The sequence below is a fragment of the Stenotrophomonas sp. TWI1149 genome, from assembly GCF_039673155.1.
GTDB classification, from domain to species: domain Bacteria; phylum Pseudomonadota; class Gammaproteobacteria; order Xanthomonadales; family Xanthomonadaceae; genus Stenotrophomonas; species Stenotrophomonas maltophilia_AA.
The window spans coordinates 1-56,540 of sequence record NZ_JBDJLB010000006.1 but is presented as its reverse complement, the minus strand read 5'-3'; the positions used below and the strand labels follow the sequence as shown (position 1 = coordinate 56,540).

Below are 56,540 nucleotides of genomic sequence, written 5' to 3'. Positions count from 1 at the left end.
ACCTGCGCGGCCGTGGCGGCGCGGGCTTCCCGACCGGCCTGAAGTGGTCCTTCATGCCCAAGGGCACCATGCAGAAGTACATCCTGTGCAACTCGGATGAATCCGAGCCGGGTACCTGCAAGGACCGCGACATCCTGCGTTACAACCCGCATTCGGTCGTGGAAGGCATGGCGATCGCCTGCTACGCCACCGGCTCGACCGTGGGCTACAACTACCTGCGTGGCGAGTTCCACCACGAGCCGTTCGAGAACTTCGAGCAGGCCCTGGCCGACGCCTACGCGAACGGCTGGCTGGGCAAGGACATCCTCGGCAGCGGCGTGGACATCGACATCTACGGTGCGCTGGGCGCCGGCGCGTACATCTGCGGCGAAGAAACCGCGCTGATGGAATCGCTGGAAGGCAAGAAGGGCCAGCCGCGCTACAAGCCGCCGTTCCCGGCCAACTTCGGCCTGTACGGCAAGCCGTCGACGATCAACAACACCGAGACCTATGCCTCGGTGCCGGCGATCATCCGCAACGGCCCGGAATGGTTCGCAGGCCTGAGCCTGACCAAGAACGGCGGTCCGAAGATCTTCTCGGTCTCCGGTTGCGTGCAGAAGGGCGGCAACTTCGAAGTGCCGCTGGGCACCACCTTCGACGACCTGCTGGAAATGGCCGGTGGCCTGAAGCCGGGCCGCACGCTCAAGGGCGCGGTCCCGGGCGGCGTCTCGATGCCGGTGCTGAAGGCCGAAGAGCTCAAGGGCCTGCAGATGGACTACGACACCCTGCGTGCCCTGGGCACCGGTCTGGGCTCGGGCGCCATCGTGGTGCTGGATGACAGCGTCTGCTGCGTCAAGTTCGCCTGCCGCATCTCGCAGTTCTTCCACAAGGAATCCTGTGGGCAGTGCACCCCGTGCCGTGAAGGCACCGGCTGGATGCACCGCGTGCTGGAGCGCATCGTCGCCGGCAAAGCCACGATGGAAGACCTGCATCAGTTGAAGACGGTGGCCGGCCAGATTGAAGGCCACACCATCTGTGCGTTCGGTGAAGCGGCGGCATGGCCCATCCAGGGCTTCCTGCGCCAGTTCTGGGACGAATTCGAGTACTACATCGTCAACGGTCATTCGATGGTTGACGGCAAGAAGGTGGAGGCAGCCGCCGCATGAGCGCGCAACCCGTAAACCCGAGCGTGCCACCGGATCATGTGACCGTCGAAATCGACGGCCAGTCTCTGGTCGTGCCCAAGGGCTCGATGATCATCCAGGCCGCCGATAAGGCCGGCATTCCGATCCCGCGCTTCTGCTACCACGAGAAGCTGCCGATCGCCGCGAACTGCCGCATGTGCCTGGTCGACGTGGAAAAGTCGCCCAAGCCGGCGCCGGCCTGCGCCACGCCGGTCATGGATGGCATGAAGGTCGCTACCCGCAGTGAGAAGGCGCTGAAGTTCCAGCGCTCGGTGATGGAATTCCTGCTGATCAACCATCCGCTGGACTGCCCGATCTGCGATCAGGGCGGCGAGTGCGAACTGCAGGACGTTTCGCTGGGCTACGGCCGTTCGGTCAGCCGCTTCAACGAGCGCAAGCGCGTGGTGCCCGACGAGGACATCGGTCCGCTGGTCGCCACCGAAATGACCCGCTGCATCCAGTGCACCCGCTGCGTCCGCTTCACCGCCGACGTTGCCGGTACCTATGAACTGGGTGGCATGTACCGCGGTGAGAACCTGCAGATCGGCACCTATGACGGCAAGCCGTTGACCACCGAGCTGTCCGGCAACGTCGTCGACGTCTGCCCGGTCGGCGCGCTGACCAACAAGGTGTTCCAGTTCCGCGCCCGTCCGTGGGAACTGACCGCACGCGAGTCGCTGGGCTACCACGACGCGATGGGCTCGAACCTGTTCCTGCACGTGCGTCGCGGCGAAGTGCTGCGCGTGGTGCCGCGCGACAACGAGTCGGTCAACGAATGCTGGCTGTCCGATCGCGACCGCTATTCGCACCAGGGCCTGTACAGCGAAGACCGTGCGGTCAAGCCGCTGCGCAAGGTCAATGGCGAGTGGAAGGAAGTGAGCTGGGCCGAAGGCCTGGCCGCCGCCAAGGAAATCTTCGCCGCCCACCAGGGTGACGACCTCGGCGTGCTGGTGCACCCGTCGGCCTCGAACGAGGAGGGCGCACTGCTGGCCCGTCTCGCGACCGGCCTGGGCACCACGAACATCGATCACCGCATCAACAACCGCGATTTCTCCGACGCCGCCACCGCCGAAGTGTTCGGCCTGCCTTTGGCTGAGATCGAAGGCGCGGACAGCATCGTCGTGCTCGGCAGCAACATCCGCCACGAGCTGCCGCTGCTGCATGCCCGCCTGCGCAAGGCGCAGACCACGCGCAATGCGAAGATCCACGCCGTCAATCCGGTGGACTTCGATTTCGCCTTCAAGCTGGCCAGCAAGCAGATCGTCGCCCCGTCGGCCTTCATCGACGCACTGGGCAACGCCGAGCTGCGTGACGCCGTGAGGGGCGCGAGCAACGCCGTGCTGATCGTCGGTGGCATCGCCGAAAACCACCCGCAGGCCGCCGCGATCCGCGCCGCTGCGCGTGATTTCGCCGCCGCGACCGGTGCCAAGCTGTGCCGCATCCCGCAGGGCGCCAATGCCGTGGGCCTGACCCGCGCCGGCGTGCTGCCGGCCGGCAAGGACGTCAACGCCATGCTGGCCCAGCCGCGCAAGGCCTATGCCATCTACGGCATCGAGCCGGGCCTGGATTTCGCCGACGCCGCTGCTGCCCGCAAGGCGCTGGCCGGTGCCCAGGTGGTGGCTTTCAGCCAGTTCGCCTGTGCCTCGACCCGCGACGTCGCCGACGTGATCCTGCCGATCGGCGCACTGCCGGAAGTGGATGCCACCCTGACCAACCTCGATGGTCGCGAGCAGTCGGCCCGTGCCGGCGGCAAGCTGCCGGGCGAGGCGCGTGAAGGCTGGCGCGTGCTGCGTGCACTGGGCGGCGAGATGTCGCTGGCCGGTTTCGAGTTCACCGACCTGGCCGGCCTGCGCGCCAGCCTGGCCCCGGTCAGCGTCACCGTCTCGTCCTCGGCGGCAACGCCGGTCGCGGGCGAGGGCTTGGAAGTGACCTCGACCGCCGCGATCTACCGCACCGATGCGGTGGTCCGTCGCGCCCAGGCGCTGCAGTCGCATCCGCTCAACAACGCCCCGCGCATCGTGCTCAACGCCGACGACGCCGCCCGCCTGCAGTTGGTGGAAGGCCAGATGGCCAAGGTCGGCACCGATGCCGGCCGTGCCACCTTGCCGGTGGTGGTCGACGCCCGCGTCGCCGCAGGGTCGGTCTGGATTGAATCGGGCCACGGTGCAACCGCACCGCTGGGTGCCGCACGCGTAACGGTGGTGGGTGCATGAACGAATTGCTGTTGAACGCGGTCGACCCGCTGCACCAGTGGCTGCTGTCACTGGGCGACATCGGCGCGCTGCTCTGGATCATCCTGAAGATCCTGGTGATCGCCATGCCGGTGATCATCTCGGTGGCCTTCTACGTGGTCTGGGAGCGTAAGCTGATCGGCTGGATGCACGTGCGCCATGGCCCGATGTATGTCGGCATGGGCATCTTCCAGGCCTTCGCCGACGTCTTCAAACTGCTGTTCAAGGAAATCATCCAGCCGAGCAGCTCGCACAAGGCGATGTTCATCCTGGCGCCGCTGATCACGCTGGGCCCGGCCTTCGCGGCCTGGTCGGTGATTCCCTTCGACGCGCAGATCGTGCTGTCCAACGCCAACGCCGGCCTGCTGTACCTGCTGGCGATGACCTCGCTGGGCGTGTACGGCATCATCCTGGCCGGTTGGGCCTCCAACTCGAAGTACGCGTTCCTCGGTGCCATGCGCGCCTCGGCGCAGATGATCAGCTACGAAATCGCGATGGGCTTTGCCTTGGTCGGCGTCATGATCGCCTCGGGCAGCCTCAACCTGAGCAGCATCGTGATGGCGCAGGCGGGCAATTCCGGTCTGTTTGACTGGTTCCTGCTGCCGCTGTTCCCGCTCTTCATCGTGTACTGGGTGTCCGGCGTCGCCGAGACCAACCGCGCGCCGTTCGACGTCGTGGAAGGTGAATCGGAAATCGTTGCCGGCCACATGGTCGAATACTCCGGTGGTGCGTTCGCGCTGTTCTTCCTGGCCGAATACGCGAACATGATCCTGATCAGCTTCCTGATCTCGATCTTCTTCCTCGGTGGTTGGCTGAGCCCGCTCCAGGGCTGGATCACGGCAGACATCTCGCCGTGGATCGACTGGATCTGGAAGGGCGGCTGGCCGTGGCTGCTGCTGAAGGTCTTCTTCTTCGCCAGCTCCTACATCTGGTTCCGTGCCAGCTTCCCGCGCTTCCGTTACGACCAGATCATGCGTCTGGGCTGGAAGGTCTTCATCCCGCTCACCATCTTCTGGATTGCAGTGACGGCGTTGATGGTGTTTTACGGCGTGATCCAGAAGGGCGTCTAAGCGATGAACCGAATTACCCATTACTTCAAAAGCCTGCTGCTCCTTGAGCTGCTCGGTGGTCTGTGGCTGACCCTGAAGTACGCCTTCAAGCCGAAGTACACGATGATGTACCCGATGGAGAAGTTCCCGCAGTCGCCGCGTTTCCGCGGTCTGCATGCACTTCGCCGCTACCCCAACGGTGAGGAACGCTGCATCGCATGCAAATTGTGCGAAGCGGTGTGCCCGGCGCTGGCGATCACCATCGATTCGGCCAAGCGCGAGGACGGCACCCGCCGTACCACCCGTTACGACATCGATCTGTTCAAGTGCATCTTCTGCGGCTTCTGTGAAGAAAGCTGCCCGGTGGACTCGATCGTCGAGACCCACATTCTCGAGTACCACTTCGAGAACCGTGGCGAGAACATCGTTACCAAGCCGCAGCTGCTGGCCATCGGTGATCGGCTTGAAGCCGAGATCGCCGAGCGTCGCGCCGCCGATGCCGCTTTCCGCTGAGGTCGAATGATGGATTGGGTAAATATCAGTTTCTGGGTCTTCTCCATCGTGGCGGGCATTTCCGCCGCGGCGGTGATCAGCGTGCGCAATCCGGTCTATGCCGTGTTGTGCCTGATCCTGACCTTCTTCTCCGTAGCCTGCATCTGGATCCTGGTCGGGGCCGAGTTCCTCGGTGTCGCGCTGGTGCTGGTCTACGTCGGCGCGGTCATGGTGCTGTTCCTGTTCGTGGTGATGATGCTGGACATCGATCCCTCCAACCTGCGAGAGGGCTGGGTGCGTTACCTGCCGCTCGGCCTGGTGGTGGCGGTGACGATGCTCGTGCAGATGCTGGTGCTGATCGGCGTGAAGGGCAGGGCGGTCAATCCGTTCCCGGCCGACAACGCTGCCGCGCTGGCGGCCGACACCTCCAACATCACCTGGCTGGCCCGCAGCCTGTTCACCGAATACCTGCTGCCGTTCGAGTTCGCCGCCGTCATCCTGACCGTGGCCGTGGTTGCCGCCGTGATGCTGACCCTGCGTCGCCGCACCGGCCTGAAGACCCAGAACCCGTCCGAGCAGACCATGGTCAAGGGCAGCGACCGCCTGCGCATCGTCAAGATGGACGTCGAGAAGCCGGTCGTGCACACCAACATCAAGCCGTCCAGCAATGAGGAGGCGCAGCCATGATCACCCTTGGCCACATTCTGGCGCTGGGCGCGGTGCTGTTCTGCATCAGCCTCGCCGGCATCTTCCTCAACCGCAAGAACATCATCGTGCTGTTGATGTCCATCGAGTTGATGCTGCTGTCGGTCAACATCAATTTCGTCGGGTTCTCGCGTGAGATGGGTGATACGGCCGGACAGCTGTTCGTCTTCTTCATCCTGACCGTGGCCGCGGCCGAGGCCGCCATCGGCCTCGCGATCCTGGTAACCCTGTTCCGTACTCGCCGCACCATCAATGTCGGCGAAGTCGATTCGCTGAAGGGCTGATCCGTAGATGGAAATCACTCTCTCCAAGAGTCTGTTGATCGCAGTGGTGCTCGCACCGCTGTTCGGCAGCATCATCGCCGGCCTGTTCGGTCGTCAGGTCGGTCGCGCTGGCGCGCAGGCGGTCACCATCCTCGGTGTGGCGGTCAGCTGCGTGCTGTCCAGCTACGTGCTGTACATGCTGCTGTGGGGCGGTGCCCAGCCGTTCAACCAGAACATCTATACGTTCTTCGAAGTGGGCCAGTACTCGGCGCACGTCGGCTTCATGGTCGACAAGCTGACCGCGATGATGATGGTCGTGGTGACCTTCGTGTCCTTCCTGGTGCACGTGTACACCATCGGCTACATGCAGGATGACCCGGGCTACCAGCGGTTCTTCAGCTACATCTCGCTGTTCACCTTCTCGATGCTCACCCTGGTGATGAGCAACAACTTCCTGCAGCTGTTCTTCGGCTGGGAAGCGGTGGGCCTCGTCTCGTACCTGCTGATCGGCTTCTGGTTCAAACGCCCGACCGCCATCTTCGCCAACATGAAGGCCTTCCTGGTCAACCGTGTCGGTGATTTCGGCTTCATCCTCGGCATCGCCGGCGTGTTGTGGGTGTTCGGCACCCTCGATTACGCCACCGTATTCGCCAATGCCCAGGTGCTGGGCCACCCGGATGCGGTGATCCAGATCTGGTCGGGCACGATCGACCTGTTCGGCACCTCCATCCCGGTGATGAGCGAGCCGGTGATCTGGTCGGTCGCCACCGTGATCTGCATCTGCCTGTTCATTGGTGCGATGGGCAAGTCGGCCCAGGTGCCGCTGCACGTCTGGCTGCCGGACTCGATGGAAGGCCCGACCCCGATCTCGGCGCTGATCCACGCGGCGACCATGGTCACCGCGGGCATCTTCATGGTCACCCGCATGTCGCCGCTGTTCGAGCTGTCGCAGACCGCGCTGAACTTCGTGCTGTTCATCGGTGCCACCACCGCGTTCTTCACCGGCCTGATCGGCATCGTGCAGAACGACATCAAGCGCGTCGTCGCGTACTCCACGCTGTCCCAGCTGGGTTACATGACCGTCGCCCTGGGCGTGTCCGCATACTCGGCGGCCGTGTTCCACCTGATGACCCACGCCTTCTTCAAGGCGCTGCTGTTCCTCGGCGCGGGCTCGGTGATCATCGCCATGCACCACGAGCAGGACATGCGGAAGATGGGCGGCCTGCGCAAGTACATGCCGATCACCTTCGTCACCATGTGGATCGGTACGCTGGCCCTGGTCGGTACGCCGTTCTTCTCCGGCTTCTACTCCAAGGACACCATCATCGAGGCTGCGCAGCACCACGCGCATGTGTCCTCAAGCTGGGTGGCGACCTACGGGTACTGGGCGGTGCTGGGTGGCGTGGTCGTGACCAGCTTCTACAGCTTCCGTCTGCTGTTCCTGACCTTCCATGGCAAGGAGCGCTTCCGCGACGCGCATGATGATCATGGTCATGACGATCACCACGGCGCCGACGCGCATGCCGCCGATGCCCACCATGGCGACGCGCATCATGACGATCATGGCCACGGCCATGGCGCGCATGAGCCGCACGAAACCCCGTGGGTGGTGACGCTGCCGCTGATCCTGCTGGCGATCCCCTCGATGGTCATCGGTTTCTTCAGCATCGGTCCGATGCTGTACGGCACCGACTGGGCCGGCCACCACGCCGAGACCGCCATTCCGGGCCAGGCGCATTCGTTCTTCACCGGCATCGTCGACTTCTACGTCCCGGCGCGTGACACCATCGGTGCGCTGGCCGAAGAGTTCCACGGCCCGGTTGCCTTCGCGATCCACGGCATGATGGCCCCGGCCTTCATCCTGACGGTGGTGGGCTTCCTGCTGGCGGCGCTGTTCTACCTGTGGAAGCCGGAACTGGCCGGCAAGGCCCGCAAGACCTTCGCGCCGATCGTGTCGGTGCTGGAGAACAAGTACGGCTTCGACAAGCTCTGGATCGGCGGTTTCGCCGGCGGCGGTATCAAGCTCGGCAAGGTTTCGCGCGCGATCGACACGAATGTGGTCGATGGTGTGGTGGTCAACGGTTCGGCGCGCCTGATCGATCTGGCGGCCAACCTGCTGCGTCGCACCCAATCCGGTTTCCTCTATCACTACGCCTTCGCGATGATCATCGGCCTGATTGCCCTCCTGGGCGTCCTGATGCATTACCTGCGTTGATGACCTGTACGGAATAAGAAGACGTGTCGAACTGGCCCCTACTTAGTGTTCTCATCTGGCTGCCGATCATCGGCGGTGCATTGATCCTTGCCATCCGGGATGCCCAAACCGCCCGGTGGGCGTCCCTGGGCGTCGCGGTGCTGACCTTCGTGGCCAGCCTGTCGCTGCTCAGCGGCTATGACACGGGAATCGACGCGCTGCAGTTCGTCGAGACCCGCGCCTGGATCCCCGCCTACGACATCGGCTACAACCTCGGCGTCGACGGCATCGCGATCGCGCTGATCCTGCTGACCACCCTGGTCTCGGTGCTGGCCCTGATCGGTGCCTGGAGCGCGATCGACAAGCGCGTGAACCAGTACGTGGCCGCCTTCCTGATCCTGGAAGGTGTCACCGTCGGTATCTTCTCGGCGACGGACGCGATGCTGTTCTACGTGTTCTTCGAAGCGATGCTGATCCCGATGTTCCTGATCATCGGTGTCTGGGGCGGCCCGCGTCGCATCTACGCCGCGCTGAAGTTCTTCCTGTACACCTTCCTCGGCTCGGTGCTGATGCTGGTGGCCCTGATCTACCTGTACCTGAAGGGCGGCAGCTTCCAGCTGGCCGACCTGTACCAGCTGCAGCTGTCGGGCAAGGAACAGACGTGGATCTTCTTCGCCTTCCTGATCGCCTTCGCGGTCAAGGTGCCGATGTTCCCGGTCCACACCTGGCTGCCGGACGCCCACGTGGAAGCGCCGACCGCCGGTTCGGTGATCCTGGCGGCGATCGCCCTGAAGATCGGTGGCTACGGCTTCCTGCGCTTCAACCTGCCGATCGTGCCGGACGCCTCGCACGAGTGGGCCTGGCTGGTGATCGCGCTGTCGCTGGTGGCGGTGATCTATGTCGGCCTGGTCGCCTTGGTGCAGGACGACATGAAGAAGCTGATCGCCTATTCGTCGATCGCGCACATGGGCTTCGTGACCCTGGGTACCTTCATCGCCATGTGGCTGGTGCGTGACGCCGGCAACCCGGATGCGGCCCGCCTGGGCCTGCAGGGTGCGATGGTGCAGATGGTGTCGCACGGCTTCGTGTCCGGCGCGATGTTCTCCTGCGTCGGCGTGCTCTACGACCGCATGCACAGCCGCCGCATCGCCGATTACGGCGGCGTGGTGAACGTGATGCCCTGGTTCGCCACCTTCGCCATGCTGTTCTTCATGGCCAATGCCGGCCTGCCGGGTACCAGCGGTTTCGTCGGTGAGTTCATGATCATCATGGCCAGCTTCCAGCGCAATCCGTGGCTGGCACTCGGCGCGGCGAGCACCCTGGTGATCACCGCGGCGTATACGCTGTGGCTGTACAAGCGCGTGTTCTTCGGTGAAGTGGCCAATGCCCATGTCGCCGAACTGAAGGACATCAACGGTCGCGAGTGGCTGGTGTTGGGTGTATTCGCCGTGGGCACCCTTGCCCTGGGTCTGTACCCCAAGCCGCTGACCGACCTGATGGAGCCCTCGATCGCGAAGCTGGCGATGCAGATCGCATCCAGCAAGCTGCTGTAATCGGGCCGTCGAGAGTATTGATTCCAGGATTTGATGATGACCACCTCGCCGCTGTTGCCACTGACCGCCGCTGACCTCCCGCCGCTCGCTCCCGAGCTGGTGCTGGTCGGCAGTGCGTTCGCCCTGTTGATGCTTGATCTTTTCATCAGTGAGAAGAACAAGATCTGGACCCACCTGTTCTCGATCGCTGCGCTGGCGGTCGTGTTCTTCATGCTCGCCACCGGAGTGGGCGGGCAGGGCGAGGTCTTCCACGGCATGTTCGTCCGCGACAACGCGGCCGACGTGATGAAGACCGTGATCGTGCTGTGCAGCGGGCTGACCCTGATCTACGGCTGGAGCTACCTGCGCGAGCGCAAGCTCTACCAGGGTGAGATCCCGGTGCTGATCCTGTTCGCCACTGCGGGCATGATGATCCTGGTCTCGGCCGGCAGCCTGCTGATGGTCTACCTGGGCCTGGAACTGCTGGCCCTGTGCTCCTACGCACTGGTCGCCAGCAACCGTGAGAACGGCCTGGCTTCGGAAGCGGCGATGAAGTACATCGTGCTGGGTTCGCTGGCCTCGGGCCTGCTGCTGTACGGCATGTCGCTGATCTACGGCGCCACCGGCTCGCTGCACCTGGACGCCATCAATGCGGCCATCCCGCACACCGAAGAGAAGGTGCTGCTGCTGACCGGCGCGGTGTTCATGATCGCCGGCGTGGCCTTCAAGCTTGGTGCGGCCCCGTTCCACATGTGGCTGCCCGACGTGTACCAGGGTGCCCCCGCACCGGTCGCGCTGTTCATCAGCTCGGCCCCGAAGCTGGCTGCGTTCGGCATGGCTTACCGCCTGCTGGAAATGGGCGTGGGTCCGCTGGCCGACGAGTGGAAGTACCTGATCGGTGGCCTGGCCGCACTGTCGCTGGTGATCGGCAACCTGATGGCGATCGCGCAGACCAACCTCAAGCGCATGCTGGCTTTCTCGACCGTCTCGCACATCGGCTTCCTGCTGATGGGCATGGCCGGGGGTGGCGAGCGGGGTTACTCGGCGGCGCTGTTCTACGCCCTGAGCTACGCGATCATGTCCACCGCGGCGTTCGGTGCGATCATCGCGTTGTCGCGCAATGGCTTTGAAGCCGAGAAGATCGAAGACTTCAAGGGCCTCAATGCCCGCAACCCGTGGATGGCCGGCCTGGTGCTGTGCATCATGGCGTCGCTGGCAGGCATCCCACCGTTCCTGGGCTTCTGGACCAAGCTGGCCGTGCTCGGCGCGGCGATCCAGGGCGACATGCTGTGGCTGGCCATGGTCGGCGTGATCTGCGCCGTGATCGGCTGCTTCTACTACCTGCGCGTCATCAAGGTCATGTACTTCGATGAGCCGGTGGGCGAGCCGCTGCCGGCCAACAACGACCGCGTGCTGGGCGTGGTGCTGGGCGTGAACGCCCTGGCGCTGCTGGCCCTGGGCGTTGCGTGGAACCCGATCATGGTGTGGTGCCAGCAGGCATTTGCACATATTTCGTAAAAAACGATACAAACGTGCGCAACTCGTGTAATATTCATCTCCTGAGTTGTTGATGCAGCGGTTTCGCCAGAACATCGTTGCGGTAGGTACCACACCGTTGGTGTGGTACACGACTCATCCGCTTCTGCTGCGGGGTGGAGCAGTCTGGCAGCTCGTCGGGCTCATAACCCGAAGGTCGCAGGTTCAAATCCTGCCCCCGCTACCACAGAAAATCTGCAGTGCAGATGCAGTAGACGAAAAGGCGATCTCGGCAACGAGGTCGCTTTTTTCGTTATGGCATCGGGCGGCTTTTGCTGTGCCTTTGCACCTGACCTCGATGACTGACCTGCCAAGTGTGCAGGCAGCGGTGGGGGCAGGTTGGCGGGACCATTGGGGTGACATGGATGTCGCCCATGAGCCCCCATGGACGGGTTCACGGCGCGTCCCGCGGACCTGCCCCCGCCGCTGTCCGCGACGAAGGTTACACACCCGCTTGGCTGTTCAGCTTTCCGAATAGGGACATCAGAAACCACCCCAACCATTGCACCAGCGCGGTGCAACGGCTATCATCAGTGGCTTAGCGGACTGTCCACTCGCAACCTGCCACAGGATGTGAATGGGCCCCGCAACCGGCTTCCAGGAACGGCAACCTGTACCCAGGCCGCCGTGACCCCCGGAACGCTGGGCTCGCAGACGCGCACCACGTGCGCATCTGCACCGGAATCCAGCATGACCGGAGTTGTACCGGACAGGGGCCCAACGGGCCCTTTGTTGTTTCCGGAAGGTGGTCCATGCACTGGACCAGACCGTATTTCTTTTCAACGAATCAAGGCCGACTGTGAGCGACAAGGCAACCGAAATCGCGAATCTGCTCGCCCCCACCGTTCAGTCGCTGGGTCTCGAGCTGCTGGGCGTGGAGTATCTGACCGCACCGGGCGGCGCAACGCTGCGCCTGTACATCGACGTGCCGCTGGCCGAACAGCCCGAGCGCATCGTCAACATCGACGACTGCGAGCGCGTCAGCCGCGAAGTGTCCGCCCAGCTGGACGTCGAAGACCCGATCACGGCGAACTACACGCTGGAAGTGTCTTCGCCGGGCGTGGATCGCCCGCTGTTCACCGGCGCGCAGTTCGAGCGCGCCATCGGCGAATCCGCCAAGGTGACGCTGAGCCTGCCGCAGGACGGCCGTCGCCGTCTGCAGGGCGAGATCCTCGCCGTGGATATCGAACAGGGCACCGTGACCTTCAAGGTCGACAATGCTCCGTTCACCGCCGACATCGAGAACATCGACAAGGCACGCATCATGCCGGACTGGGCCGCCCTCGGCCTGGCTCCGACCAAACCGACTGGCCCGGCACCCAAACAGGGTGGCAAGGCGAACAAGAAACCATCCAACGAGCCGGCGGCCAAAAAGCCGCGCGCGGAGTGAGCCAATGAGCAAGGAACTTTTGCTGGTAGTGGATGCGGTCGCCAACGAAAAAGGCGTCCCGCGCGAAGTCATCTTCGATGCCATCGAGGCCGCGTTGGCTTCGGCTGCCAAAAAGCGTTACCCGGAAGAAGAAGTGCTGGCCCGTGTGTCGATCGACCACAAGGACGGCAACTACGAAACCTTCCGCCGCTGGGAAGTGGTGGCCGATGACGTGGTCATGGAGTCTCCGGACCGCCAGATCCGTCTGATGGACGCCATCGATGAAGCCGACGGCGTGGAAGTCGGCGATTTCATCGAAGAGCAGATTGAAAACCCGGACTTCGGCCGTATCGCCGCACAGGCCGCCAAGCAGGTGATCGTCCAGCGTGTACGCGAGGCCGAGCGTCAGCAGGTGGTCGATGCGTGGAAGGATCGCGTCGGCGAACTGGTTACCGGTGTGGTCAAGCGCGCCGAGCGCGGCAACATCTATGTGGACCTGGGCGGCAACGCCGAGGCCTTCATTCCGAAGGACAAAGGCATTCCGCGCGACGTACTGCGCGCTGGCGACCGCGTGCGCGGTTACCTGGCCGAAGTCCGTTCGGAACCGCGTGGCCCGCAGCTGTTCATCAGCCGCGCCGCCCCGGAATTCATGATCGAACTGTTCAAGCTCGAAGTGCCGGAAGTCGGCCAGGGCCTGGTCGAGATCAAGGCCTGTGCACGTGATCCGGGCGACCGCGCCAAGATCGCCGTGCTGGCCCACGATTCGCGTACCGATCCGATCGGTGCCTGCATCGGCATGCGCGGTTCGCGCGTGCAGGCCGTGTCCAACGAGCTCAATGGCGAGCGCGTGGACATCGTGCTGTGGAACGAGAACCCCGCCAACTTCGTCATCAATGCGATGGCGCCGGCGGAAGTGCAGTCGATCATCGTCGATGAAGAAAAGCACTCGATGGACCTGGCCGTGGCGGAAGAGCGCCTGGCCCAGGCGATCGGCAAGGGCGGCCAGAACGTCCGTCTTGCCAGCCGCCTGACCGGTTGGCAGCTCAATGTGATGACCCAGGACCAGGTGACCGCCAAGTCCGAGGCAGAGCAGACCGTTGCCCGCCAGCTGTTCATGGACAAGCTGGAAGTGGATGAAGAAATCGCCGCCATCCTGGTGACCGAAGGCTTCAACACCGTGGAAGAAATCGCCTACGTCCCGGTCGGCGAACTGCTGGCCGTGGAAGGCTTCGACGAAGACATCGTCGAAGAGCTGCGTGCCCGTGCCCGCGATGCGCTGCTCAACGAAGCGCTGGCGGTGGAAGAAGGTCTGGAAGACGGCTCGCCGTCGGAAGACCTGCTCGCCCTGGAAGGCATGGACGAGGCGACCGCCTACGCCCTCGCCGGTCATGGCGTGCGTACCAGTGAGGACCTGTCGGAGCTGGCCGCCGACGAGATCCTCGAGTTCGGCATCGAGGACATGGACCAGGAGCGCGCCGCCGCCCTGATCCTTGCCGCCCGAGCCGAGGAGATCGCCCGCCTGGAGCGCGGCGAATGAGCCAGCGATGAACAGTGCCCTGACCCGCTCAGGGCTTAGACTCCGCGCTGCCTTCGCACGTTTCGAGGGAGCGCCAACCAGATCATAGGATCCGAATGTCGCAGCAAACCACCATCCGCAAGCTTGCCGAACTGGTCAATACCCCGGTCGATAAACTGCTCGTACAACTTGCCGAAGCCGGCATGAAGTTCAGCGGTCCCGACCAGGTCGTGACCAGTACCGAGAAGGTGAAGCTCCTGGGCTTCCTTCGTCGCTCGCACGGCAAGACCGAGCAGCCCGTCGAGAGCACCGACGAGGCCGCCAAGAAGATCACCCTCAACCGTCGCAAGTTGCAGGAAGTGACCGTCAGCGCCGGCCGCAGCAAGACCACCGTCAACGTGGAAGTGCGCCAGAAGCGTACCTACATGAAGGACGCCAGCGGCAAGCCGATGACCGCGGATGAGGAGCGCGCCGACATCCTGCGCAAGCTGGAGGAATCCCGCCAGCGCAATCTGGACGAGCAGCGCGCACTGGCCGAGAAGGACCGTGCGCGCGATGAAGAAATCGCCCGCAAGCGTCAGGAAGAAATCGACGCCAAGGAACGTGCCGAAGCCGAGCGCAAGGCGGCCGAAGCCGCTGCTGAAGCAGCCAAGAACGCACCGCCGGCCCCGGCCCCGGCTGCGGCCAAGCCCGCTGCTGCCGATGCACCGGCCCGCAATGCGCGTCCGGCCGCACCGTCGGCTGCCCGTCCGGCACCGCGTTCGGACGATCGCAACTCGAACAACAACAACAACAACAACCGCCCGGGCGCCAAGCGCGACGACGATGGTGGCAACCGCTTCGCCGGTCAGCTGCATCTGTCGGCCGCCGATCGTGCCCGCCGCGGCAACAACAGCAACTCGCGCGGTCGTCCGACCGGGCGCGTGCAGCACGGCAGCCGCCGTGACAGCAACCAGTCGCGCAGCGGCGGTGGTGCCCATGGCTTCGAACGTCCGGTCGCTCCGATCGTGCGTGACGTGACCATCGGCGACACCATCACCGTCGCCGATCTGGCCCAGAAGCTGGCCGTCAAGGGCGGCGATGTGGTCAAGGCACTGTTCAAGATGGGCGTCATGGCGACCATCACCCAGACCATCGACCACGATACCGCCGCGCTGGTGACCGAAGAACTCGGCCACAACGTGATCCGTGCCAACACCAACGACGCCGAAGACGCGCTGCTGGCGCTGGCCGGTGGCAACCAGGGCGAGCCGGTGGCACGCCCGCCGGTCGTCACGATCATGGGCCACGTCGATCACGGCAAGACCTCGCTGCTGGATTACATCCGCCGCACCAAGGTCGCCACGGGCGAAGCCGGTGGCATCACCCAGCACATCGGTGCGTACCACGTTGAAACGCCGAAGGGCGTGATCAGCTTCCTGGATACCCCGGGCCACGCGGCGTTTACGTCGATGCGTGCCCGCGGTGCCAAGCTGACCGACATCGTGGTGCTGGTGGTGGCTGCCGACGACGGCGTCATGCCGCAGACCAAGGAAGCCATCCAGCACGCCCGTTCGGCGGGTGTGCCGCTGATCGTGGCGATCAACAAGATCGACAAGTCCGGCGCCGATCCGATGCGCGTCAAGAACGAGCTGCTCACCGAGCAGGTCGTGTCCGAAGACTTCGGTGGCGACACCCAGATGGTCGAAATCTCGGCCAAGGCTGGCCTGGGCATCGACGACCTGCTGGATGCGATCTCGATCCAGGCCGAACTGCTGGAACTGAAGGCCGTGGCCGACGGTCGCGCCACCGGCGTGGTCATCGAGTCCTCGCTGGACAAGGGCCGCGGCCCGATCGCCACCGTGCTGGTGCAGCAGGGTTCGCTGAAGAAGGGCGATTACCTGGTCTGCGGTATCCAGTACGGCCGCGTGCGCGCCCTCTTCGACGAAACCGGCGCACAGCCTGAGCAGGCGGGTCCTTCGATTCCGGTGCAGGTGCTGGGTCTGTCCGGCGTGCCGGATGCCGGCGATGACTTCGTCGTGGTCGAAGACGAGCGTCTGGCCAAGGACGTCGCGCAGCAGCGCGAAACCAAGCGCCGTGAATCGCGCCTGGTGCAGTCTGCCGGCAGCCGCATGGAAGACATCATGGCGACCCTGGGCAAGGGCGATGGCCAACAGGTGTTGAACCTGGTGATCAAGGCCGATGTGCAGGGTTCGGTGCAGGCGCTGAGCCAGGCACTGGTCGCGCTGTCCAACGACGACATCCGCATCAACGTGATCCACTCCGGCGTGGGCGGCATCACCGAGTCGGACGCCAACTCGGCGGTTGCCTCCAAGGCCACCGTGATCGGCTTCAACGTGCGTGCCGACGCCTCCGCGCGTCGCATCATCGAGTCCAACGGCGTGGACCTGCGTTACTTCTCGATCATCTATGACGTGATCGATCAGGTGAAGCAGGTGGCTTCCGGTCTGCTCGGCGTGGAAATCCGCGAAGAGATCATCGGTATCGCCCAGGTCCGCGATGTGTTCCGCAGCTCGAAGTTCGGTGCGGTCGCAGGCTGCATGATCATCGAAGGTACGGTGAAGCGCAGCAAGCCGATCCGCGTCCTGCGCGACAGCGTCGTGGTCTTCGAAGGCGAGCTGGAATCGCTGCGTCGCTTCAAGGAGAACGTCGAGGAAGTCCGCAACGGTACCGAATGCGGTATCGGCGTGAAGGCTTACAACGACGTCAAGCCGGGTGACCAGATCGAGTGCTTCGAGCGTATCGAAGTGCCGCGCACCCTGTAATGTTCCAGGCCGGGCCGCATCACGCGGTCCGGCTTTTTCGCTTACGCATCACCCTTCAAGACGAGTCCGCCTACCGTGCCAAAGACCTTCCATCGAACCGACCGTGTTTCCGCCCAGATCCGCCGCGAACTGGGGACGCTCGTGCACAACGCCGTGCGTGTACACGGCCTGCCTTCGGTGAGCGTCTCCGACGTGGAAATCACCCGTGACATGGCGCATGCCAAGATTTTCGTCACGGCACTGATGCCCGAGCGTTCGGTGGAAGCGATGAAGGGCCTGAAGGAACTGGCCTGGGAATTGCGCATGGAGCTGGCGCGTGCGATGAAGCTGCGCCACGTGCCCGAGCTGCACTTCCACTACGATGATTCGGTGGACCGCGGCGAGCGCATCGACAACATCCTGCGCGACCTGCCCGATACGCTGGCGGCAGAGAAGAGCCGGCAGGGTGATGAAGGCGATGAAGGTGTCGAAGACGACACCGACGAAGGCGAAAAGAAAGTCTGATGGACCAACAGCCCGAAAGGGCTGTTGTCTTATGGGGCGGGGCCTGTCGCAGCGCGACCGCTCCGCCGGAGGCCGGATTGACCGGCAGCGCCACACGGCGCCGTTTTGAATTGAATGCATGGCACCTCGAATTTCGTTCCGCCGCCTGGATGGCATCCTGCTGCTCGACAAGCCCACCGGCATGAGCTCCAACGCCGCCCTGCAGGTGGCGCGGCGCCTGTACCGGGCAGAGAAGGGCGGCCACACCGGCAGCCTGGACCCGCTGGCCACCGGCCTGCTGCCGCTGTGCTTCGGCGAAGCCACCAAGATCGCCGGCCTGCTGCTTGGATCGGCCAAGGCCTACGACGCCGAGGTGGTGCTGGGCCAGACCACCGATACCGATGACGCCGATGGCACCGTGCTGCGTGAGCGGCCCGTTCCTTCCATCAGCGCAGCGGCGCTGGAGGCGGCGCTGGCCCCGCTGCGCGGTCGCATCCGCCAGCGCGCCCCGATCTATTCCGCGCTCAAGCAGGGCGGTGAGCCGCTGTATATGAAGGCCCGTCGCGGCGAGGCGATCGAGGCACCCGAGCGCGATGTCGAGGTGCACGCCCTGGAGGTGCTGGACCAGCAGCCGACGCATCTCTCCCTGCGGGTGACCTGCGGTTCAGGCACCTACATCCGCAGCCTGGCCCGGGATCTCGGCGAGACCCTGGGCTGCGGTGCGCATATCGCCGGCCTGCGCCGGCTGTGGGTGGACCCCTTCCGGGAGGCCCCGATGGTCACCCTGGAGACCCTGTGGGCCCTGGCCGAGCAGGGCGATGAGGCCGGCATGGAGGCCCTGCTGCTGCCTCTGGACGCGGGTCTGGCCCATTACCCCCGGGTCACGCTGGACGACGCGCAGACCCCCCGCTTCCGCGTGGGCCAGCGCATCCGCGACGCCGGCTGGCCGCAGGGTGGGGTGGTCGTCTTCGGCCCGGGCGAGGCGATCCAGGGCCTGGGCCAGGTCGACGAGACCGGTCTGCTGGCGCCGCAGCGCTTGTTCAACCTCTGACCGACCCGGCCCGGGACCCGGTCCTTGTTCCGGAGGGCCACGGACGTTACAATTCCGCGGCCTTTTCAGGCTTCCCGCGTTCTGCGGGTTCATCCTTTCGTTCACGGCGAGTCGCGCGGTACGTCAATGGGACGTTTCTGCGGGCCACGCATCCAAGAGAAAAAAGATATGTCGATCGACACCCAGAAGGTCATTGAAGACAACAAGCGCAGCGCGGCTGACACCGGCTCCCCGGAAGTCCAGGTCGCTCTGCTGACCGCCCGCATCGAACTGCTGACCGGCCACTTCAAGACCCACAAGAAGGATCACCACAGCCGTCGTGGTCTGCTGCAGATGGTCAACCGTCGCCGCAGCCTGCTCGACTACCTGAAGAAGAAAGACGCTCCGCGTTACAAGGCCCTGATCGAAAAGCTCGGCCTGCGTCGCTAAGCACGAACCCCCACCGCGGCGCAGGAATGCGCCGCGGTTTTGTTTTGGCAGTACCGCATCAAACGTATGGGCCGGACAACCGGTCACCCGTCGGCGGCAAGGGTCGCCCGCGGTCCATTGAAGAAAGCATCATCCAAGGAAACCCCCGTGGCAAAAATCACCAAAACCTTCCAGTACGGCAAGCACACCGTCACGCTTGAAACCGGCGAAATCGCCCGTCAGGCCGGCGGTGCCGTCATCGTCAAGTTCGACGACACCGTGCTGCTGGTCTCCGCCGTTGCCGCCAAGAGCGCGCGTGAGGGCCAGGACTTCTTCCCCCTGACCTGCGACTATCAGGAGAAGTTCTACGCAGGTGGCCGTATCCCGGGCGGTTTCTTCAAGCGCGAAGGCCGCGCGACCGAAAAAGAGACGCTGATTTCGCGCCTGATCGATCGCCCGATCCGTCCGCTGTTCCCGGAAGACTACAAGAACGAAGTCCAGATCATCGCTACCGTGATGTCGCTGAACCCGGACATCGATGGTGACATCGCTGCCCTGATCGGTGCCTCGGCTGCGCTGTCGCTGGCCGGTACCCCGTTCAAGGGTCCGATCGCCGCCGCCAAGGTCGGTTACAAGAACGGTGAGTACATCCTCAACCCGACCGTGACCGAGCTGAAGGATTCGGAGCTGGAACTGGTTGTCGCCGGTACCGCCAACGCCGTGCTGATGGTGGAATCCGAAGCCGCGCTGCTGTCCGAAGACGTGATGCTGGGCGCCGTGACCTTCGGTCACCGCGAAATGCAGAAGGTCATCAACGCGATCAACGAGCTGACCGTGGAAGCCGGCACCAAGCCGTCGACCTGGGAAGCCCCGGCCAAGAACGACGTGCTGATCAGCGCCCTGCAGGAAGCCATCGGCCCGCGCCTGGGCGAAGCCTTCCAGGTGCGCGACAAGCTGCAGCGCCGTGACGCCATCTCGGCGATCAAGAAGGACGTGGTCGAGTCGCTGGCGGGCCGTGTGGCCGCCGAAGGCTGGAACCCGGCCGAGCTGTCGAAGGAATTCGGCGAGCTGGAATACAGCACCATGCGCAACTCGGTGCTGGACACCAAGGTCCGCATCGACGGCCGTGCGCTGGACACCGTCCGCCCGATCTCCGTGAAGACCGGCATCCTGCCGCGTACCCACGGCTCCTCGCTGTTCACCCGCGGTGAGACGCAGGCGATCGTGACCATCACCCTGGGCACCGCCCGTGATGGCCAGGTCATCGATGCCGTCGCCGGTGAGTACAAGGAAAACTTCCTCTTCCATTACAACTTCCCCCCCTACTCGGTGGGTGAGACCGGCCGCATGATGGGCCCGAAGCGTCGCGAAATCGGCCACGGCCGCCTCGCCAAGCGCGGCGTGCTGGCAGTGATGCCGTCGCTGGAAGCCTTCCCGTACACCATCCGCGTGGTCTCGGAAATCACCGAATCCAACGGCTCCTCGTCGATGGCCTCGGTCTGCGGTTCCTCGCTGGCCCTGATGGACGCCGGCGTGCCGGTCAAGTCGCCGGTGGCCGGTATCGCCATGGGTCTGGTCAAGGAAGGCGAGCGCTTCGTCGTCCTGTCCGACATCCTGGGCGACGAAGATCACCTGGGCGACATGGACTTCAAGGTGGCCGGTACTGCCGAGGGCATCTCCGCCCTGCAGATGGACATCAAGATCGAAGGCATCACCGAAGAGATCATGAAGCAGGCACTGCAGCAGGCCAAGGCTGGCCGTCTGCACATCCTGGGTGAAATGGCCCACGGCCTGACCGCCCCGCGCGAAGAGCTGTCGGACTACGCGCCGCGCCTGCTGACCATCAAGATCCACCCGGACAAGATCCGCGAAGTGATCGGCAAGGGTGGTTCCACCATCCAGGCCATCACCAAGGAAACCGGCACCCAGATCGACATCCAGGATGACGGCACCATCGTCATCGCGTCGGTCAACGCCATCGCTGCGCAGGCTGCCAAGGCCCGCATCGAGCAGATCACCTCGGACGTCGAGCCGGGCCGTATCTACGAAGGCAAGGTCGCCAAGATCATGGACTTCGGTGCGTTCGTCACGATCCTGCCGGGCAAGGACGGCCTGGTCCACGTGTCGCAGATCTCCAGCGACCGCGTCGAGAAGGTCGGCGATGTGCTGAAGGAAGGCGATGTGGTCAAGGTCAAGGTCCTGGAAGTCGACAAGCAGGGCCGTATCCGCCTGTCGATGAAGGCCGTCGAAGAAGGCGAGGGCGTCACCGCCGAGTAATCGGCCCAGGCCGATCTCGCGGTAGGTGAGGACCGTTGGTCCTCACGCTTTCGCAGACACGAAAAAAGCGGGCTTCGGCCCGCTTTTTTTGTGCCCGATGCGACCCGCATGACACGAACAGTCACGTTGCAGCACGTTGCATGACGTCACGGGGCGGCCCGGAAGACCGCATGGACTGTCCGCTGGACGGATTCGCAGGACATCGTCACCGATGGCACGCACAGCGTGCGCCGCACTGCTAACGTGGCCTCGCCTTCGACCGGGGAGATCCCATGTTCCGTCCTGCCGTCGCTGTTCTCGCCGTCCTGATCGCCAGCGTGTTGCCACAGGCGGCCTCCGCCACCGAGCCGTTGCCCACGGTCATCGGCGCGTATTACCCCGGCGGCTCCGCCGACCGCTATCCGGTGGAAGACATTCCGGCCGACACGCTGACCCATCTGTTCTACGCGTTCGCCACCATCGACCAAGGTCAGTGCGTCGTCGCGCCACAGGCCGACGCGCACTTCAAGGCACTGGCCACGCTCAAGCGCGCGCATACGACGCTGCAAACGCTGATCTCGATCGGTGGCTGGAACGCCGGCGGCTTCTCCGATGCGGCGCTGACCGCGGAAAGCCGACAGCGCTTCGTGTCCTCCTGCGTGGCGCTGTTCTTCGAGCGTCATCGCGGCAGTTTCGACGGCGTGGACATCGATTGGGAATTCCCCGTGTATGGCGGACCGACCGAGATCACCGACCGCCCGGAAGACCGGCGCAACATGACCCTGCTGGTGCAGGAGTTCCGACGCCAGCTTGATGCGCTGGACAAGGCCGACGGCCAGCATCGGCTGGTCACCGCCGCATTGCCTGCCGGTCGGGTGCAGACCGATGGTCCGTACGATCCGGCACGCAGTTATGAGCTCAAGGCGCTGGGCCACGCGCTCGATTTCATCAACCTGATGAGCTACGACATGGGCACTGGCTTCTCGGCGGTGTCCACCTTCAACGCGCCGCTGCACGCGGTGCCGGAGGATCCGCTGGCGCCGGAACTCAAACGCTGGAACAGCGTGGCCGGGGCGGTGGCGTACTACGAGCAGCAGGGAGTGCCGAAAGAGAAGCTGGTGCTCGGCGTGCCGTTCTACGGTCGTGGCTTCACGCTGGAGGGCGATGCCAACCACGGCCTCTACCAGCGCTACAGCGCGCCGCATCCGGCCGGTAACTGGCGGCAGATCCAGGCCGGCATGCTCGGCCAGCCCGGCTGGGAGCGGCACTGGCACCCGGCCGCGCAGAGCCCGTGGCTGTACAACGCCACCGAAAAGGTCTTCATCAGCTTCGAGGATCCCACCTCGATCGGCCTGCGCGCGAGCTTCGCCAGGGACAACGGCCTGCGCGGCGTCTTCATGTGGGAGCTGACCGGCGACGATGCGCAGGGCAGCCTGCTCAAGGCCATGGTGGCGCCGTTCCAGGGCCCTGCGAAGTAACCCCACGGGAAGAGGGCGCCGCGACCCAGGCGCGTGCCCTATGCTTGCCCGCATGGAGAGCGTCCGGCTGCTGGATCTGCACATCGACCGCAACGCACAGCAAGTGCGGCGCGGGGATGAGCTGTTGCCGGTCAACGGGCTGAGTTGGCGGCTGTTGGAGTGTCTGCTGGCCCATGGCAACGCCGTCGTCGATTTCGACACGCTGGCCGATCAGGTGTGGGCACCGGCGGTAGTCGGCGAGGATGCGATCAGCCAGCGCGTGAAGCTGCTTCGTCAGGCGCTGGGCGATGACAGCCGACGGCCACGGTATGTGCGCTCGGTGCGCGGCCGTGGCTACCAGCTGTGTGCGCCGCCGCAGCCGGTGATGCACGACACCGTGGCCACCGTCAGCGCGGAGGGCGCCCTCGCGTCACGCCGGCAGCGAGGTGCACGCTGGATCTGGTGGGGGGCGGGTGTGACCGTCGTCGCGGTGGCTGCCGCGTTGATCGCGGTCCGTCCCGGTACCGCGCCGGTGTCGCCTGCCGATCCGGTCCTGCAGCGCGCTGCGTATTACGCGGGCATCGGGCAGGCCAGCAACAACGAGCGTGCGATCGGGCTGTACCGCCAGGCGCTGCAGATGGATCCGGAATCGTTGATGGCCAAACGTGGGCTCGCCCGTGCACTGGCGGCCGACGCCTGTCTGTTCAACGGCGCACGCGAACGCGCGCAGGAAGCCCTGGTGTTGGGCGACGAACTGGTGCGCAAGGTGCCGGACGATGCGGCCAGCTGGGCCGCGCGCGGTTATGCCCACGATTGCCTCGGCGCGATGTCGCAGGCCATGGCGGACTACCGGCAGGCCCTGCAGCACGACCCGGGTGACGAGCGGACGCGCGCGTCGCTGGCCTATCTGCAGCAGGAAAAGGGCGACCTCGCGCAGGCCCTGCAGGACAACCTGTCGCTGCGCGCGCCCGAGCGTGTCCGCTTCCGCGACGTGCAGGTCGCGCGCGAACTGGAACTGCTGGGTTTCACCGATGCCGCCGCGCGCCGGCACGCACGCAACTTCCAGCTCTATCCGGACAATGTGTTCGCCAACATCGCCTGGCCGCACAGCCTGTTGTCGATGGGCGAGCCGGGCAAGGCACGGCAGGCACTCGATCAGGCACTCGCTCGCGGGACACCGCACCCGCAGTTGCTGCGCCTGCAGGGCGAGATGCTGTTGTTGAGCGGGAATCGCAAGGGCGCCGCTGAAGCCTTCGAGCAGAGCCGTGCCCTGCGCCCGCAGCAGTCGATGGGCCAGACCTTGGCCGGCCTGTACGGCGATGCCGCAGCCACACCCGCGTGGATCGCCGGGCACCTGCAGGTGCTGGAGGGCCAGGCCGACGATGGCTGGTCCGACACCGCGCTGGAGCGCGCGATGTTGCTGCAGGCCCAGGGCGACGACGCCGCAGCGCTGGCCGCCCTGCATCACGCGGTGAACGCCGGCTTCCGCGATGCGGGGTGGTTGCGCGCCACCCCCTTGTTTGCGCCGCTGCACGGTGCGGCCGGCTGGCAGGGACTGCTCGACACGATCGAGACGGACGTAGCTGCCCAGCGTGCCCAGGTGTTGGCCGCCCCGTGGCGGCCAACAGACCTCGAGGGCCTCAGCGCAGCGCGGGCAGCAGGAACTCGGTGAGGATGCGGCGCGACTGCGGGTGGGCGAAGCTGCGGTTGTAGGCCTGGCTGGTGATCACCGCCACCAGCTTCTTTTCCGGCATCACGAACACGTAGTTGCCGCCGTTGCCGGACATCGTCCAGACCGTGCGTTCGTGCCCCTCCACGGGAAGCTTCAGCCCCCACCACTGGTAGCCGTAATCGCTGCCGTCACCGGTGGTCGCCTGGGCGCTGAGCATCGCCCGGACATAGCGGGCCGGGATCAGCTGCCGGCCCTGCCAGCGCCCCTCGGCCAGCACCAGCTCGCCCAACCGCGCCAGGTCACGGCTGCGGTAGCGCGTTCCGCCGCCGCCCATGCCGATGCCTTCCGGGGAGCGGTTCCACCTGCTCGCGGTGATGCCCAGCGGGCGCTCCAGCACCTGCGCGGCGTAGTCGGCCAAGGGCCGCTTCGTGGCCTGTTCCAGCACCGCGCCGAGCACGAAGGAGTTGGCCGTGCAGTAGGCGTGTGACCGGCCATGCGGGCTGTCCTCCGGGCGCGTCATCCACGGTGCGAAGCCTTTGACCGGCAGCGACAACGCGAAGTCCAGCCAGTGCTCGGTCACGTACATGCGCTCTTCGTTGCCGGCCGAGAACGCATTCTCGTCATCGCACTCCCACAGCGTGCTCATGGTGAGCAGGTCTTCCACCGTCATCGAGCGCAGCCGTGCATCCACCGGATGGCGGGCGGTGAACGCGGGGAAGTAGTCGTACACACGGGCCTGCACGCCGGGCAGGGACCCGTCGCCGATGGCCGCGCCGACCAGCATCGCGGTCACGCTCTTGCTGGCCGAGCGCACGTCATTGAGCGTGTCCGCCGTGCCACCGTTGAAGTAGCCCTCGTAGGCCACCTGGCCGTCCACCAGCAGCAGGACGCTGGTGACCTGTTTGATGTCCTGGGTGGCGATCGCCGACTCCAGCGCGGTGATCCGGGCGCCATCCAGCGCTGCGGGTGCCGCGGGAGAGGTCAATGGCAGGGCGGCCGCCAGGGCAAAGAGCAGGGCGGCAAGTCGGTGTCGGTAGTGGTGCATGGGCAGGGCTCCTCGAGATGAGGGCCGACTACGCCATGACGCGGTCTGAAGTGCTGGAAACGCGGCTGAAGAATTCTGAAAGCCCGCCGCAGCAGGCGTCCAGGGTGATCAGCGCGGTGCGCTCCACACGCTGTTCGGGTCGCCATGCCGCGCGCGGCGCAGGCTCGCACGGGCCAGCGTGGCAAATCCGAAGGCCAGTGCCAGCGCCACCGCGTCCACCCAGAACAAGGGCCAGTAGCCACGTGCAGCGCTCGCCCACGGCCAGTAGCCGGTGAGTGCGCCGTGTACCACCGCCACCAGCGTGGTGCTGATGGCGGCCGCCCAGAGCAGCTCACGGGCGGCCTGGTCGGGGCGACGCACTGCCGCCCACAGCGCACACGCGGCCCAGGTGGCGAAACAGATCCAGCGGATGCCGTGATCGACTGCCTGTGGCGCGACCTGCTCCAGGATCTGCGCGCCCACGAAGCTCGCCGAAACCGCGACGCACAGCCCGATGCACACCCCCACCGTGGCCCGGGCCATGTTGATCTGCGCGCGCCCCTGTTCCACCTGGCGCCGCTTGCGCCGCGATTCGATCCACAGCAGGTTGCCGGAATAGAACAGGAAGGCGCCGCCCAGGCCGAGCAGGAAGTACAGCCAGACCACCACGCCATTGCCGAACTCGCCGAAATGCAGCGCGTAGGCCGCACTCAGGGTGGCGTGGTTGGCATCGCGCTGGCCGGGCAGCTGGCTGCTCAGCAGCCGTCCGCTGGCCGCATCCAGGCCGACCGCGCCGAGCGGTCCCAGGGTGCCGCCGGATTCACCGGTGATCTCGATCGTGGCATTGGCATCGCCGGCATGGGCAAGCTTCAGGAAGGCCGGTTCGAAATCGGCCACGCCCTGCGCGCGCGCCACCTCGATGGCACGGGCGTGCAGCATGCGCAGGTTGGTTCCATTGCCGGACTGGCCGCTGGGCTCGCGTACCGGCGCGGTGTCCATCGCGGCCGGCACCGCCTGCAGCAGCTTGCCGTCGAAGATCAGCGGATTCAGCGCCGCCATCTGCAGGAAGATCAGACAGAGCAGCGCGCCGGTGACCGCGAACATCAGGTGGAAGGGCAGGCTGAGCACGCCGATCACGTTGTGCGCGTCCTGCCACATCTGCTTGAGGTTGCGACCCGGGCGCAGCGCGAACAGATCACCGAACAGCTTGGGCAGGTGGATGACCAGGCCGCTGAGCAGGGCCACGCCATACAGCAGGCTGATGATGCCCATCAGGTAGGTGCCCGCGACCGGCAGGCCGAGGCTGTAGTGCAGTTCGTTGACCAGCTCGGCCAGCCCGGTCTGCGGCGGCGTGATGCTGCCGTCGTAATGGTCCAGCCAGGCATACAGCCAGGTGCCCTTGGCATCCTGCCAATACGCGATCGGCTGCGGATGGTCGCCGCCGGGGAAGGTCATGCCCACATGGGCGCGTGCGGCCGGGTGGCGTTCGAGTACGCCGTCGAGCAGGCGCTGCGCGTCGTCCAGGCTGGCGGCGGGCGTATCCACCGCATGCGGGGTCTGCCACAGCGGCAGATCGTGGTGGAACAGGGTCAGCGCACCGGCGTAGAACGCCACGAACAGCGCGAAACCGGCGACCAGGCCAACCCACGTATGCAGCGTGGTGAAGGTGCGCAGGGTGTGGGAACTGAACTTCATCGCATCGCTCTCATTGCACCGCGCCGGTCAGGCGCAGCAGCCACAACAGGCCGAATCCGGCCACGGCGGTCGCGCTCATCACCGCCCACGCGCGCGCGCCGGTGCGGAAGCTGAAGGCCCAGATCGCGGCCAGCATCCACAAGGGAATGAAGGCGATCAGGCTGGGCACCAGCGCGTTCTGCCACGGCCCCGGCGGCAGCCAGGCGACCAGGCCGGTGGCCGCGGCCGCGACGAAGAACCCCGCCAGGAGGCCGGCACCCGCGCGGGCCCACATCAGCGCATCACCTGTGCCGGGCGGTGCCACGCGGCCAGCAGCGGGAGCAGGATCGCCACCAGCATCCAGCTGCACAGCATCACCACCACACCGGTGGCGATGCCCAGGTTGGCGATCCACAGCCACAGCGCCGCCACGGCAGCCACCAGGCTGATCTGCCGGCCAAGGCGGCCGGCACGGCGCAGACGCGGCCAGCGACAGTGCGGTGAGGCGGCATACAGCGCCAGGGCGGAAAAGGCGGAGCCGGCCAGCGCCAGGCTGCAGAAGCCGAGCGAGGTCAGCGCAACAGTGATCATCGGGAATCCAATCGGCAAACCTGTCCTGGGCAGGACAGTAATGCGCGCATGGTAATCATTGCGGTTTGTGGGCGCCACACGGACGCATTCAGGCGGTCCTGTCCGTTGGCCGCCGCCGGGGCGGCGCATTCATCGGCGGATTGGTTTAAGATCAGGGCAACTCTATCGAGGCAACAAAGGTGGCCCGCGCCCTGCGCCGGTCTAGCGTGTGACATGAGCACTACCACCGCCCACCGCTGAACGCCCCCGACGGCCCCTGACGCAGGCGCCTTCGTGGCGCTTTTTTGTTGCCGCCTCGCCCCCGGATTCTCCAGGCCCCCTTGCGGGCCACCAGACCAAAGCACTCTCATGATCGCGATCACGCTCCCCGACGGCAGCCGCCGTGAATTCGAACATCCCGTCAGTGTCATGGACGTCGCCCAGTCCATCGGCGCCGGCCTGGCCAAGGCCACCATCGCCGGTTCGGTGGATGGCGTGCTGGTCGATGCCAGTGACGTCATCGACCACGATGCCAGCCTGCGCATCATCACCGCCAAGGACGAGGAGGGCGTTGAGATCATCCGCCACTCCGCCGCCCACCTGGTCGGCCACGCGGTCAAGCAGCTGTACCCGGACGTCAAGATGGTGATCGGCCCGGTCATCGCCGAAGGCTTCTACTACGACATCTACTCCGAGCGTCCGTTCACGCCGGAGGACATGGCCGCCGTCGAAAAGCGCATGGCCGAGCTGATCGCGCAGGACTACGACGTCATCAAGAAGGTCACCCCGCGTGCGGAGGTCATCGAGATCTTCAAGGCGCGTGGCGAAGACTACAAGCTGCGCCTGATCGAAGACATGTCGCCGGAGATCCAGGCGATGGGCATGTACTACCACCAGGAATACGTGGACATGTGCCGCGGCCCGCACGTGCCCAACACGCGCTTCCTGAAGGCCTTCAAGCTGACCCGCATTTCCGGTGCCTACTGGCGCGGTGATGCCAAGAACGAGCAGCTGCAGCGCATCTACGGCACCGCCTGGGCCGACAAGAAGCAGCTCGAGGCCTACATCAAGCGCATCGAAGAAGCCGAAATGCGCGATCACCGCCGCATCGGCAAGCAGCAGGAGCTGTTCCACCTGCAGGAAGAGGCGCCGGGTCTGGTGTTCTGGCACCCCAAGGGCTGGGCGCTGTGGCAGGTGGTCGAGCAGCACATGCGCCGTGTGTACCGCGACAGCGGCTACGGCGAAGTGCGCTGCCCGCAGATCCTGGATGTGTCGCTGTGGCAGAAGTCCGGCCACTGGGACAACTACCAGGAGAACATGTTCTTCACCGAATCGGAAAAGCGCACCTACGCGGTCAAGCCGATGAACTGCCCGGGCCACATCCAGGTGTTCAACCAGGGCCTGCACAGCTACCGCGACCTGCCGATCCGCTACGGCGAGTTCGGCTCGTGCCACCGCAACGAGCCGTCCGGCGCGCTGCACGGCATCCTGCGCGTGCGTGGTTTCACCCAGGACGACGGCCACGTGTTCTGCACCGAGTCGCAGATCGAAGCCGAAGTGACGGCCTTCCACCAGCAGGCGCTGGCGGTCTACACGACCTTCGGTTTCGACGAGATCCAGATCAAGATCGCGCTGCGCCCGGAAAAGCGCCTCGGCGATGACGCCACCTGGGACAAGGCCGAAGCCGCGCTGCGTTCGGCGCTGGGCAACTGTGGGGTCGAGTGGCAGGAGCTGCCGGGCGAGGGCGCCTTCTACGGCCCGAAGATCGAGTACCACCTCAAGGACGCCATCGGCCGTACCTGGCAGCTGGGCACGATGCAGGTCGATTTCATGATGCCCGGCCGCCTCGGCGCCGAGTACGTGGACGAAAACAGCCAGAAGAAGCACCCGGTCATGCTGCACCGGGCGATCGTGGGCTCGATGGAGCGCTTCATCGGCATCCTGATCGAGCACCACGCCGGGTCCTTCCCGTCCTGGCTGGCCCCGACCCAGGTGGTAGTGGCCAATATCACCGACGCCCAGGCTGAATACGTCAGCGAAGTGCGGAAAACCCTTGCAGATCAAGGCTTCCGCGTGAACGCCGATTTGCGCAACGAGAAGATCGGATATAAGATTCGCGAGCATACGCTGCAGCGGGTCCCGTACCTGCTGGTGGTTGGCGACCGTGAGAAGGAAAATGGCGCCGTGGCCGTGCGTACGCGCTCTGGCGAAGATCTGGGCAGCATGTCCGTCCAGGCCTTCATCGAGCGGTTGCAGGCAGAACAGTCCGTGTAAGAAAGTCCCGGCCCTGCGGATGCTCCGCGATGGGCCGGTTTGATTCCTCTGGGAGATTGCAATATCAGTACCCCTGACAACAAACAGAACCGCAAGAATCAGGAAATCCGGGTGCCGCGCGTCCGCGTGATCGGCAGCGACGGAGAAATGATTGGTGTGTTGACGCGTGACGAAGCGCTGTCGATGGCCGAAGACGAAGGTCTGGACCTGGTCGAGATTCAGCCGCAGGCTGATCCGCCGGTGTGCAAGATCATGGACTTCGGCAAGTTCAAGTTCGAAGCGCAGAAGAAGGCCAACGAGGCCAAGAAGAAGACCAAGCAGGTCGAGATCAAGGAAGTGAAGTTCCGCCCGGTCACCGATGAAGGTGATTACCAGATCAAGCTGCGCAAGATGCGCGGGTTCCTGGAAGAGGGCGACAAGATCAAGGTCAACATCCGCTTCCGTGGCCGTGAAATGAGCCATCAGGAACTGGGTCGCGAGATGGCCAGCCGGATCGAAGGTGATCTGGGCGAGGACATCGTGATCGAGTCCCGTCCGCGCCTTGAAGGCCGGCAGATGGTGATGATGATCGCGCCGAAGAAGAAGTAACAGGCCGGCCCCAGCCCGAACGGGTGGGGCGTAGAGCCGGGCCATGCCCGGCTGCCGGCGCCGCCGGAGTCGATTGCTTCAGATTCGCGTCAGAAGGCAAGGGCGTCTTTTCAGGCGCCTGTTGCCGTTTGCCGTGGCCGCAACCTCCTGTGGCCCGCCCGGCGGGCGTTCCACGCCCTGTCGGCACCGGTAAACACCCGCCCAATCAAGCGTTTGCAACTGCCTGGATTCACGGGCATAATGGGCGGCCCCGTTTTGCGGGGGTGCTGTTTTGAACGGTTTCCCGCCCCACAAAGGCACGCTGTTTCAACGGCAAACAGGACCGGCCTGGTTCCCATAGGGGATCCCGGGCTTACAAGCAGGCAAGGGCACGGACGGAAAGTGTGGCAATGCCACCGCCCTGGTCAGTGACAAAACATCATCAAGGACATAGCAATGCCCAAGATCAAGACCAACCGGGCGGCGGCCAAGCGCTTCCGCAAGACCGCGTCCGGCAAGTTCAAGGCTGGCCACGCCAACCGTAGCCACATCCTCACGAAGAAGTCGACCAAGCGGAAGCGCAATCTGCGTCAGACGAACCATGTTCGTGCAGAAGACGCAGGCCGTTTGAACCGTATGCTTCCCTACCTCTGAGGACTGACCCATGGCACGAGTAAAGCGTGGCGTACAGGCGCGTCGCCGCCACAAGAAAATTCTGACCCTGGCGAAGGGTTACTACAACGCTCGCCGCAAGGTCTTCCGCGTTGCCAAGCAGGCCGTGATCAAGGCACAGCAGTACGCCTACATCGGTCGTAAGCAGAAGAAGCGCAACTTCCGTTCGCTGTGGATCACCCGCATCAACGCGGCTGCCCGCATCAACGGCCTGAGCTACAGCCGTTTCATGAACGGCCTGCTCAAGTCCGGCATCACCCTGGACCGTAAGGTTCTGGCTGACATCGCCGTGCACGACGCAGCTGGTTTTGCTGCACTGGCCGAAAAGGCCAAGGGCGCACTGGCGGCATAAGTCCATTCCCCTGCCGTTGCCGTTCACGCGCAACGGCTGTGGGTAAGGCAAATGCATGGGGAAGGGCGCAAGTCCTTCCCCATTCTTTTTTGTGTTGGCGGTGGCCCTCCCGGTGCCATCGATCGACAGCGGTGGCGACGGGGGTCGGCCCGACGCGCATCGCGATGGCATACCGACGCGAGGCTCCGGCTATCCATGAGTGACATCCAATCCCTGACCACGCAGGCACTGGCCGACGTGGCCGCTGCCCAGAGCCCCGATGCGCTGGAAGCCCTGCGCGTGGCCCTGCTGGGCAAGAACGGCAGCATCACCGCACAGCTCAAGCAGCTCGGTGGCCTGCCGGCCGACGAGCGCAAAGCCGCCGGCGAAGCCATCAACCGTGCCCGTGACGCGCTGACCAGCGCGCTGGGTGATCGCAAGACCGTGCTGGAAGACGCTGCGCTGGACGCGCGCCTGGCCGCTGAAGCGATCGACATCACCCTGCCGGGCCGTCGCGATGAGCGCGGTGGCCTGCACCCGGTGACCCGTACCCTGGAGCGCATCACCGAGATCTTCGGCCGCCTCGGTTACGAGCTCTCCGAAGGTCCGGAAATCGAAGACGACTGGCACAACTTCGAAGCGCTGAACTTCCCGCCGCACCATCCGGCGCGCGCGATGCACGACACCTTCTATTTCGGCGACGGCCGCCTGCTGCGCACGCATACCTCCGGTGTGCAGGTGCGCTACATGGGCGAGCATGCGCCGCCGCTGCGCATGATCGCGGCTGGCAAGGTGTACCGCAGCGACAGCGACCAGACCCATTCGCCGATGTTCCACCAGGTCGAAGGCCTGCTGGTCGATGAGCACTCCACGTTCGCCGATCTGAAGGGCACGCTGTCCGAGTTCGTACGCGCGTTCTTCGAACAGGATTTCGAAATGCGCTTCCGCCCCAGCTACTTCCCGTTCGTGGAACCCGGTGCGGAAGTGGACATCGCCTGGCAGCAGCCCGACGGCAGCACCCGCTGGCTGGAAGTGCTCGGCTGCGGCATGGTCCATCCGAACGTGCTGCGCAGCGTCGGCGTCGATCCGGAGCGCTATACCGGCTTCGCCTTCGGTATGGGCGTGGAGCGCTTTGCGATGCTGCGTTACGGCGTCAACGACCTGCGCGCGTTCTTCGAAAACGACGTGCGGTTCCTGAAGCAGTTCGCGTAAGCGCGTCAGCGTAGCGCCGGGCCATGCCCGGCTGGACAGGATTCAAGACCATCACGGCCCAGGCGCCTGCGCCGGGCCCACCAGGGTGACACCATGAAATTCTCTGAAAACTGGCTGCGCAGCCACGTCCCGACCACCGTTTCGCGCGATGAACTCAGCGCGGTGCTGACCGCGATCGGTCTGGAAGTGGAAGAGATCGATGCGCTGGGCGATGGCCTGCAGCATGTCGTCGTAGCCAAGATCATTTCCGCCGAGCGCCATCCCGAAGCCGACCGCCTGCAGATCTGCCAGGTCGATGCGGGGCAGGGCGAGCACCTGCAGATCGTGTGTGGCGCGCCGAACGCGCGGCCGGGCCTGGTCGCCCCGCTGGCGATGGTCGGTGCGCAGATCGGCGACCTGAAGATCAAGCCGGCCAAGCTGCGTGGCGTGGAATCCAACGGCATGCTGTGCTCGGCCAAGGAACTGGGCCTGGACACCGATGCCTCCGGCCTGTTCGAACTGCCGGACGATGCACCGGTCGGCCAGACCCTGGTCGAGTACCTCGGCCTGCCCGACGCCAGCATCGAGATCAAGCTGACCCCGAACCGCGCCGACTGCTTCAGCATCCGCGGCATCGCCTTCGACGTGGCCGCCGCGTGCGCCAGTGAAGTGGTGCCGTTCGACGCCGCCCCGGTGGCTGCCGTGGGCACGCGTGAGTTGGCGATCCGCCTGGATGCCGGTGCCGAAGCGCCGCGTTATGTCGGTCGCGTGATCGAGGGCGTCAACGCCCGCGCGGCGACCCCGCTGTGGATGGCCGAGCGCCTGCGCCGCAGCGGCGTGCGCCCGGTCTCGCTGCTGGTGGATGTCACCCAGTACGTGATGCTCGAGCTGGGCCAGCCGATGCATGCCTTCGATCTGGGCACCCTGCAGGGCAGCATCGGCGTGCGCCGTTCGCGCGCCGGTGAAACCCTGAAACTGCTCGACGGCCGCGACGCCGCGCTGGACGACAGCTTCCTGCTCGTCACCGATGCCGACCGCCCGATCGCACTGGCCGGCCTGATGGGCGGCTTCGATACGCGCGTCACCGACGACACCACGAACGTATTCCTGGAAGCCGCGCATTTCGCGCCCGCCGCGATCATGGGCCGGGGCCGCAAGCTCGGCCTGCACACCGATGCCGGCCACCGCTTCGAGCGTGGCGTCGACCCGGTGCTGCCGCGCACGGCGATCGAGTACGCCACCCGCCTGATCCTGGACCTGGCCGGCGGCACCCCGGCGCCGGTCTCCGAGGCGGTGCGTGAGGCCCATCTGCCGGCGACCGCCACCATCGCCCTGCGCCGCGCCCGTATCGCGCGCGTGCTGGGCATCCAGATCGCCGATGCCGATGTGGAGCGCATCCTGCGTGCGCTGGGCATGGACGTGGCCGCGTTCGCCGATGGCTGGCAGGTCACCGCGCCGAGCCGCCGCTTCGATATCGCCATCGAAGAAGACCTGATCGAAGAACTGGCCCGCATCCACGGCTACGAGCAGATTCCGACCACGCTGCCGGGCGGTGCCTCGCGCGTGGCGATGCCGACCGAGACCCGCCTGGACGACCTCAGCGTGCGCCGCCAGCTGGTCGCCCGTGACCTGCAGGAAACCATCAACTACGCCTTCGTCGATGCCGCGCTGCTCGCGCAGTGGCAGCTGGACGAGGGTCTGGTCGCGCTGGCCAACCCGCTCTCCGCCGAACTGGCGGTGATGCGCCCGTCGCTGCTGCCGGGCCTGGTCGCGACCCTCGGCCGCAACGCCGCGCGCCAGCTGGGCCGCGTGCGCCTGTTCGAACTGGGCCGCGTGTTCCATCAGCAGGCCGGCGAGGGCCAGCCCGCCCCGCTGGAGACCCAGCGCGTGGCCGCTGCGATCTGTGGCGATGCCGACACCCAGCAATGGGGCCTGCCGACCCGCAAGGTCGATTTCCACGACCTCAAGGGCGACCTGGAGTCGCTGGCGGCCGCCAGTGGCGCCGAGCTCGAGTTCAGGCCGTCACAGCGTCCGTATGGCCACCCGGCACGTTCGGCCGAGGTCTACCGTGACGGCGCCAGCCTGGGCTGGATCGGCCAGATCCACCCGCGCCTGGCCAAGGCCATGGATATCGACGTGGACGTGTTCGCCTTCGAACTGGACCTGGCGCCGCTGGCTACCCGCGCGCTGCCGCGGGCGACGGAGCTGTCGCGGTTCCCGTCGATGCGCCGCGATCTGGCCTTCCTGGTGCCCGAGGCCGCGGCCTGGGCCGACCTGGAAGCCACCCTGCGCCGGGCCGTCGGCCCGCTGCTGCGCGAGGTCACCCTGTTCGACCGGTACGTCGGCCAGGGGGTCGAGCCGGGGTTCAAGAGTCTCGCTATGGGCTTGATTTTGCAGGACAAGTCGCGCACTCTGACGGACCGCGACGTGGATGCGGTGGTGGCCGAGGCGGTCTCTGCCATGGAGCGTGAACATCACGCCCGGATCCGCGGCTGAGCGGGAAGCATGGGGGATAGCAGGCAATGGCATTGACCAAGGCGGAGATGGCCGAGAAGCTGTTCGACGAAGTCGGTCTGAACAAGCGCGAAGCCAAGGAATTTGTCGACGCGTTCTTCGATGTGCTGCGTGAAGCATTGGAACAGGGACGTCAGGTGAAGCTGTCCGGCTTCGGGAATTTCGACCTCCGGCGCAAGAACCAGCGCCCGGGTCGCAACCCCAAGACCGGTGAGGAAATTCCGATTTCCGCCCGTACGGTGGTCACCTTCCGTCCGGGCCAGAAGCTCAAGGAAAGGGTAGAGGCATATGCTGGATCCGGGCAGTAACCGAGAACTTCCGCCGATACCGGCCAAGCGCTACTTCACCATCGGTGAGGTCAGCGAACTGTGCGACGTCAAGCCGCACGTGCTGCGCTACTGGGAAACCGAGTTCCCCAGTCTCGAGCCGGCCAAGCGCCGCGGCAACCGCCGCTACTACCAGCGCCACGACGTGCTGATGGTCCGCCAGATCCGCGGCCTGCTCTACGAGCAGGGCTACACGATCGGCGGCGCGCGGCTGCGCCTGGAAGGTGCCGATGCGCGCGAGGAATCGGCGCTGAGCAACCAGATCATCAAGCAGACGCGGATGGAACTGGAAGAAGTGCTGCAATTGCTGCGCCGCTGAACCATTTTTCACGCAAACCCGTTATACTCGTCGGCCCGCTGAGAGGCGGGGACATTGCCAGCATCATCGGGGCGTAGCGCAGCCTGGTAGCGCATCTGCCTGGGGGGCAGAGGGTCGTCGGTTCAAATCCGGCCGTCCCGACCAATGTTGGTGATTCGATCAAAGGCTTGTGCAGCGATGCGCAGGCCTTTTTTCTTTTTGTCCGAGTCCATCCTGCGGGCAAGACCGATGGTGTGGTTGGCCGTCCCCCGTCACTGTGAATGCTCTTCTCTGCGAACCCATGTCTGCCGCAATGTGCGGCAACAGCAGTGAAGCACCTTCATATGACCTTAGGGGAGATGTTCAAGGTGATACGCCTGCCTGTTTTTGCTTTTTCCGTGGCGCTGATCTGCGCCACGCCCGTTGTTTCCAATGACGCTGCTGCTGCCGTTCCGGACAGGATGACCGTAGAGACCCAGGCACCGGTAGAGCCGCTCGCCATACAAACGGCAAACGCTCCTCCCGTCCCGCTCCCCACATGGGGCACGCAGGGAGAGCAGCTGACCATCATCAACGAGCTGCCTGGCGGCTTCAGAGAGCGCTGGACGTTTGAATGGGTCGCTCCCCGAGGGGGCGGCGGTGGTGGAGAATGGAAACAGACGCACTACGAGTCGCTTGCACCTGTCAGTGGCCTGTATCAACCCGATGAGCTGTGATGCGGGCAGAATGACGCCCGGCGAGTCGTCGCAACGTTGACAATGCAAGCCAAGCCGCCCTGCGGCCCAGCGAGGAGGGGTAGACGCGTGATCGAAATTCGCCAGGCAACGATGCAGGACCTGCCGGCGCTGGTGGCCATCGACAGCGTCGCCGCACAGGCGCCGGAACGCGCTGAGCTGATCCGCGCCTGGATCGGGGCGGATGCGTGCCACGTGCTCACCGTCGACGCATGCGCCGCCGCGTACGGCGTACTCGACTATCACTTCTTCGGCTGCGGCTTCATCGAGATGCTGATGGTCGATCCAGCGCGCCGTCGCCAAGGGCTGGCCCGGATCCTGATCGAGTATCTGAAATCCGTCTGCGCGCACCCCAAGCTGTTTGCATCGACCAATCGTTCCAACACCCGGATGCAGGCCGTGCTTCTGCAGACCGGCTTCGAGTCCAGCGGATACGTCGACAACCTCGACCCCGATGATCCGGAGCTGGTGTTCTACTGCAGGGTCACCCCGGGCGACGGTTGAGCCTTCGAGGCCGGGCGTGTCCTTGTCGATGCAGGGCGACTGGATGAGCTGCCGTTTGCGCGCGGCGTCGGCTTCGCTGCGGATTGCGTCGTGGGCAAGCCAGACGTTCGCGGTCAGAAGGTCTAATGCGGGCCTCAATGCCCGTTCAACGGCAGCGGCCGGTCGATCACCACGTCCTTCATCACCAGGGTCGAGGTCAGCCGCTGCACGCCGGGCAGGGCGGAGAGGTGTTCGTCGTACAGGTGCCGGAACGCGGCCAGGTCGCGGGTGACCACGTGCAGCAGGTAGTCCGGGTCGCCGAACAGGCGCTGTGCCTGCAGGACCTGCGGCACCTCTGCCACTGCGTGTTCGAAGGCGTCCACGGCGTGGCGGTCGCCGTCGCGCAGGGTGACGAAGACCAGCGCTGAGAACTTCAGGCCCAAGGCGGCGGGATCGAGCTCGGCACGGTAGCCGCGGATCGCGCCGGACTGCTCCAGGGCACGCACGCGGCGGTGACAGGGCGAGATGCTCAGGCCGATGCGCTCGGCCAGCTCGGTCACGGTGAGGCGGCCGTCTTTCTGCAGCTCGGCAAGAATTCGCTGGTCGGTGGCATCCATGCGCAAGAGTTTCCTCCTGCAGGCCGGCGCGGTGCAAGTATTTGGAAGCACATTCCAGAGACGCGGGAATATTCTTCTGTCCATCCCGCAGATCGCGGCAAGACCGCCCCTTGGACCCCATGCAACCCAGCGTCATTGCCGCCTTCTGGGCGGTGTCCATCCTCTTCGTGCTCATCCCCGGTGCGGATTGGGCGCACGCGATCGCCGCAGGTCTGCGCGGGCGGGCGGTGGTGCCGGCGGTGGCCGGATTGCTGTCTGGCCATCTGCTCGCGATCGGGCTGGTCGCCGCGGGCGTCGGTGCGATGTTCGCCCGCGTGCCGGTCGCGCTGCACGTCCTGACCGTGCTGGGCGCGCTGTATCTGCTCTGGCTGGGCATCGGCCTGCTGCGCCACCCGCCGGTGGCTGCGGCCGACGCTGCGGGGGCGGTGACGGGGTGGCGCCATTGGGCGCTCAAGGGCGCCTGCGTCAGCGGGCTCAACCCCAAGGTGCTGCTGCTGTTCCTGGCCCTGCTGCCCCAGTTCATTTCCGCCAGCGCGGCGTGGGCGATGCCCGTGCAGATCATCGCGCTGGGCATGGTCCATCTGGTCAGCTGCGGCGCGGTCTATCTTGCGGTCGGCTATGGCGCCGGTGCCTTGCTGCGCACGCGCCCGCGTGCATCACGCGCCGTCGGCCGTGTCTCTGGCGCGGCGATGATCGTGATCGCCGTGCTGTTGTTGAGCGGAACCGGCACACTCTGACCCCACGTTGTTCTCCACCAGGATGCTTCGCATGACCGAACAGCTCCATCCCTACGCGACGCCGGGCACTGCCCCGGTCCCGGCACCGCGCGTGCGCATTCCGCACCTGCAGCAGATGAAGGAGCGCGGCGAGAAGTGGGCGATGCTCACCGCCTACGACATGTACACCGCGGCGATCTTCGAAGATGCCGGCATTCCGGTGCTGCTGATCGGCGACTCGGCGTCGAACAATGTGTTCGGCAACGACTCGCTGCTGCCGGTCACCGTCGACGAGCTGATGCCGCTGGTGCGCGCGGTCAGCCGCTGCACGCGGCGCCCGCTGGTGATCGCCGATCTGCCGTTCGGTTCCTACCAGGCCTCGCCGGAGCAGTGCTTCCACACGGCCGTGCGTTTCATGAAGGAGGGCGGCGCCCACGCAGTGAAACTGGAAGGCGGCATCGAGATGGTGCCGCAGGTCCGCAAGCTGGTCAGCTGCGGCATCCCGGTGATGGCGCATATCGGCTTCACGCCGCAGTCGGAGCATCAGCTCGGCGGCTTTCGCGTGCAGGGGCGGGGCGAGGATGGCGCACGGCTGATCGAGGAAGCGCGCGCGCTGGAGGCTGCCGGTGCTTTCGCGGTACTGATGGAAATGGTCCCCGGCACGGTGGCCGCACAGATCACCGCGGCGCTGAAGATTCCCACCGTCGGCATCGGAGCGGGCAGCGACTGCGATGCGCAGGTGCTGGTCTGGCAGGACATGGCAGGGCTTCGCACCGGCAAACTGCCGCGCTTCGTGAAGCAGTACGCGGACATGCACGGGCTGCTGGAGAAGGCCGCGCGTGAGTTCGCGGACGAGGTGGGCACAGGCACGTTCCCCGGCCCGGAACACACGTTCTGATCGATACGCGCGCGGCCTGAGGCGCGTTTCCACGGTACCGACGCGCGGCGGTACCGTGCTCCCCGCGTCATCCAATCGTCATGCAGGCCACGTACCTTCGCCGCACCTGGGGGCGAGGCGGGATCGTGGCCGAACACGCAAAACGGCGTTTGGCGCGCATGTTTCTGGAGCAGGGGCCGGTGCTGAGGGGATTCTTCACCCGCCGCGGTGCGCGCCAGGACGCCGAGGACATGGTGCAGGAAACCTATCTGCGCCTGCTGCGCGCGCATGAGGATCAGGGCGAGGGCATCGCCAATCCGGAGGCCTATCTGTTCACCGTCGCGCAGAACCTCGCGCGCGAGCAGGCCGCGCGCCGGCGCTGGTCGATGCTCCCGATCGATGATCTGGAGAACCTCACCACGCTGCTGACCGGCGAAGAAACCGTCGAGGATGCCGCCGAACGCGCGCAGCGCCGCACGCATCTGCAGACGCTGCTGGGCACCTTGCCCGAGCACACCCGTGCGGTGTTGGTGATGCAGTACCGCGATGGACTCAGCTACAAGGAGATCGCCGAGCGGTTGGGCGTGTCCTCCCATATGGTCAAGAAGCACGTGGTGCGCGGCTTGTCCGTGTGCCGCCGCGCGCTGGCCGGTCATGCGGAGGCGTGGTGAGCGAGAGTCCCGTGCCGCGTCCTTCCCTCGCCAACGAAGCCGCGCACTGGCATGCGCTGCAGCGCCAGGGCGGGGTGACCCCTGATCAGCAACGCCAGTTCATGACCTGGCTGGTGACCTCGCCGGCCCACCTGCGCGAGTACATCACGGTCAGCCGCATGGCCAGCGAGCTCAGCGATGCGCTGCGGGGCATGGCGGTCGACCTGGATGCGCTGATTGCTGCAGGGCCACCGCCGGCCGACGACAACGTGGTGGCGCTGCCGGTGCGGCGGCGTCCACCGCAGCCGATGACGTCGCGTGCGTCACGCCGGCACCTGCCGGGTATCGCCGCGGCCGCCGCGCTGCTGCTGGGCGTGGGCGTGGTCGGCCACTTGGCCTGGCCACAGACCCGCCACTACGTCGCGGCGCATGGCGCGCCGCGCAGCTTCGCGCTGCCCGATCACACCGTGGTGCATCTGAACGCGGAGAGCGAACTGTCGATCCGCTTCACCCTGCTGAGCCGCCGCGTGGAGCTCTCTCGCGGGCAGGCCAGCTTTGTGGTCGCCGAGGAACGTCGTCCCTTCGCCGTGCATGCGGCCGGGCTGGAGGTGCGCGACATCGGCACGACCTTCGACGTCTCGCTGCGACGCGAGCAGGCGAGGATCGAGGTGGCCGAAGGCAGCGTGCAGGTACGCGGCGACTCGGGCCAGGGCCGGCTGCTCGCTGATCTCCGCGCCGGGCAAAGCGCCCATATTGACTACCGTGACCAGTCCGTCAGCATCCGCCATCAGCATGCGGACACGATGACCGCATGGTGGCGACGCCGCGTGGTGTTCCAGGACGAGCCACTGCGCGAGGTGGCCGAGCAGTTCAACCGGCTCAACGACGTGCGCCTGCAGGTGGATGACGATGTCGCCGGCGCGCTGCGCCTGACCGGCAACCTGCGTGGCGATGATCTTGCATCGCTGCGTACCTTCCTCGATCAGCAGCCCTCGCTGCATACGCGTGTGGTCGACAGGACGATCCGTGTGGGCAGCCGCTCTGCCGCTGGGGCCGCGCAGAAACCGCAGTAATGGCAGTGCCCCGCGCGAACGTGCGCGGCGCTGCCAAGGGCTGTCAAAAAAAATTCATCGAACTACCGGTGCCCGATCCTCGCCCTGCGCCCTCGTAGTCCAGGCAAGCGCGAACGATTCCGTCTCGCGACGCTCATACCACCCCACTGGACTTCTACGATGCGCCGCATTCTCTTCCTTTCGATCGCTCTTGCCCTGCAGAGCGCTGCCGTCACCGCCACCGCGCAGGAATCGCGTGTTGCCAGCGAGGCGATTCCGGCCCAGCCGCTCGACCGTGCGCTCAATGATCTGTCGCGCCAGACCGGGCTGCAGTTCGTCTACAACGCGCAGCAGGCCGGCAACCCGCGCACCCGCGCCATGCCCGCCGGCCTGGCGCCGCAGCAGGCCCTGGAGCAGCTGCTGGACGGAACCGGCCTGCGCTATCGCTATCTCAACGACACCACGGTGACCATTGAAGCGCGCAGTGACGCCGCACCGTCGGGCACGTCCGCCGTGCCCGTCGCCACATCCGCCGTGGCGTTTGAAGCGGCACCCGCGGGCGCCGGCGATGCCGGCCTGCAGCAGCTGGAGCGCATCGACGTGGTCGGCAGCTACAGCCGCAGCCTGGAGCAGGCCGTGGACATCAAGCGCGCCACGATCGGCTTCTCCGATTCGATCGTCGCCACCGACGTGGCCGATTTTCCCGAGCAGAACCTGGCCGAAGCCCTGCAGCGCATGCCGGGCGTGACCATCGAGCGCGACAAGGGCCTGGGCAGTCGCGTCAATGTGCGTGGCCTGCCATCGGAGTACACCCATGTCTCGATCAACAACCTGGCCACCGCGTCGGGCAGCGGTGGGCGTGACATCGAGTTCGACATCTTCGCCTCGGAGATCATCCAGCAGGTGACGGTGCTGAAGTCGCCGACCGCGGCGGACGAGGAGGGCGGCATCGCCGGCTCGGTGCAGATCTCCACCGCGCGCCCGTTTGATTACACCGGCCGCAAGCTGGTGGCGTCGGTCGAAGGCGCGCACAACTCGATCTCCGAAGAGGTCGATCCCAAGTTCTCGTTCCTGGCCAGTGATACCTGGGGTGACTGGGGTGGCCTGGTGTCCTTCGCCACCGCCAAGCGCAGCAACCGTACGGACGCGACCTCGGGGATCAACTTCCGCCCGATGTCGCGCTTCCTGGGCGCCTCCGGCACGCGCGGTACGCAGGCTGCCGCGGTGCTGGCCCGCGATGCCGGTGTGGTGGTCAAGAACCGCAACGACACCGATGAAAGCAACCTGATCGTGTTCCAGGACAAGGTCGGTGACCGCGTGTTCGTGAATGACCAGGACAAGTGGGGTGCCACCGCCTCGCTGCAGTACCGCCCGAGCAGCCGTTTCAGCGTGACCTTCGATGCGATGCTCGGCGGCTACGACACCACTGAAGACGAGTACGACGCAGCCGCGTATTCCGCCTCCAGCCGCAGCACGCTGGAGACCATCCATGACTACGACGCCAGCACGCTGTCGCAGTACGGCATCGTGGTGCTGCGCGATGTGTCCTACACCGCCACCCAGCACGAAATGCTGAGCAAGGAGCGGATCAACAAGACCGATTTCAGCCAGTACAGCATGGCGATGGATTGGAAGGGCGATAGCTGGGGTGTGGATGCGATGGTCGGCTATTCCGGCGCCGACAAGACCCTGGATGCCAGCAACCTCAAGCACGTGGCCTACGCGCCCTCGCGGACCCGCTGGACCGGAAAGAGTGGCGAGACGATTCCCAGCGCCAACCCGGCCAGCATCGACATGTACAACGCTTCGGACAAGTACCTGTTCGAGGCCTATGAAACCACGCTGGAGAAGGTCAGCGATGACAAGTACGCCGCCCAGGTGGATGTGACCAAGGCGCTGGAACTGGCCTTCCTTCCGGCTCTGCGCAGCGTCCAGTTCGGTGCGCGCTACACCGACAAATCCAAGCAGCGCGAGTACGGCGAAGCCAAGATCTACGGGCCGGGTGCGGGCAACAACAGCTGGGTGAACAAGCGGACCCTGGCCGACAGCCCGCTGCAGTCGATCGGCGACATCGTGCCCGGGGGGGGCTACTCGGTGAAGGACCTGGACTGGAAGATGGTCTCCAACGACTACGCACGCAGTGCCTTCCGCTATCCGGGCTTCGCGACGCCGTTTGATCCGGGCCAGTACTACCGGGTCGATGAGAACGTGACCAGCCTGTACGCGATGACCGACATCGGCTTCGATGTGGGCCGCGTGCCGGTCTCGATCAACGCGGGCGTGCGCTATGTGGATACCTCGGTGCAGTCCTCCGGCTTCCACCCGATCCAGCGGGCAGACGGTACCACCGGCTATACCGACACGCCTGTCTCGCGCAAAGGCAGCTACAACGATCTGCTGCCGAGCCTGAATGCCACCGCCGAACTGGCCGAAGGCCTGGTGCTGCGCGGCGCGGCTTCCAAGACCTTCATCCGCCCGGCGTTGACCGACATCGCCTACAAGCGCACCGCCAGCTGGAGCTCGTTCCGCTTCACCGATGGCAACCCGGATCTGCAGCCTACCTATGCCAAGCAGTGGGAGCTGGGGCTGGAGAAGTACCTGGACAACGGTGGCCTGCTCGCGACCTCGTACTTCCACAAGAAGATCGACGGTGTGGTGATCAATGCGTTGACCGGCGTGGTGCCGGATGTGGCGGTCTACAACGCCAACGGCTCGCTCAACGGCACCTATGATTTCGACGTGTACCAGCCGATCAACGCCGATGGAACGTATGTGGTGAAGGGCGTCGAGCTGATCGCGCAGCTTCCGCTGAGCATGCTGCACCGCTCGCTGGAAGGCTTCGGCATCAACGCCAACTACACGATGCTGGACAGCTCGCTGGCCGGCGAATCCGACCTTGGCGTGAGTACGCCGATGCCGGGTCTTTCGGAGAAGTCATACAACGTCACCGTGTACTACGAGAACGCGCGCTTTGACGCGCGCGTGTCGTACAACCACAAGGGCGAGTACGTCGAATCGATCGGCTACAACATGTACCCGATCTGGCGCGATGACTACGGCCAGGTGGATGTGTCGATCGGCTATCGCCTCACCGACAGCATCAAACTCAGCCTGAAGGGCATCAACCTGACCAACCAGGCGACCACCGGCTATACGATGGATCCTGCGTTCCCGACGATGTACGAACGCTCCGGCCGCCGCATCAGTCTCGGCCTGCGCGCGGACTTCTGAGCCGCCCGCTTCGCGGTGCATCCGGAGGCGCGTACGCGTGCCCCGGATGCGGCCGCCCGCTTGTGAGGAATACTTGATGCGACATTTCTTTTTCCTACCGCTTGTGGTCGTGCTGGCGTGGCCGGTGGTCGCCCAGGCGGCCGATGATGAGGTCGGCCGCAGCTGGCAGGCCGGTGATCACCATGTCCACAGCGAGTGGAGCGTGGACTGGGATCGCAGCACCCTGCCGCCCACGCCGATCCGAGGCGGCGACTCGTCCTACACCCGCACCCATAACGCCCGGCAGGCGCTCGCCAATGGGCTGACCTGGATGGTGCATACCGATCACGGCGGGCCGGGACATTCCGCGGTCACCCGCGACCATGCGTGGCCGGCGTTGCTGGACGCCCGGCGCGAAGTGCCCGGACTGATCCAGTTCAACGGAATGGAATTCGACGTACCGGCGGGCGAACACGCCTCGCTGATCATCGCCCCAGGCCCGGATGAGCGCGATCAGCTGGTCGCGATCGAACGCGATTACAGCCGCAGCGAGCCGCTGCAGGGAAGCCGCGATGCCGGGCAGACGATGCTCGATGCACTGGCCCACCTGCGGGCGCTGCCGGCACCCCCGTTGATGTTCATCAATCATCCCTCGCGCACCGCCACCGCGATGGGCCGGTGGGGCGATGTCGAGCCCGATGAGCTGCGTGCCTGGCATGGCGCCGCACCGCAGGTGCTGGTTGGCATGGAAGGCGCGCCGGGCCATCAGGCCACCCGTGTCCATCGCGGCCTGTATCGCAATGCGGATGCACCCACGATGGGCGGCTTTGACCAGATGACCGCAACGGTTGGCGGCATCTGGGACACGCTGCTCGCCGAAGGCCACCGCTTCTGGATCACGGCCAGCTCGGATTCGCACGTCAATCAACGCGACGGCGGCAGCGATTTCGATCCCGGTCAGTACAGCAAGACCCATGTCTGGGCGCGGCGTGACGCCGATGACATCCTCGATGGCCTTCGGCACGGGCGGATGTTCGCGGTGACCGGTGATCTGATCGATGCACTGGAGCTGCGTGTGACTGCGAACGACGACGAGGTACGTAGCGCCACGATGGGCGGCACGCTGTCGATGTCGCCTGGCGCCTCCATGCGCGTTGAACTGCGGGTGCGTGCACCGGCCTCAGCCAATCACGCTGGGCGACACCCGGTGCTGGATCACGTCGAGTTGATCGTGGGCGGCCCCGGCAGTGGAAATGGGCCTGTGATGCAAACGCGTGTGTTCGGCGCCAGCGACTGGCAGGTGGACGGCGCATGGCGCTCGGTGTCCTGGGTGTTGCCGGTCCCCGCCCGGGGCGGCTTCGTCCGTGCCCGCGGCAGTAGTACTGCGGAGGTGACGCCGCTGCCCGATGTGCCAGGCGAAGATCCGTGGCAGGACCTGTGGTTCTATTCCAATCCCGTCTTTGTCGAGGCCGTGCGCTGAGTGGGTGTCGATCCGCTGGCGCGGCGTGCGCGGCGTGCGCGGCGTGGGGCCAGCGGGGTAGAGTGATCGCTGACCTCATGGACGCGAAAGGAGAAGCAGATGGCGGTACGAACCTTGATGGCAGCGGATCTCGAAAAGGCGAGCCACATCTGCATGGCGGCCTTCATGGGGTCGGTGGCGCAATCGCTGCCTGACCTTGGGATCGAGACCTTTGCCCGTATCGCTTCGGTGGAGGGGTTCCGCGCGCGCATGGCGCAGGACAATGTGATGCTGGCCTACGCGCAGGAGGATCGGCTCATCGGTATCGCCGAGCTCAAGGAAGGCCGTCACGTGGCCATGCTGTTTGTCGACCCGGCGGCCCAGCAGCAGGGGGTCGGCAAGGCCCTGATGGCGGCCATGATCGAGCAGGCGCGTGCGGAGGTGCTGACCGTGAGCGCATCGCTCTCGTCGGTACCCGCCTATGAGCGCTATGGCTTTGCCTGCGCAGGGGAGGCAGCGGAATCTTCCGGGCTGCGCTACCAGCCGATGGAAATGTGCTTGGCGCCGCGCGCCAAACTTCACGCCGTTCAGCCGACGCGTTCACGAAGGTGAGACAGCCCGCTGGCTACCGTGGAGTCCTGTCATTCAACCCGATTCGGGGAAAGGATCATCATGATCAAGTGGGCCATTATCTTTGCTGTCATCGGCCTGATTGCCGGCGCCCTCGGTTTCGCGGGCATCGGTGGCGCCGCGATCGGCATCGCCAAGTTCCTGTTCTGGGCCGGCATCATCATCGCCGTGGTGCTCTTCGTGCTGGGCATGACGATCGCCAAGAAGGTGACCTGACCCGTCGCGTAAATACGCGGCGGTTCGACACCAAGGCCTGCGCGGTATCGCGCAGGCCTTTTTCGTTGGCGGGGCAGCACGCGCCCCGCAAGGCTCAGTTGAAGTACACCGACACGCCCAGCCCAGCCTGGGTATCCGGGCTGTCGTCGTCCAGCCCCACATCGAAGGACGCATCGAGCTGCACGGTCGGGCTCGCCATCCAGGTGATCCCTGCGCCTGCGATCCTGCTCGAGGGCTCGCCATCCGTATGGGTGAAACCCGCTTCCAGATAGGTACTGACCGTGTCGGTGGCGGCGAAACTCAGGCTGGGCGCCCAGGTGACGCTGTCCTCGCTGCCGCCGCGGGTCACGTTGGCGTAGAGCGCGCCGGTCCAGCGGTCGCTGACCTCGTACTCATAGCTGGCGCCCAGCGCGTACTGCGTCGCGCCCTCGCTGAAGTCGCGTGAGCCGGTGGCAAAGGTGGTGGTGGCCAGCAGGGCCACGGCGTGCCTGTCCGATGGCAGGGGCAGGGCGACTTTGAGGCCGATGCCGAGATCCCCGGCCCCACGGCTGCGCGCAGCCGGCGCATCGCGCGGCGCCACGCGCAGGTGGTTCCAGGGCGAAGTGAAGGCCTGCAGCTCAACGTGGCTGGCCACGCCGATCCGCAGGGCGAGGTCGGCACTGTACTGCGTGCTCAGCACCCCGTCCGCGTCGCGGTCGCGGCTGAAGCTGGGCAGTCCCGCCTCCAGCGCTACGCCACCGCGGGGCAGCGTCGAAGCCGCAAACCCGATGCCCGGGCGATCGAAGGCCAGCTCGGGTGGCGCATCCTCCTGCGCGGATGCGGCAGTGGAAAACACCAGGGACAGCAGCAGCGCTGTACATCGCATGGAAATACTCCCGGCCGGACCATCACGGCATCAAGGAGCAGCCAGCCTGCTCCTTGGCCGGAATGTAGCACGGTGATTTTCGCGCTTCTGTGCAGATCCCGGCGCAGCGTCCTGCGCCGCGGCGCCAACGCGACGGGGTGGCGCTGCAGCGCTCAGTGTGCCGGGCGGGTCATGGCGATGAGAGCATCGCGCATGCGCACGGTCGCTCCGTCGGGTGTCGCGTCACAGCCGAGCACGCAGGCGCGGAGCAGGAACCCATCGGCGGCGTGCCGGGCGGCGGTCAGCTGCGCATCGCGACGGTCCAGCGGATGGTCGCGCAGCACGGCATCGAGCCACGAACGCCGCGCGGTGACCCATTCGCTGTCGACGTGGTGCGGCCGGCACTCGACGCTGATGGTGCGCCCGATGTCGAACAGCTCGGCGATGTAGGCGCGCGAAAACCGGCCGTGGGCCTGGCTGTCGCGCTCCATGCGCTGCTGGATCGCACGGTGGAGATTGGCCACGATCGCATGCGCGGCGAGGTCATCATTGGCTGCTTGCAGCAGCGAGGTATCGGTTGCGTTGTGCATTCGCGCCTCCAGGACACCGGTGGGGGAAAAACGAGGAATCAGCCGCGCGGCAGGACCGGATCACCCTGCCGCAGCAGGGTGTCCAGCAGCGCGACGACGCGCTCGCCCTGGCCCTCGCAGGCCAGTTCGAACGTGGTCTGCCCGTCGAGTGCGGGCAGCGGGGAATGCAGAATCCATTCAAGAACGGCGGCGCGGTCCGGCTCGATCTGCAGGGCCAGATCCGCGACACGACGTACGATTCCCTGACGCATGATCAGAATCCGTAACTGAGGGAGAGGGCGGCGGTATCCATGTGGTCGCCACGGGTCATCGGGCTGTCACGCACGGCATCGGCCAGCGAGGTGCGGCGGATCGAGGCGGTAGCGGTCCAGCGCGGCCCCAGCGGCATCACTGCGGCGATGTCCAGGTAGGGGGACACGCCGCTGCCGGCGGAGTAGTGCGCCAGGCCGCTGCGGGCGGCTTCGCGCTCGCTGACACCGAAGTAGTAGTCGTTCAGATCGGAGCTGGCGTAGTTCAGGCCCACCGCAGGCATGAAGGTCACGCGGCCGGCCGGGACCGGATAGGCATAGCGGGCGTCGGCCGAGAAACCGCCGCCGTGCCCGGTCACTTCTGCCTGCGCATTGGCCTGCAGCACGCCCCATTCGGCCTGGTGCCGCCAGGAGACACCGAGCATGCCGGACAGGCTGCGGTTGTCGAGCTGGCGCAGCTGCGGGTCGTGGCTGTCGCGACGCTTGAAGCGCATCACGTAGGGCGAGGCGGTCAGGGCCAGCTCGGACTGCGCCGTCTGGTGCAGGCGATAGCCTACGCTGCCCCCGCGGAAGAAGAACGACCGGCCTTCCCAGCTCACGATCGGGGCGGCCAGGCGATCGGTGTCATAGCCGGCGTAGGGGGCCTTGAGCGCGACGACGGCAATGCCGACGCTGCTTTTCCTGCCCGTCTCGGGGGCATCGGCTGCCTGGGCGGCCGTAGCGGTGAACGCACTGGCCAGGGCCAGGCCAGTCAGGGTGGGAAGCGGACGCGAAAAACGAAAACGGACGTGCATGGACCTGCCGAAGGGGAACAACCGGAGTGTCATGGTGGGCGCCCTACATTGTCGGAACGTTACGTCCGGCTGCGCGGTACCATCGCCTCCTTCGTACCCGCAGGCACCGCTCCCATGCGCCTTCTTCTCCTGGAGGATGATCCGGAAATGGCCAGCGCGATCCAGGTCAGCCTGGCCCGCCACGGCATGGTGGTCGACGTGGTCGGCACGATGGCGCAGGCCGATGAAGCGCTCAAGGCCGGCGTCCACCAGATCCTGCTGCTGGACCGGCAGCTGCCTGATGGCGATGGCGCCAGCTTCGTCCGGATCGCGCGCGAGCACGTGCCGAACCTGCCGGTGATCATGCTGACCGCGCGCGCGTCGGTGGCCGACCGGGTCACCGGGCTGGACGTCGGCGCGGACGATTACCTGACCAAGCCGTTCGCTGTCGAAGAGCTGCTCGCGCGGATCCGCGCGATCTCGCGGCGGCCCTCGCAGATCACCTTGCCGGTGTTGTCGCTGGGCCGGCTGCAGTTCGATTTCGTCTCGCGCGAGGCGCGCGTGTCCGAGGTGCTGCTGGCCCTGCCGCGACGGCAGCTGCTGGTGCTGGAGGCGCTGGCGCTGCGGCAGGGGCGCACGGTGGGGCGCGCTTCATTGCTGGAGGCCGTGTACGGGTTCGACGACGCGATCCAGTCCAACGCGCTGGACGCGCATGTCTCCAAGCTGCGCAAGGCGCTGCTGGAAGCGGATGCGGGCGTGGAGATCCACGTCATGCGCGGGATCGGTTATCTGCTCAAGGACACGCCGTGAGATTGCTCAAGCCCGATTCCCTGGCGTTCAACCTGGTGTGGAAGGTCTGCCTGATCCAGGCCGCCACGATCGCGCTGGCATTGAGTGCGATGGTGCTGACCTACGGCGATCGCCGCTCGGCCTACATCGACTGGAAAACCAGCGACCAGATCGCCTCGGCGATCACCGTCGGTCCCCAGGGACTGGAAGCGGATCTGCCGAAGGTCGCGGCAGTGGTACCACTGCCGCCGGCGACCTTCTGGTTCGCCGCCGCCGATGAGCATGGCCGACGCCTGGTGCATGGCGATGTTCCCGTGCAGTACCGCCAGTTGGTGGCACGGCTGGATCAGATCGAGCAGACCGACATCCGTACCCGCATCAATGCCGATGCGCTCGCCGTGCGCGTGGTGGTCGCCGATCGGCCGGAAGGGCGACTGCACGTGGCGGTGGGGGGCATTCCCGAGCGCAGCATCGTGCGCCAGCTGCTGTTGATCTTCCGCTATCTGGGTGGCTGGATCGCGCTGCCGGTGCTCGTGATCACCCTGGTGGTGGCACCGTGGGTGATCCATCGCGCGCTGCGCGGGGTCAACCGTGTGGCCGCGCAGGCGGCCGCGATCCAGGTCAACGAGCGCGGCAGCGGCCTGGATACCCGCGCGGTACCGCTGGAAATCTACCCGCTGGTGGACGCCTTCAACGCGGCCGTCCGGCGCATCGGTGAAAGCTACGACGCGCAGGACCGCTTCCTGGCCGGTGCGGCGCATGAACTGCGCATGCCGATCGCGATCCTGGCCACGCGCCTGGCCGACCTGCCGCCGGGCGATGCGCGTTCGCGCCTGCAGCTGGACCTGAGCCGCCTGAGCAACATTGCCGAGCAGCTGCTGGATCTGCAGCGGCTGGACCGGCATGGCAGCCAGTCCCAGCGCATCGACCTGTCCGCGCTGACCCGCGACGTGGCCGCCGATGTGGCGCCGCTGGTGGTGGATGCCGGCTACGGGTTCTCGGTGGATGCCCCCGAGCAGCCGATCTGGGTGCGCGGCGACCCGCATGCGCTGCACCGGGTGATCGCCAGCCTGCTGCAGAACGCCATTGCCCACGGCGGCGGGCGGGGCATGATCGCGGTGGCGCTGCACGACGACGGTTGCCTGTCGGTCAGCGATGAGGGCCCGGGCGTGCCGGAGGCCGAGCGGCTGTCCGTGTTCGAGCCGTTCCATCGCTTGCGGCCCAGTGGCAGCGGCAGCGGCCTTGGCTTGCATCTGGCCCGGGAAATCGTGCTGCGTCATGCCGGGACCATCGCCGTGGATGGCGCGCCGGGTGGCGGTGCGCGGTTCCGGGTCGTGCTGCCGGTGGATCCGCGGCCGCAACCGGGGCTGGCCCCGGCATGACCAATGGCAGGTGATCCGGCCCGGGCATCGTGGGACAACAGGTGCGTCCCCTTTCAGGTGCCGGTTCGATGCGCGTACGTTCGCTGTTCCCTGTGATCGCGGTATCCGCCCTGTCCCTGCTGGGCCTGTCCGGGTGTGCCACCTATGACGATGTCGCCTCGCGCCCGCAGTGCGAGGATTCGCCGCAGGTGAAGGACCTGCCGGCGCAGGTCGCCCGCCGTGAAAGCCGCTGCAATGAGTTGAACATCCGGTTCAACGACGATCGTGGCGGCGACAGCAAGCCGCTCGATTTCGGCGGCAAGAACAAGGACGATTGATCCCGCGTTGGTCAGCGTTTCGCCGGCCCGGCCGGCGGCGCAGCACAGTAGGCGGCAGGATGCAGGGTTCACTCCTCCGTCACCGGGCGTGGGCTGATATGACGCTCGACGATTCTGCCGATGCCGCGTTGTAGTCCGTAACGAGCACCGCGGAACGCGATGATGCGTTGAAGCAGGATGCGTGCGACCCGCCTGTGTGGACATCGCCGGTATCAGGTTTGACGCCAGGTTGTCAGCGCCACTGCCAGGAGGCACGTCATGAAAACACTGTTTTCGATGCGTCACATCGCGCTCGCCGCGGCGCTCACTTGTGTCTCCGCCCAGGCCGATGCCTGTACGCGCGTGGTCTACCTGGGCGACAACCAGGACGTCATCACCGCCCGCTCGATGGACTGGAAGAGCGACGTCGCCACCAACCTGTGGGTGTTGCCGAAAGGCATCGCCCGCGACGGTCAGGCCGGCCCGCGTTCGATCCGCTGGACCTCGCGCTACGGCAGCGTGGTCGCCACCGGCTATGACATCTCCACCACCGATGGCCTCAACGAAGCCGGGCTGTCGGCCAACCTGTTGTGGCTCGCCGAATCCGAATACCCGCAACAGCGCGGCAGCAGGCCAGGGCTGGCGATTTCGTTGTGGGCGCAGTATGTGCTCGACAATTTCGCTACCGTCGCCGAGGCCGTCGCTGCGCTCGAACGCGAACCGTTTTCGATCGTGACCGACAAGGTGCCCGGCGAGTCGCGGCTGGCCACGCTGCACCTGTCGCTGTCCGATGCCAGCGGCGACAGTGCCATCGTGGAATACATCCACGGCAGGCAGGTGATCCACCACGACCGTGCGTACCAGGTCATGACCAACTCGCCGGTGTTCGATCAGCAGCTGGCGCTCAACGCGTACTGGCAGGACATCGGCGGCACCGTCATGTTGCCCGGCACGAACCGCTCGGCCGATCGTTTCGCGCGCGCGAAGTTCTACATCAACGCGATTCCCAAAAGCGAGGATCCGGTGGTGGCGCTGGCTAGTGTCTTCAGCGTGATCCGCAACGTCTCCGTGCCCTATGGGATCACCACGCCGGGTGAACCGAACATCTCTTCCACGCGCTGGCGGACCGTGGCCGACCACAAGCGCAGGCTGTATTTCTTCGAATCGGCGATGACCCCCAACACCTTCTGGGTGGACCTCAACAAGGCGGACTTCTCGCGCGGTGCACCGGTGCTGAAACTCGATCTGGGCCCGGACCAGCGCAATGTATTCGCCGGCGACGCGCTGCCCCGGTTCCAGCCGTCCGAACCGTTCCAGTTCCTCGGCACCGACGGCTGAGCAGAATCAGACTAATCCGATACCGGCAGGCTGCGGCCTGCTCTATCGTTCCTGGCGAGGGAAGGATCCCTCCCGTCGTGAGCTTCCCGCCCTGACATGCCGCAAAGGAACGATCCACATGGTGATCAAACTGCAACACATCGAACGCCGCTGGCACGTCGTGCACCCGGCCAAATCCGCGCCGATCGCCTTCCGCAGCGGCGCCATCGCCTTCGATTTCGCCGATGCGCTGGCGCGCGAGCACTACGCCGAGACCGGTCACAGCAGCGCGGTCCGCGTGCAGGTGCTGGAAACCTACGTGGACGCGGTCCGCTACGGCTGAGCCGGCCAGCGGCGGCTGTGGGCCGGGTGTGACCGCCCACCGGCTGTCCAGTCAGCCTCGCGTCGGGTACCTAAATAGGGGATGAAATCAGCGACTTCTGGCCTATGTCGCCGCGCCGGACGATCACCGATCCTGTGCGCCTCCCCCAACACGTAACGAGGTTTCCATGTCGAACAACAGCCCCTCCCTGGCGGCCAGACGATTGCGCTGGGCCGTGGTGCCGGCACTGATGGCGCTCGCTGGCGCCGCCCAGGCGCAGAACTACGACCGCTATTACGACGACGGCTACAACGGCGGCCCGGTGCGCTGCGAATCCATCAAGAACCGCACCCAGCAGTGCGCGCTGCCCGGTCGTGCACGGCTGGTGCGGCAGATCTCCGGCTCGCCCTGCGTTGAAGGCCAGACCTGGGGCCAGGCGCGCGGCGGCGTGTGGGTGACGCAGGGCTGCCGGGCCGAGTTCATCGCCGAAGGTGGCCGCGGTGGCGGCCGCTGGAATGGCGGCGGTAACGGCTGGGGGCATAACGGCGGCGGCAACAGCGGCCGGGGGCAGATCCTGACCTGCGATTCCAACGACCATCGCCGTCAGCGCTGCGTGGCCAATGTCCGGCGCGAGGCGCGCCTGATCCGCCAGACCTCGCGCAACGCCTGTATCGAAGGCCGCACCTGGGGCTGGGACCGGACGGGCGTCTGGGTGGACGGCGGCTGCCGCGCGCAGTTCCAGATCTACTGAGTACCGGCGTACGGCGCCTGAGCGACCCCATCAGCGCTCCATGCACGCTCAAACAAACGAGGCCGCGTCGAATCGACGCGGCCTCGTTGTTGTTGGGGAAATGCCCACCCCTGGGTGAGGGGGCGCTTCAGCCCGTTGCGCTGAGCGGCTGGCCGCTCTTGACCAGCATCGGCCAGCGCTTGAGAACGGCCTGGCGGATGCCGGCGGCATCGATGCCGGCCTCGGCCAGCAGGTCTTCGCGGCTGGCATGGTGCTGGAAGCTGTCCGGCAGCCCCAGGTGCAGGAACGGCCTGAGCACGTCTTCGGCGTTGAGCAGTTCGGCCACACCGGAGCCGGCACCGCCGGCGACCACGTTGTCCTCGATGGTCACGAAGCCTTCGTGGCGCTGCGCCAGTTCCAGCAGCAGGGCGCGGTCCAACGGCTTGATGAAGCGCATGTTGACCACGGTCAGGCCCAGCTCGCGACCCACCTGTTCGGCGGCGCTCACGGTGCTGCCAAAGGCGAGCAGGGCGATGCGGCTGCCCTGCAGGCGCAGGTCGGCCTTGCCGATCTCCAGCGTGGACAGGTCAGTGCCGGCGGCGATACCGGTGCCACTGCCGCGCGGATAGCGCACGGCGGCCGGGCCGGCGTAGCGCAGGCCGGTGGTCAGCATCTGGCGGCACTCGGCCTCATCGGACGGCGCCATTACCACCATGTGCGGCACGCAGCGCAGGAAACTCAGGTCCAGGTTGCCGGCATGGGTCGCGCCGTCCGGGCCGACCACGCCGGCGCGGTCGATCGCGAACAGCACATCCAGCTCCTGCACGGCCACGTCGTGGACCAGCTGGTCGTACGCGCGCTGCAGGAAGGTCGAGTAGATCGCCACCACCGGCTTCGCGCCCTGGGTGGCCATGCCCGCGGCCAGGGTCACCGCGTGCTGCTCGGCGATGGCCACGTCGAAATAGCGCTCCGGGAATTCCTTGCTGAAGCGCACCAGGCCCGAGCCCTCGCGCATCGCCGGGGTGATCCCCATCAGCTTCGGCTCGGCGGCCGCGGCATCGCACAGCCAGTCGCTGAAGACATCGGTGTAGGTCGGCTTCTTGGCCCCGCCTTTGGAGACCAGGCCCTTGTCCGGATCGAACGGGCCCACGGCGTGATAACCGATCTGGTCGCCTTCGGCGCGCTCGTAACCCTTGCCCTTGGTGGTCATCACGTGCAGCAGCTTCAGGCCCTTCAGGCTCTTGAGCGTCTTCAGCGTGGCGACCAGCGCCGGCACGTCATGGCCGTCGATTGGACCGGTGTAATGGAAGCCCATTTCCTCGAAGAACGTGGAGGGCACGAACATGCCTTTCCAGTGCTCTTCCCAGCGCTTGACGAAGCGCGCGGTCGGGTTGTGCTTCTTGTCGCCGAGGATCTTCTTGCCGCCTTCGCGCAGCGCATTGAGCGTGCGGCTGCCGGTGGCGCGGCCGAGCATCTTGGTCAGCCCGCCGACTGCCTCGGAGATCGACATGTTGTTGTCGTTGAGGATCACCAGCAGGTTCGGTTCGCTGTCCATGCCACCGGCGTGGTTGAGCGCTTCATACGCCATGCCGGCGGTCATCGCGCCGTCACCGATCACGGCCACGACCTTGCGGTCATCGCCTTCGGCCTGGCGCGCGATCGCCATGCCCAGCGCGGCCGAGATGGACGTGGAGGAATGGCCGACGCCGAAGGTGTCGTACTCGCTTTCCTCGCGCTTCGGGAACGGCGCGACGCCGTCCTTCTGCTTGACCGTGTGGATCTCGTCGCGGCGGCCGGTCAGGATCTTGTGTGGGTAGGTCTGATGGCCGACATCCCAGACGAGCTGATCGACCGGTGTCTGATACAGGTAGTGCAGGGCAACGGTCAGTTCGATCACGCCCAGGCCGGCGCCGAAATGGCCGCCGCTCTTGCCCACCGATTCAATCAGGTAGGCACGCAGTTCATCCGCGATCGCGGGCAGTTCGGATTCATCGAACCTGCGCAGGTCATCCGGTGACTGGATGCGCGCAAGGCGGGGATAGCGGGCGGAGTCGATCATGTTTATCGCGCTTCTTCTGAGCGCCTATTTTCCCCCCCAAATGGGGGTGGGGCAAGCAAACCGCCTTTTCAGTGAGTAAACGGTGACGGTGGCTGCGACAGAACGTCGCAGCGCGCTCAGGCGGAGAGCTTGGAACGCTTGGGAAGCTGCGCCTTCAGGAACGCCATCTGATCGGCCAGGATGTTGCGGTTGGACAGGATCATGTGTTCGATCCAGCTCGGCCGGTAGGGCACCGCGAGCAAGGGCATGCTGGCCTGCTGCGGGGTCCGGTTGCTCTTGCGCGAATTGCAGTGGAAGCACGCGCTGACCACGTTCTCCCACACGTCCAGGCCGCCCTTGGAGATCGGCATGACGTGGTCGCGGGTAAGCTGGGGGCGATTGAACTGCTGCCCGCAGTACAGGCACAGGTGCGAATCGCGCGCGAACAGCGCGGGATTGGACAGGTTCGGGGTGGGATCGATCGCGCGGGAGCGGGCGTGGCCGCGGGCGGCGATGATCGGGTGCAGGTCCAGGCCGCTCTGCAGGCCGGTGGTGCGGCAGATGCCGCCATGGATGTGCAGGCAGGGGTCGCCGAGGGTCCAGGCCACCGCGCCGCGCGCGTAGAGGCAGGAAGCGTCCTGCCAATTGATCCAGTCGAGCACGCGCCCGTGGGCGTCCAGGGCCAATAACCGTACCGAACCGGGCCGATGCAGCGTAACGATCGGCGACACCTCGGCGACCGGGGCGGACGAGGCTCCGGTATCGATCAGACCCAAGCGTGTAGTGTCTGTCTCCATCGGGAAAACAGCTTATACCCGAATCGTTACGAATTGGGTATAGGGGCTTGCGCCCCTACCCGATTCGTAACGATTCGGACAGGCATTCCACCTAAGCCCCGCGCCTGTCGGCGCGCCCCCTTGAACATCCAGGGGGCTTTTCTCCAGAAGGTGTATCGGGGTGGCGACCAACGGTCGGCACCAACCC

53 protein-coding genes and 2 tRNA genes (1 of these 55 running past the window's edge) are annotated in these 56,540 nt (G+C 65.8%); 44 read left to right on the top strand and 11 right to left on the bottom strand.

The features are described 5' to 3' along the window. The 19 genes from nuoF to ABE424_RS08420 form a co-directional block, all read left to right on the top strand. Positions 1-1,145, top strand: partial view of an NADH-quinone oxidoreductase subunit NuoF gene (nuoF, locus tag ABE424_RS08510; protein WP_123730636.1) — the 3' portion only. It extends 196 nt beyond the left edge of the window; the window shows 1,145 of its 1,341 coding nt (coding positions 197-1,341); its start codon lies beyond the left edge, outside the window; its stop codon occupies positions 1,143-1,145. Further along, entirely contained in the window at positions 1,142-3,376 is a 2,235-nt protein-coding gene (gene nuoG / locus ABE424_RS08505; protein ID WP_346491917.1) for an NADH-quinone oxidoreductase subunit NuoG, read from the top strand. Before nuoF ends, nuoG begins: the two co-directional genes overlap by 4 nt. Then, a complete protein-coding gene (gene nuoH / locus ABE424_RS08500; RefSeq protein ID WP_121038412.1) occupies positions 3,373-4,464 on the top strand; it encodes an NADH-quinone oxidoreductase subunit NuoH in 1,092 nt (363 codons plus the stop codon). The genes nuoG and nuoH overlap by 4 nt, the downstream gene beginning before the upstream one ends. Before the next feature lie 3 nt (positions 4,465-4,467). Further along, the gene (nuoI, locus tag ABE424_RS08495; protein ID WP_121038409.1) at positions 4,468-4,956 is read left to right on the top strand and encodes an NADH-quinone oxidoreductase subunit NuoI; all 489 of its coding nucleotides are present in this window, start codon (positions 4,468-4,470) and stop codon (positions 4,954-4,956) included. A 9-nt stretch (positions 4,957-4,965) separates the two neighbouring features. Beyond that, positions 4,966-5,622, top strand: coding sequence for an NADH-quinone oxidoreductase subunit J (locus tag ABE424_RS08490; protein ID WP_121041162.1), 657 nt, complete (start codon positions 4,966-4,968; stop codon positions 5,620-5,622). Next, positions 5,619-5,924 carry an NADH-quinone oxidoreductase subunit NuoK gene (nuoK, locus tag ABE424_RS08485; RefSeq protein ID WP_019182685.1) on the top strand — a complete coding sequence of 102 codons (306 nt, stop codon included), beginning with the start codon at positions 5,619-5,621 and terminating at the stop codon, positions 5,922-5,924. Before ABE424_RS08490 ends, nuoK begins: the two co-directional genes overlap by 4 nt. Positions 5,925-5,931: 7 nt before the next feature. After that, positions 5,932-8,118: an NADH-quinone oxidoreductase subunit L gene (gene nuoL, locus ABE424_RS08480; protein ID WP_346491918.1), complete on the top strand. Its 2,187-nt coding sequence runs from the start codon at positions 5,932-5,934 to the stop codon at positions 8,116-8,118. Between the two features lie 23 nt (positions 8,119-8,141). Then, complete coding sequence (locus ABE424_RS08475; protein WP_019182687.1) at positions 8,142-9,650, top strand: NADH-quinone oxidoreductase subunit M; 1,509 nt, start codon at positions 8,142-8,144, stop codon at positions 9,648-9,650. Positions 9,651-9,686: 36 nt separating this feature from the next. Continuing rightward, on the top strand, positions 9,687-11,147 hold the full coding sequence (gene nuoN, locus ABE424_RS08470; RefSeq protein WP_346491919.1) for an NADH-quinone oxidoreductase subunit NuoN: 1,461 nt from the start codon (positions 9,687-9,689) through the stop codon (positions 11,145-11,147). A gap of 128 nt (positions 11,148-11,275) precedes the next feature. Continuing rightward, a tRNA-Met gene (locus ABE424_RS08465) sits at positions 11,276-11,352 on the top strand. A 612-nt stretch (positions 11,353-11,964) separates the two neighbouring features. Then, the gene (gene rimP / locus ABE424_RS08460) at positions 11,965-12,555 is read left to right on the top strand and encodes a ribosome maturation factor RimP (RefSeq protein ID WP_176989303.1); all 591 of its coding nucleotides are present in this window, start codon (positions 11,965-11,967) and stop codon (positions 12,553-12,555) included. A gap of 4 nt (positions 12,556-12,559) precedes the next feature. After that, entirely contained in the window at positions 12,560-14,071 is a 1,512-nt protein-coding gene (nusA, locus tag ABE424_RS08455) for a transcription termination factor NusA (RefSeq protein ID WP_346491920.1), read from the top strand. Positions 14,072-14,166: 95 nt separating this feature from the next. Further along, entirely contained in the window at positions 14,167-16,815 is a 2,649-nt protein-coding gene (gene infB, locus ABE424_RS08450) for a translation initiation factor IF-2 (protein ID WP_346491921.1), read from the top strand. A 75-nt stretch (positions 16,816-16,890) separates the two neighbouring features. Beyond that, positions 16,891-17,319, top strand: coding sequence for a 30S ribosome-binding factor RbfA (rbfA, locus tag ABE424_RS08445; protein WP_176989306.1), 429 nt, complete (start codon positions 16,891-16,893; stop codon positions 17,317-17,319). 118 nt (positions 17,320-17,437) lie between these two features. Then, the gene (gene truB, locus ABE424_RS08440; protein WP_346491922.1) at positions 17,438-18,349 is read left to right on the top strand and encodes a tRNA pseudouridine(55) synthase TruB; all 912 of its coding nucleotides are present in this window, start codon (positions 17,438-17,440) and stop codon (positions 18,347-18,349) included. Between the two features lie 168 nt (positions 18,350-18,517). Next, on the top strand, positions 18,518-18,778 hold the full coding sequence (rpsO, locus tag ABE424_RS08435; RefSeq protein ID WP_038687260.1) for a 30S ribosomal protein S15: 261 nt from the start codon (positions 18,518-18,520) through the stop codon (positions 18,776-18,778). A gap of 147 nt (positions 18,779-18,925) precedes the next feature. After that, on the top strand, positions 18,926-21,034 hold the full coding sequence (gene pnp / locus ABE424_RS08430) for a polyribonucleotide nucleotidyltransferase (protein ID WP_346478109.1): 2,109 nt from the start codon (positions 18,926-18,928) through the stop codon (positions 21,032-21,034). 272 nt (positions 21,035-21,306) lie between these two features. Further along, positions 21,307-22,491, top strand: a complete 1,185-nt coding sequence (locus ABE424_RS08425) for a glycoside hydrolase family 18 protein (RefSeq protein ID WP_346491923.1) — start codon at positions 21,307-21,309, stop codon at positions 22,489-22,491. A gap of 40 nt (positions 22,492-22,531) precedes the next feature. Then, on the top strand, positions 22,532-24,142 hold the full coding sequence (locus ABE424_RS08420) for a winged helix-turn-helix domain-containing protein (RefSeq protein WP_346491924.1): 1,611 nt from the start codon (positions 22,532-22,534) through the stop codon (positions 24,140-24,142). Here ABE424_RS08420 and ABE424_RS08415 read toward each other — a convergent pair. The 4 genes from ABE424_RS08415 to ABE424_RS08400 form a co-directional block, all read right to left on the bottom strand. Next, on the bottom strand, positions 24,111-25,187 hold the full coding sequence (locus ABE424_RS08415; RefSeq protein ID WP_346491925.1) for a serine hydrolase: 1,077 nt from the start codon (positions 25,185-25,187) through the stop codon (positions 24,111-24,113). The two genes, ABE424_RS08420 and ABE424_RS08415, sit on opposite strands and share 32 nt — an antisense overlap. Before the next feature lie 108 nt (positions 25,188-25,295). Continuing rightward, entirely contained in the window at positions 25,296-26,861 is a 1,566-nt protein-coding gene (locus ABE424_RS08410) for a PepSY-associated TM helix domain-containing protein (RefSeq protein WP_346491926.1), read from the bottom strand. A 10-nt stretch (positions 26,862-26,871) separates the two neighbouring features. After that, positions 26,872-27,135, bottom strand: coding sequence for a hypothetical protein (locus tag ABE424_RS08405; protein WP_346478114.1), 264 nt, complete (start codon positions 27,133-27,135; stop codon positions 26,872-26,874). Then, positions 27,135-27,431 (bottom strand): hypothetical protein, encoded by a 297-nt coding sequence (locus tag ABE424_RS08400; RefSeq protein ID WP_179458364.1) that lies wholly within the window; start codon positions 27,429-27,431, stop codon positions 27,135-27,137. Before ABE424_RS08400 ends, ABE424_RS08405 begins: the two co-directional genes overlap by 1 nt. Positions 27,432-27,779: 348 nt before the next feature. Between ABE424_RS08400 and thrS the strand changes: the two genes are divergently transcribed. The 11 genes from thrS (at position 27,780) to ABE424_RS08345 (ending at position 36,821) form a co-directional block, all read left to right on the top strand. Further along, entirely contained in the window at positions 27,780-29,684 is a 1,905-nt protein-coding gene (thrS, locus tag ABE424_RS08395) for a threonine--tRNA ligase (protein ID WP_346491927.1), read from the top strand. Positions 29,685-29,732: 48 nt separating this feature from the next. Continuing rightward, a complete protein-coding gene (gene infC / locus ABE424_RS08390; protein ID WP_172838068.1) occupies positions 29,733-30,272 on the top strand; it encodes a translation initiation factor IF-3 in 540 nt (179 codons plus the stop codon). 435 nt (positions 30,273-30,707) lie between these two features. Then, complete coding sequence (gene rpmI / locus ABE424_RS08385; protein ID WP_017355265.1) at positions 30,708-30,905, top strand: 50S ribosomal protein L35; 198 nt, start codon at positions 30,708-30,710, stop codon at positions 30,903-30,905. A 10-nt stretch (positions 30,906-30,915) separates the two neighbouring features. Further along, the gene (gene rplT / locus ABE424_RS08380) at positions 30,916-31,275 is read left to right on the top strand and encodes a 50S ribosomal protein L20 (RefSeq protein WP_017355264.1); all 360 of its coding nucleotides are present in this window, start codon (positions 30,916-30,918) and stop codon (positions 31,273-31,275) included. A 195-nt stretch (positions 31,276-31,470) separates the two neighbouring features. Continuing rightward, positions 31,471-32,466: a phenylalanine--tRNA ligase subunit alpha gene (gene pheS / locus ABE424_RS08375; protein WP_176989316.1), complete on the top strand. Its 996-nt coding sequence runs from the start codon at positions 31,471-31,473 to the stop codon at positions 32,464-32,466. Positions 32,467-32,559: 93 nt separating this feature from the next. Next, on the top strand, positions 32,560-34,941 hold the full coding sequence (gene pheT / locus ABE424_RS08370) for a phenylalanine--tRNA ligase subunit beta (protein ID WP_346491928.1): 2,382 nt from the start codon (positions 32,560-32,562) through the stop codon (positions 34,939-34,941). Between the two features lie 26 nt (positions 34,942-34,967). Continuing rightward, positions 34,968-35,267 (top strand): integration host factor subunit alpha, encoded by a 300-nt coding sequence (locus ABE424_RS08365; RefSeq protein WP_005410432.1) that lies wholly within the window; start codon positions 34,968-34,970, stop codon positions 35,265-35,267. Beyond that, positions 35,248-35,604 carry a MerR family transcriptional regulator gene (locus tag ABE424_RS08360; protein ID WP_019182707.1) on the top strand — a complete coding sequence of 119 codons (357 nt, stop codon included), beginning with the start codon at positions 35,248-35,250 and terminating at the stop codon, positions 35,602-35,604. Before ABE424_RS08365 ends, ABE424_RS08360 begins: the two co-directional genes overlap by 20 nt. Positions 35,605-35,671: 67 nt before the next feature. Further along, a tRNA-Pro gene (locus tag ABE424_RS08355) sits at positions 35,672-35,748 on the top strand. A gap of 164 nt (positions 35,749-35,912) precedes the next feature. Further along, a complete protein-coding gene (locus tag ABE424_RS08350; RefSeq protein ID WP_346491929.1) occupies positions 35,913-36,299 on the top strand; it encodes a hypothetical protein in 387 nt (128 codons plus the stop codon). A gap of 111 nt (positions 36,300-36,410) precedes the next feature. After that, on the top strand, positions 36,411-36,821 hold the full coding sequence (locus ABE424_RS08345) for a GNAT family N-acetyltransferase (protein WP_346491930.1): 411 nt from the start codon (positions 36,411-36,413) through the stop codon (positions 36,819-36,821). A gap of 134 nt (positions 36,822-36,955) precedes the next feature. On the opposite strand, the gene ABE424_RS08340 is transcribed toward ABE424_RS08345, so the two are convergent. After that, complete coding sequence (locus ABE424_RS08340; RefSeq protein WP_319210467.1) at positions 36,956-37,417, bottom strand: Lrp/AsnC family transcriptional regulator; 462 nt, start codon at positions 37,415-37,417, stop codon at positions 36,956-36,958. A gap of 119 nt (positions 37,418-37,536) precedes the next feature. Here ABE424_RS08340 and ABE424_RS08335 point away from each other — a divergent pair, with 119 nt between their 5' ends. The 8 genes from ABE424_RS08335 to ABE424_RS08300 all read left to right on the top strand — a co-directional run bounded on the left by ABE424_RS08335 (position 37,537) and on the right by ABE424_RS08300 (position 46,227). After that, on the top strand, positions 37,537-38,154 hold the full coding sequence (locus ABE424_RS08335) for a LysE family translocator (RefSeq protein ID WP_346491931.1): 618 nt from the start codon (positions 37,537-37,539) through the stop codon (positions 38,152-38,154). 31 nt (positions 38,155-38,185) lie between these two features. Beyond that, positions 38,186-39,031: a 3-methyl-2-oxobutanoate hydroxymethyltransferase gene (panB, locus tag ABE424_RS08330; RefSeq protein WP_346491932.1), complete on the top strand. Its 846-nt coding sequence runs from the start codon at positions 38,186-38,188 to the stop codon at positions 39,029-39,031. 125 nt (positions 39,032-39,156) lie between these two features. Beyond that, entirely contained in the window at positions 39,157-39,681 is a 525-nt protein-coding gene (locus ABE424_RS08325; RefSeq protein WP_319210473.1) for an RNA polymerase sigma factor, read from the top strand. Continuing rightward, positions 39,678-40,733 (top strand): FecR domain-containing protein, encoded by a 1,056-nt coding sequence (locus ABE424_RS08320; protein WP_346491933.1) that lies wholly within the window; start codon positions 39,678-39,680, stop codon positions 40,731-40,733. The genes ABE424_RS08325 and ABE424_RS08320 overlap by 4 nt, the downstream gene beginning before the upstream one ends. Before the next feature lie 159 nt (positions 40,734-40,892). After that, positions 40,893-43,943: a TonB-dependent receptor gene (locus tag ABE424_RS08315; RefSeq protein ID WP_346491934.1), complete on the top strand. Its 3,051-nt coding sequence runs from the start codon at positions 40,893-40,895 to the stop codon at positions 43,941-43,943. A gap of 76 nt (positions 43,944-44,019) precedes the next feature. After that, positions 44,020-45,402, top strand: a complete 1,383-nt coding sequence (locus ABE424_RS08310) for a hypothetical protein (protein ID WP_346491935.1) — start codon at positions 44,020-44,022, stop codon at positions 45,400-45,402. Between the two features lie 99 nt (positions 45,403-45,501). After that, positions 45,502-45,993: a GNAT family N-acetyltransferase gene (locus tag ABE424_RS08305; protein WP_346491936.1), complete on the top strand. Its 492-nt coding sequence runs from the start codon at positions 45,502-45,504 to the stop codon at positions 45,991-45,993. Positions 45,994-46,053: 60 nt separating this feature from the next. Continuing rightward, the gene (locus ABE424_RS08300) at positions 46,054-46,227 is read left to right on the top strand and encodes a DUF1328 family protein (RefSeq protein ID WP_019182774.1); all 174 of its coding nucleotides are present in this window, start codon (positions 46,054-46,056) and stop codon (positions 46,225-46,227) included. A gap of 94 nt (positions 46,228-46,321) precedes the next feature. Here ABE424_RS08300 and ABE424_RS08295 read toward each other — a convergent pair whose 3' ends face one another. The 4 genes from ABE424_RS08295 to ABE424_RS08280 form a co-directional block, all read right to left on the bottom strand. Next, positions 46,322-47,092: a transporter gene (locus ABE424_RS08295; protein ID WP_346491937.1), complete on the bottom strand. Its 771-nt coding sequence runs from the start codon at positions 47,090-47,092 to the stop codon at positions 46,322-46,324. Between the two features lie 152 nt (positions 47,093-47,244). Beyond that, positions 47,245-47,661, bottom strand: coding sequence for a hypothetical protein (locus ABE424_RS08290; protein WP_346489732.1), 417 nt, complete (start codon positions 47,659-47,661; stop codon positions 47,245-47,247). A gap of 38 nt (positions 47,662-47,699) precedes the next feature. Further along, entirely contained in the window at positions 47,700-47,912 is a 213-nt protein-coding gene (locus ABE424_RS08285) for a hypothetical protein (protein ID WP_121038335.1), read from the bottom strand. 2 nt (positions 47,913-47,914) lie between these two features. After that, positions 47,915-48,703 carry a MipA/OmpV family protein gene (locus ABE424_RS08280; protein ID WP_346491938.1) on the bottom strand — a complete coding sequence of 263 codons (789 nt, stop codon included), beginning with the start codon at positions 48,701-48,703 and terminating at the stop codon, positions 47,915-47,917. A gap of 114 nt (positions 48,704-48,817) precedes the next feature. On the opposite strand from ABE424_RS08280, the gene ABE424_RS08275 reads away from it, so the two are divergent. The 6 genes from ABE424_RS08275 to ABE424_RS08250 all read left to right on the top strand — a co-directional run bounded on the left by ABE424_RS08275 (position 48,818) and on the right by ABE424_RS08250 (position 53,539). Then, positions 48,818-49,492, top strand: a complete 675-nt coding sequence (locus ABE424_RS08275; RefSeq protein ID WP_179458421.1) for a response regulator transcription factor — start codon at positions 48,818-48,820, stop codon at positions 49,490-49,492. Then, positions 49,489-50,853, top strand: coding sequence for a HAMP domain-containing sensor histidine kinase (locus tag ABE424_RS08270; RefSeq protein ID WP_346491939.1), 1,365 nt, complete (start codon positions 49,489-49,491; stop codon positions 50,851-50,853). Before ABE424_RS08275 ends, ABE424_RS08270 begins: the two co-directional genes overlap by 4 nt. A 68-nt stretch (positions 50,854-50,921) precedes the next feature. After that, entirely contained in the window at positions 50,922-51,170 is a 249-nt protein-coding gene (locus ABE424_RS08265) for a hypothetical protein (RefSeq protein WP_346491940.1), read from the top strand. Between the two features lie 276 nt (positions 51,171-51,446). Then, positions 51,447-52,487: a linear amide C-N hydrolase gene (locus ABE424_RS08260; protein ID WP_346491945.1), complete on the top strand. Its 1,041-nt coding sequence runs from the start codon at positions 51,447-51,449 to the stop codon at positions 52,485-52,487. 118 nt (positions 52,488-52,605) lie between these two features. Beyond that, positions 52,606-52,809 (top strand): hypothetical protein, encoded by a 204-nt coding sequence (locus ABE424_RS08255; protein WP_176989368.1) that lies wholly within the window; start codon positions 52,606-52,608, stop codon positions 52,807-52,809. A gap of 166 nt (positions 52,810-52,975) precedes the next feature. Further along, positions 52,976-53,539, top strand: coding sequence for a DUF3011 domain-containing protein (locus ABE424_RS08250; RefSeq protein WP_346491941.1), 564 nt, complete (start codon positions 52,976-52,978; stop codon positions 53,537-53,539). A 127-nt stretch (positions 53,540-53,666) separates the two neighbouring features. Here the strand turns inward: ABE424_RS08250 and dxs are convergent, their stop codons facing one another. Both dxs and ABE424_RS08240 read right to left on the bottom strand, forming a co-directional pair. Beyond that, positions 53,667-55,577, bottom strand: coding sequence for a 1-deoxy-D-xylulose-5-phosphate synthase (gene dxs / locus ABE424_RS08245; RefSeq protein ID WP_176989370.1), 1,911 nt, complete (start codon positions 55,575-55,577; stop codon positions 53,667-53,669). A 116-nt stretch (positions 55,578-55,693) separates the two neighbouring features. Further along, on the bottom strand, positions 55,694-56,353 hold the full coding sequence (locus tag ABE424_RS08240; RefSeq protein WP_176989371.1) for an HNH endonuclease: 660 nt from the start codon (positions 56,351-56,353) through the stop codon (positions 55,694-55,696). Positions 56,354-56,540 lie beyond the last annotated feature (187 nt).

Bases quoted from the DNA above. Each gene is read 5' to 3' on its own strand.
- ABE424_RS08310 (WP_346491935.1), top strand. From the start codon at position 44,020: ATGCGACATTTCTTTTTCCTACCGCTTGTGGTCGTGCTGGCGTGGCCG.
- nuoG (WP_346491917.1), top strand. From the start codon at position 1,142: ATGAGCGCGCAACCCGTAAACCCGAGCGTGCCACCGGATCATGTGACC.
- ABE424_RS08285 (WP_121038335.1), bottom strand. From the start codon at position 47,912: ATGCGTCAGGGAATCGTACGTCGTGTCGCGGATCTGGCCCTGCAGATC.
- panB (WP_346491932.1), top strand. From the start codon at position 38,186: ATGACCGAACAGCTCCATCCCTACGCGACGCCGGGCACTGCCCCGGTC.
- ABE424_RS08425 (WP_346491923.1), top strand. From the start codon at position 21,307: ATGTTCCGTCCTGCCGTCGCTGTTCTCGCCGTCCTGATCGCCAGCGTG.
- ABE424_RS08260 (WP_346491945.1), top strand. From the start codon at position 51,447: ATGCGTCACATCGCGCTCGCCGCGGCGCTCACTTGTGTCTCCGCCCAG.
- infB (WP_346491921.1), top strand. From the start codon at position 14,167: ATGTCGCAGCAAACCACCATCCGCAAGCTTGCCGAACTGGTCAATACC.
- nuoK (WP_019182685.1), top strand. From the start codon at position 5,619: ATGATCACCCTTGGCCACATTCTGGCGCTGGGCGCGGTGCTGTTCTGC.
- nuoH (WP_121038412.1), top strand. From the start codon at position 3,373: ATGAACGAATTGCTGTTGAACGCGGTCGACCCGCTGCACCAGTGGCTG.
- ABE424_RS08305 (WP_346491936.1), top strand. From the start codon at position 45,502: ATGGCGGTACGAACCTTGATGGCAGCGGATCTCGAAAAGGCGAGCCAC.
- ABE424_RS08400 (WP_179458364.1), bottom strand. From the start codon at position 27,431: ATGATCACTGTTGCGCTGACCTCGCTCGGCTTCTGCAGCCTGGCGCTG.
- nuoL (WP_346491918.1), top strand. From the start codon at position 5,932: ATGGAAATCACTCTCTCCAAGAGTCTGTTGATCGCAGTGGTGCTCGCA.
- ABE424_RS08360 (WP_019182707.1), top strand. From the start codon at position 35,248: ATGCTGGATCCGGGCAGTAACCGAGAACTTCCGCCGATACCGGCCAAG.
- pheS (WP_176989316.1), top strand. From the start codon at position 31,471: ATGAGTGACATCCAATCCCTGACCACGCAGGCACTGGCCGACGTGGCC.
- ABE424_RS08300 (WP_019182774.1), top strand. From the start codon at position 46,054: ATGATCAAGTGGGCCATTATCTTTGCTGTCATCGGCCTGATTGCCGGC.
- ABE424_RS08275 (WP_179458421.1), top strand. From the start codon at position 48,818: ATGCGCCTTCTTCTCCTGGAGGATGATCCGGAAATGGCCAGCGCGATC.
- rplT (WP_017355264.1), top strand. From the start codon at position 30,916: ATGGCACGAGTAAAGCGTGGCGTACAGGCGCGTCGCCGCCACAAGAAA.
- ABE424_RS08335 (WP_346491931.1), top strand. From the start codon at position 37,537: ATGCAACCCAGCGTCATTGCCGCCTTCTGGGCGGTGTCCATCCTCTTC.
- pheT (WP_346491928.1), top strand. From the start codon at position 32,560: ATGAAATTCTCTGAAAACTGGCTGCGCAGCCACGTCCCGACCACCGTT.
- ABE424_RS08315 (WP_346491934.1), top strand. From the start codon at position 40,893: ATGCGCCGCATTCTCTTCCTTTCGATCGCTCTTGCCCTGCAGAGCGCT.
- ABE424_RS08405 (WP_346478114.1), bottom strand. From the start codon at position 27,135: ATGTGGGCCCGCGCGGGTGCCGGCCTCCTGGCGGGGTTCTTCGTCGCG.
- ABE424_RS08295 (WP_346491937.1), bottom strand. From the start codon at position 47,092: ATGCGATGTACAGCGCTGCTGCTGTCCCTGGTGTTTTCCACTGCCGCA.
- ABE424_RS08250 (WP_346491941.1), top strand. From the start codon at position 52,976: ATGTCGAACAACAGCCCCTCCCTGGCGGCCAGACGATTGCGCTGGGCC.
- ABE424_RS08265 (WP_346491940.1), top strand. From the start codon at position 50,922: ATGCGCGTACGTTCGCTGTTCCCTGTGATCGCGGTATCCGCCCTGTCC.
- truB (WP_346491922.1), top strand. From the start codon at position 17,438: ATGGCACCTCGAATTTCGTTCCGCCGCCTGGATGGCATCCTGCTGCTC.
- ABE424_RS08420 (WP_346491924.1), top strand. From the start codon at position 22,532: ATGCTTGCCCGCATGGAGAGCGTCCGGCTGCTGGATCTGCACATCGAC.
- nusA (WP_346491920.1), top strand. From the start codon at position 12,560: ATGAGCAAGGAACTTTTGCTGGTAGTGGATGCGGTCGCCAACGAAAAA.
- ABE424_RS08490 (WP_121041162.1), top strand. From the start codon at position 4,966: ATGGATTGGGTAAATATCAGTTTCTGGGTCTTCTCCATCGTGGCGGGC.
- thrS (WP_346491927.1), top strand. From the start codon at position 27,780: ATGATCGCGATCACGCTCCCCGACGGCAGCCGCCGTGAATTCGAACAT.
- ABE424_RS08340 (WP_319210467.1), bottom strand. From the start codon at position 37,417: ATGGATGCCACCGACCAGCGAATTCTTGCCGAGCTGCAGAAAGACGGC.
- ABE424_RS08345 (WP_346491930.1), top strand. From the start codon at position 36,411: ATGCAGGACCTGCCGGCGCTGGTGGCCATCGACAGCGTCGCCGCACAG.
- ABE424_RS08410 (WP_346491926.1), bottom strand. From the start codon at position 26,861: ATGAAGTTCAGTTCCCACACCCTGCGCACCTTCACCACGCTGCATACG.
- ABE424_RS08280 (WP_346491938.1), bottom strand. From the start codon at position 48,703: ATGCACGTCCGTTTTCGTTTTTCGCGTCCGCTTCCCACCCTGACTGGC.
- nuoN (WP_346491919.1), top strand. From the start codon at position 9,687: ATGACCACCTCGCCGCTGTTGCCACTGACCGCCGCTGACCTCCCGCCG.
- ABE424_RS08255 (WP_176989368.1), top strand. From the start codon at position 52,606: ATGGTGATCAAACTGCAACACATCGAACGCCGCTGGCACGTCGTGCAC.
- ABE424_RS08240 (WP_176989371.1), bottom strand. From the start codon at position 56,353: ATGGAGACAGACACTACACGCTTGGGTCTGATCGATACCGGAGCCTCG.
- rpsO (WP_038687260.1), top strand. From the start codon at position 18,518: ATGTCGATCGACACCCAGAAGGTCATTGAAGACAACAAGCGCAGCGCG.
- ABE424_RS08365 (WP_005410432.1), top strand. From the start codon at position 34,968: ATGGCATTGACCAAGGCGGAGATGGCCGAGAAGCTGTTCGACGAAGTC.
- ABE424_RS08290 (WP_346489732.1), bottom strand. From the start codon at position 47,661: ATGCACAACGCAACCGATACCTCGCTGCTGCAAGCAGCCAATGATGAC.
- ABE424_RS08415 (WP_346491925.1), bottom strand. From the start codon at position 25,187: ATGCACCACTACCGACACCGACTTGCCGCCCTGCTCTTTGCCCTGGCG.
- nuoI (WP_121038409.1), top strand. From the start codon at position 4,468: ATGAACCGAATTACCCATTACTTCAAAAGCCTGCTGCTCCTTGAGCTG.
- rpmI (WP_017355265.1), top strand. From the start codon at position 30,708: ATGCCCAAGATCAAGACCAACCGGGCGGCGGCCAAGCGCTTCCGCAAG.
- dxs (WP_176989370.1), bottom strand. From the start codon at position 55,577: ATGATCGACTCCGCCCGCTATCCCCGCCTTGCGCGCATCCAGTCACCG.